The organism is Mycobacterium sp. IDUB_39, assembly GCF_055419205.1.
Map to the genome: position 1 here is coordinate 1,147,746 of NZ_JBVAXF010000001.1, position 57,509 is coordinate 1,205,254.

Annotated in this window: 50 protein-coding genes (2 of these 50 cut by a window edge); 21 read left to right on the top strand and 29 right to left on the bottom strand. The window is 67.7% G+C overall.

What is annotated here, in order from left to right:
- Nucleotides 1-853, bottom strand: the 5' portion of a protein-coding gene (locus ACZY0X_RS05330; protein WP_463768549.1) for a glycosyltransferase family 4 protein. It extends 344 nt beyond the left edge of the window; only the first 853 of its 1,197 coding nucleotides appear in the window; its start codon is at nt 851-853; its stop codon lies beyond the left edge, outside the window.
- A 36-nt stretch (nt 854-889) separates the two neighbouring features.
- On the opposite strand from ACZY0X_RS05330, the gene ACZY0X_RS05335 reads away from it, so the two are divergent.
- Together ACZY0X_RS05335 and ACZY0X_RS05340 are read left to right on the top strand one after the other, a co-directional pair.
- Nucleotides 890-1,654 carry a class I SAM-dependent methyltransferase gene (locus ACZY0X_RS05335; protein ID WP_463768550.1) on the top strand — a complete coding sequence of 255 codons (765 nt, stop codon included), beginning with the start codon at nt 890-892 and terminating at the stop codon, nt 1,652-1,654.
- A 54-nt stretch (nt 1,655-1,708) separates the two neighbouring features.
- Complete coding sequence (locus ACZY0X_RS05340; RefSeq protein ID WP_463768551.1) at nt 1,709-3,181, top strand: aldehyde dehydrogenase; 1,473 nt, start codon at nt 1,709-1,711, stop codon at nt 3,179-3,181.
- Nucleotides 3,182-3,270: 89 nt separating this feature from the next.
- Here the strand turns inward: ACZY0X_RS05340 and ACZY0X_RS05345 are convergent, their stop codons facing one another.
- The 3 genes from ACZY0X_RS05345 to ACZY0X_RS05355 all read right to left on the bottom strand — a co-directional run bounded on the left by ACZY0X_RS05345 (nt 3,271) and on the right by ACZY0X_RS05355 (nt 6,628).
- A complete protein-coding gene (locus ACZY0X_RS05345) occupies nt 3,271-5,106 on the bottom strand; it encodes an acyl-CoA dehydrogenase (protein ID WP_463768552.1) in 1,836 nt (611 codons plus the stop codon).
- 83 nt (nt 5,107-5,189) lie between these two features.
- Complete coding sequence (locus ACZY0X_RS05350; protein ID WP_463768553.1) at nt 5,190-5,714, bottom strand: dihydrofolate reductase family protein; 525 nt, start codon at nt 5,712-5,714, stop codon at nt 5,190-5,192.
- 2 nt (nt 5,715-5,716) lie between these two features.
- Nucleotides 5,717-6,628, bottom strand: coding sequence for a helix-turn-helix domain-containing protein (locus ACZY0X_RS05355; RefSeq protein ID WP_463768554.1), 912 nt, complete (start codon nt 6,626-6,628; stop codon nt 5,717-5,719).
- 94 nt (nt 6,629-6,722) lie between these two features.
- Here ACZY0X_RS05355 and ACZY0X_RS05360 point away from each other — a divergent pair, with 94 nt between their 5' ends.
- Together ACZY0X_RS05360 and ACZY0X_RS05365 are read left to right on the top strand one after the other, a co-directional pair.
- Nucleotides 6,723-7,868 carry an acyl-CoA dehydrogenase family protein gene (locus ACZY0X_RS05360; protein ID WP_463768555.1) on the top strand — a complete coding sequence of 382 codons (1,146 nt, stop codon included), beginning with the start codon at nt 6,723-6,725 and terminating at the stop codon, nt 7,866-7,868.
- Between the two features lie 11 nt (nt 7,869-7,879).
- Entirely contained in the window at nt 7,880-8,893 is a 1,014-nt protein-coding gene (locus ACZY0X_RS05365) for an acyl-CoA dehydrogenase family protein (RefSeq protein ID WP_463768556.1), read from the top strand.
- A 10-nt stretch (nt 8,894-8,903) separates the two neighbouring features.
- Here the strand turns inward: ACZY0X_RS05365 and ACZY0X_RS05370 are convergent, their stop codons facing one another.
- Nucleotides 8,904-9,749, bottom strand: a complete 846-nt coding sequence (locus tag ACZY0X_RS05370; RefSeq protein WP_463768557.1) for an arylamine N-acetyltransferase family protein — start codon at nt 9,747-9,749, stop codon at nt 8,904-8,906.
- 102 nt (nt 9,750-9,851) lie between these two features.
- Between ACZY0X_RS05370 and ACZY0X_RS05375 the strand changes: the two genes are divergently transcribed.
- From ACZY0X_RS05375 to ACZY0X_RS05395, 5 genes are all read left to right on the top strand, one after another.
- The gene (locus ACZY0X_RS05375; protein ID WP_463768558.1) at nt 9,852-10,340 is read left to right on the top strand and encodes a hypothetical protein; all 489 of its coding nucleotides are present in this window, start codon (nt 9,852-9,854) and stop codon (nt 10,338-10,340) included.
- 22 nt (nt 10,341-10,362) lie between these two features.
- The gene (locus ACZY0X_RS05380; RefSeq protein ID WP_463768559.1) at nt 10,363-10,794 is read left to right on the top strand and encodes a hypothetical protein; all 432 of its coding nucleotides are present in this window, start codon (nt 10,363-10,365) and stop codon (nt 10,792-10,794) included.
- A gap of 157 nt (nt 10,795-10,951) precedes the next feature.
- Nucleotides 10,952-11,692 (top strand): 1-acyl-sn-glycerol-3-phosphate acyltransferase, encoded by a 741-nt coding sequence (locus ACZY0X_RS05385; RefSeq protein WP_463768783.1) that lies wholly within the window; start codon nt 10,952-10,954, stop codon nt 11,690-11,692.
- Nucleotides 11,692-13,317, top strand: coding sequence for an acyl-CoA ligase FadD12 (fadD12, locus tag ACZY0X_RS05390; protein WP_463768560.1), 1,626 nt, complete (start codon nt 11,692-11,694; stop codon nt 13,315-13,317). Before ACZY0X_RS05385 ends, fadD12 begins: the two co-directional genes overlap by 1 nt.
- Nucleotides 13,301-14,560 (top strand): alpha/beta hydrolase fold domain-containing protein, encoded by a 1,260-nt coding sequence (locus ACZY0X_RS05395; RefSeq protein WP_463768784.1) that lies wholly within the window; start codon nt 13,301-13,303, stop codon nt 14,558-14,560. The genes fadD12 and ACZY0X_RS05395 overlap by 17 nt, the downstream gene beginning before the upstream one ends.
- Here ACZY0X_RS05395 and ACZY0X_RS05400 read toward each other — a convergent pair.
- Nucleotides 14,557-15,987: a WS/DGAT/MGAT family O-acyltransferase gene (locus ACZY0X_RS05400; protein ID WP_463768561.1), complete on the bottom strand. Its 1,431-nt coding sequence runs from the start codon at nt 15,985-15,987 to the stop codon at nt 14,557-14,559. The genes ACZY0X_RS05395 and ACZY0X_RS05400 overlap by 4 nt on opposite strands.
- A 54-nt stretch (nt 15,988-16,041) precedes the next feature.
- Nucleotides 16,042-17,265 carry an alpha/beta fold hydrolase gene (locus ACZY0X_RS05405; protein ID WP_463768562.1) on the bottom strand — a complete coding sequence of 408 codons (1,224 nt, stop codon included), beginning with the start codon at nt 17,263-17,265 and terminating at the stop codon, nt 16,042-16,044.
- 132 nt (nt 17,266-17,397) lie between these two features.
- On the opposite strand from ACZY0X_RS05405, the gene ACZY0X_RS05410 reads away from it, so the two are divergent.
- The gene (locus ACZY0X_RS05410; protein ID WP_463768563.1) at nt 17,398-19,566 is read left to right on the top strand and encodes an acyl-CoA dehydrogenase; all 2,169 of its coding nucleotides are present in this window, start codon (nt 17,398-17,400) and stop codon (nt 19,564-19,566) included.
- 143 nt (nt 19,567-19,709) lie between these two features.
- Nucleotides 19,710-21,011 (top strand): septum formation family protein, encoded by a 1,302-nt coding sequence (locus tag ACZY0X_RS05415; RefSeq protein WP_463768564.1) that lies wholly within the window; start codon nt 19,710-19,712, stop codon nt 21,009-21,011.
- 4 nt (nt 21,012-21,015) lie between these two features.
- Here ACZY0X_RS05415 and ACZY0X_RS05420 read toward each other — a convergent pair whose 3' ends face one another.
- Genes ACZY0X_RS05420 through ACZY0X_RS05445 form a run of 6 tightly spaced genes read right to left on the bottom strand, consistent with a single transcriptional unit; the run spans nt 21,016 to nt 26,797 of the window.
- Nucleotides 21,016-21,813, bottom strand: coding sequence for an ABC transporter permease (locus ACZY0X_RS05420; RefSeq protein ID WP_463768565.1), 798 nt, complete (start codon nt 21,811-21,813; stop codon nt 21,016-21,018).
- Nucleotides 21,788-22,720, bottom strand: coding sequence for a 2-aminoethylphosphonate ABC transporter permease subunit (locus ACZY0X_RS05425; RefSeq protein ID WP_463768566.1), 933 nt, complete (start codon nt 22,718-22,720; stop codon nt 21,788-21,790). The genes ACZY0X_RS05420 and ACZY0X_RS05425 overlap by 26 nt, the downstream gene beginning before the upstream one ends.
- Nucleotides 22,717-23,904 (bottom strand): ABC transporter ATP-binding protein, encoded by a 1,188-nt coding sequence (locus ACZY0X_RS05430; RefSeq protein ID WP_463768567.1) that lies wholly within the window; start codon nt 23,902-23,904, stop codon nt 22,717-22,719. Before ACZY0X_RS05430 ends, ACZY0X_RS05425 begins: the two co-directional genes overlap by 4 nt.
- A 2-nt stretch (nt 23,905-23,906) precedes the next feature.
- A complete protein-coding gene (locus ACZY0X_RS05435) occupies nt 23,907-24,947 on the bottom strand; it encodes a 2-aminoethylphosphonate ABC transporter substrate-binding protein (RefSeq protein WP_463768568.1) in 1,041 nt (346 codons plus the stop codon).
- A 27-nt stretch (nt 24,948-24,974) separates the two neighbouring features.
- Nucleotides 24,975-25,655: a phosphonatase-like hydrolase gene (locus ACZY0X_RS05440; RefSeq protein WP_463768785.1), complete on the bottom strand. Its 681-nt coding sequence runs from the start codon at nt 25,653-25,655 to the stop codon at nt 24,975-24,977.
- Nucleotides 25,656-25,681: 26 nt separating this feature from the next.
- Nucleotides 25,682-26,797, bottom strand: a complete 1,116-nt coding sequence (locus tag ACZY0X_RS05445; protein WP_463768569.1) for a TIGR03364 family FAD-dependent oxidoreductase — start codon at nt 26,795-26,797, stop codon at nt 25,682-25,684.
- Between the two features lie 108 nt (nt 26,798-26,905).
- Between ACZY0X_RS05445 and ACZY0X_RS05450 the strand changes: the two genes are divergently transcribed.
- The 4 genes from ACZY0X_RS05450 to ACZY0X_RS05465 all read left to right on the top strand — a co-directional run bounded on the left by ACZY0X_RS05450 (nt 26,906) and on the right by ACZY0X_RS05465 (nt 30,770).
- On the top strand, nt 26,906-27,445 hold the full coding sequence (locus tag ACZY0X_RS05450; RefSeq protein WP_463768570.1) for an HD family phosphohydrolase: 540 nt from the start codon (nt 26,906-26,908) through the stop codon (nt 27,443-27,445).
- Nucleotides 27,442-28,137 carry a GntR family transcriptional regulator gene (locus ACZY0X_RS05455; protein WP_463768571.1) on the top strand — a complete coding sequence of 232 codons (696 nt, stop codon included), beginning with the start codon at nt 27,442-27,444 and terminating at the stop codon, nt 28,135-28,137. The genes ACZY0X_RS05450 and ACZY0X_RS05455 overlap by 4 nt, the downstream gene beginning before the upstream one ends.
- A 137-nt stretch (nt 28,138-28,274) precedes the next feature.
- A complete protein-coding gene (locus ACZY0X_RS05460) occupies nt 28,275-29,828 on the top strand; it encodes an HNH endonuclease signature motif containing protein (protein ID WP_463768572.1) in 1,554 nt (517 codons plus the stop codon).
- Nucleotides 29,829-29,864: 36 nt separating this feature from the next.
- Nucleotides 29,865-30,770: an alpha/beta hydrolase gene (locus tag ACZY0X_RS05465; RefSeq protein WP_463768573.1), complete on the top strand. Its 906-nt coding sequence runs from the start codon at nt 29,865-29,867 to the stop codon at nt 30,768-30,770.
- A gap of 15 nt (nt 30,771-30,785) precedes the next feature.
- Here ACZY0X_RS05465 and ACZY0X_RS05470 read toward each other — a convergent pair whose 3' ends face one another.
- From ACZY0X_RS05470 to ACZY0X_RS05480, 3 genes are read right to left on the bottom strand one after another with little or no spacing between them, the layout of a single operon-like run.
- On the bottom strand, nt 30,786-32,093 hold the full coding sequence (locus ACZY0X_RS05470; protein ID WP_463768574.1) for an amidohydrolase family protein: 1,308 nt from the start codon (nt 32,091-32,093) through the stop codon (nt 30,786-30,788).
- Nucleotides 32,087-33,313: a CoA transferase gene (locus ACZY0X_RS05475; protein WP_463768575.1), complete on the bottom strand. Its 1,227-nt coding sequence runs from the start codon at nt 33,311-33,313 to the stop codon at nt 32,087-32,089. The genes ACZY0X_RS05470 and ACZY0X_RS05475 overlap by 7 nt, the downstream gene beginning before the upstream one ends.
- 20 nt (nt 33,314-33,333) lie before the next feature.
- Nucleotides 33,334-34,308 carry a MaoC family dehydratase gene (locus tag ACZY0X_RS05480; protein ID WP_463768786.1) on the bottom strand — a complete coding sequence of 325 codons (975 nt, stop codon included), beginning with the start codon at nt 34,306-34,308 and terminating at the stop codon, nt 33,334-33,336.
- A 69-nt stretch (nt 34,309-34,377) separates the two neighbouring features.
- Here ACZY0X_RS05480 and ACZY0X_RS05485 point away from each other — a divergent pair, with 69 nt between their 5' ends.
- Together ACZY0X_RS05485 and ACZY0X_RS05490 are read left to right on the top strand one after the other, a co-directional pair.
- On the top strand, nt 34,378-35,535 hold the full coding sequence (locus ACZY0X_RS05485) for an acyl-CoA dehydrogenase family protein (protein ID WP_463768576.1): 1,158 nt from the start codon (nt 34,378-34,380) through the stop codon (nt 35,533-35,535).
- Nucleotides 35,536-35,545: 10 nt separating this feature from the next.
- Nucleotides 35,546-36,271 (top strand): GntR family transcriptional regulator, encoded by a 726-nt coding sequence (locus ACZY0X_RS05490; protein WP_463768787.1) that lies wholly within the window; start codon nt 35,546-35,548, stop codon nt 36,269-36,271.
- A 3-nt stretch (nt 36,272-36,274) separates the two neighbouring features.
- Here ACZY0X_RS05490 and ACZY0X_RS05495 read toward each other — a convergent pair whose 3' ends face one another.
- Nucleotides 36,275-37,159, bottom strand: coding sequence for an enoyl-CoA hydratase/isomerase family protein (locus ACZY0X_RS05495; RefSeq protein WP_463768788.1), 885 nt, complete (start codon nt 37,157-37,159; stop codon nt 36,275-36,277).
- Nucleotides 37,160-37,217: 58 nt separating this feature from the next.
- On the bottom strand, nt 37,218-38,750 hold the full coding sequence (gene fadD4, locus ACZY0X_RS05500) for a fatty-acid--CoA ligase FadD4 (RefSeq protein WP_463768577.1): 1,533 nt from the start codon (nt 38,748-38,750) through the stop codon (nt 37,218-37,220).
- Between the two features lie 364 nt (nt 38,751-39,114).
- On the opposite strand from fadD4, the gene ACZY0X_RS05505 reads away from it, so the two are divergent.
- Nucleotides 39,115-39,849, top strand: coding sequence for a hypothetical protein (locus tag ACZY0X_RS05505; RefSeq protein ID WP_463768578.1), 735 nt, complete (start codon nt 39,115-39,117; stop codon nt 39,847-39,849).
- Between the two features lie 82 nt (nt 39,850-39,931).
- On the opposite strand, the gene ACZY0X_RS05510 is transcribed toward ACZY0X_RS05505, so the two are convergent.
- The 3 genes from ACZY0X_RS05510 to ACZY0X_RS05520 form a co-directional block, all read right to left on the bottom strand.
- The gene (locus ACZY0X_RS05510; RefSeq protein WP_463768579.1) at nt 39,932-41,761 is read right to left on the bottom strand and encodes a phosphoenolpyruvate carboxykinase (GTP); all 1,830 of its coding nucleotides are present in this window, start codon (nt 41,759-41,761) and stop codon (nt 39,932-39,934) included.
- Between the two features lie 151 nt (nt 41,762-41,912).
- Nucleotides 41,913-43,001, bottom strand: a complete 1,089-nt coding sequence (locus tag ACZY0X_RS05515) for a hypothetical protein (protein ID WP_463768580.1) — start codon at nt 42,999-43,001, stop codon at nt 41,913-41,915.
- A 74-nt stretch (nt 43,002-43,075) separates the two neighbouring features.
- The gene (locus ACZY0X_RS05520) at nt 43,076-44,167 is read right to left on the bottom strand and encodes a hypothetical protein (RefSeq protein WP_463768581.1); all 1,092 of its coding nucleotides are present in this window, start codon (nt 44,165-44,167) and stop codon (nt 43,076-43,078) included.
- 72 nt (nt 44,168-44,239) lie between these two features.
- On the opposite strand from ACZY0X_RS05520, the gene trmB reads away from it, so the two are divergent.
- From trmB to ACZY0X_RS05535, 3 genes are read left to right on the top strand one after another with little or no spacing between them, the layout of a single operon-like run.
- Nucleotides 44,240-45,025: a tRNA (guanosine(46)-N7)-methyltransferase TrmB gene (gene trmB / locus ACZY0X_RS05525; protein WP_463768582.1), complete on the top strand. Its 786-nt coding sequence runs from the start codon at nt 44,240-44,242 to the stop codon at nt 45,023-45,025.
- Complete coding sequence (locus ACZY0X_RS05530) at nt 45,022-45,759, top strand: NYN domain-containing protein (RefSeq protein WP_463768583.1); 738 nt, start codon at nt 45,022-45,024, stop codon at nt 45,757-45,759. Before trmB ends, ACZY0X_RS05530 begins: the two co-directional genes overlap by 4 nt.
- A 54-nt stretch (nt 45,760-45,813) precedes the next feature.
- The gene (locus tag ACZY0X_RS05535) at nt 45,814-49,143 is read left to right on the top strand and encodes an MMPL family transporter (RefSeq protein ID WP_463768584.1); all 3,330 of its coding nucleotides are present in this window, start codon (nt 45,814-45,816) and stop codon (nt 49,141-49,143) included.
- A gap of 10 nt (nt 49,144-49,153) precedes the next feature.
- Here ACZY0X_RS05535 and ACZY0X_RS05540 read toward each other — a convergent pair whose 3' ends face one another.
- The 8 genes from ACZY0X_RS05540 to ACZY0X_RS05575 form a co-directional block, all read right to left on the bottom strand.
- Nucleotides 49,154-49,894, bottom strand: coding sequence for a gamma-glutamyl-gamma-aminobutyrate hydrolase family protein (locus ACZY0X_RS05540; protein ID WP_463768585.1), 741 nt, complete (start codon nt 49,892-49,894; stop codon nt 49,154-49,156).
- A complete protein-coding gene (locus ACZY0X_RS05545) occupies nt 49,894-51,357 on the bottom strand; it encodes a flavin-containing monooxygenase (RefSeq protein WP_463768586.1) in 1,464 nt (487 codons plus the stop codon). Before ACZY0X_RS05545 ends, ACZY0X_RS05540 begins: the two co-directional genes overlap by 1 nt.
- Nucleotides 51,358-51,465: 108 nt before the next feature.
- The gene (locus tag ACZY0X_RS05550) at nt 51,466-52,194 is read right to left on the bottom strand and encodes an SDR family NAD(P)-dependent oxidoreductase (protein ID WP_463768587.1); all 729 of its coding nucleotides are present in this window, start codon (nt 52,192-52,194) and stop codon (nt 51,466-51,468) included.
- The gene (locus tag ACZY0X_RS05555) at nt 52,191-53,129 is read right to left on the bottom strand and encodes an alpha/beta hydrolase (protein WP_463768588.1); all 939 of its coding nucleotides are present in this window, start codon (nt 53,127-53,129) and stop codon (nt 52,191-52,193) included. Before ACZY0X_RS05555 ends, ACZY0X_RS05550 begins: the two co-directional genes overlap by 4 nt.
- A gap of 67 nt (nt 53,130-53,196) precedes the next feature.
- The gene (locus tag ACZY0X_RS05560) at nt 53,197-54,579 is read right to left on the bottom strand and encodes a glutamine synthetase family protein (RefSeq protein ID WP_463768589.1); all 1,383 of its coding nucleotides are present in this window, start codon (nt 54,577-54,579) and stop codon (nt 53,197-53,199) included.
- The gene (locus ACZY0X_RS05565) at nt 54,576-55,853 is read right to left on the bottom strand and encodes a glutamine synthetase family protein (protein ID WP_463768590.1); all 1,278 of its coding nucleotides are present in this window, start codon (nt 55,851-55,853) and stop codon (nt 54,576-54,578) included. The genes ACZY0X_RS05560 and ACZY0X_RS05565 overlap by 4 nt, the downstream gene beginning before the upstream one ends.
- Nucleotides 55,846-56,934, bottom strand: a complete 1,089-nt coding sequence (locus ACZY0X_RS05570) for a hypothetical protein (RefSeq protein ID WP_463768591.1) — start codon at nt 56,932-56,934, stop codon at nt 55,846-55,848. The genes ACZY0X_RS05565 and ACZY0X_RS05570 overlap by 8 nt, the downstream gene beginning before the upstream one ends.
- A protein-coding gene (locus ACZY0X_RS05575; RefSeq protein ID WP_463768592.1) for an SDR family NAD(P)-dependent oxidoreductase crosses the window boundary here: on the bottom strand, nt 56,931-57,509 show its 3' portion. 201 nt of this gene lie beyond the right edge of the window; 579 of the gene's 780 nt are visible here — the last part of the coding sequence; the start codon falls outside the window, past its right edge; it ends in the stop codon at nt 56,931-56,933. Before ACZY0X_RS05575 ends, ACZY0X_RS05570 begins: the two co-directional genes overlap by 4 nt.

Below are 57,509 nucleotides of genomic sequence, written 5' to 3' on the forward strand. Positions count from 1 at the left end.
GGTGTTTGGTGTGTTCGTCAACGTGCCCGTGGAATGTCACCGAGTCTGCGATGCCGAGGCCCGCGGCATGCTCGACAAGCCTGTCGTGCCACCAGCCGCCGCCGAGAATCTCCAGTCGCAGATCCGGTATGACCGGCAGCAGCCGCGCGACGGCGTCCAGCACGTCCTCGATCTGCTTGTGCGGGACCAGACGTGACAGCACCACCGCTGTCGGCGTGTCTGAACGGCGCGGGGTCAAGGTCTCCACAGGGGCCTCGTCGACGCCGTTGCGCACGACCGCGACATGTCCGGGATCGACGCCGAGATCGGCGAGGTCACGCGCCGATGGCAACGACACCGTGACGTACTGGTTGCCGCAATGCGCGCGCGGTGACAGCCGCGACTCCACGAACCAGCCGATCCGGCTCAGCAGGCGACCCGCCACCGGCCACTGCTCACGGTGACAGTGATGCACCAGCACCACGACGCGGGTCCCGAATACGACGCGGGCCAGGAACGGCAGGCCGTTCTGGGTGTCGATCACGACATCCGGGCGCACTCGACGCAGCGGCCCGACGCCGATCCGTGCGCCGATCATCGCGAACATCGCGAGGACGTAGACCGAGTAGGGGCCACCCGCGCGGTTGATCGCGACGCCGTCGACCGTCTCGTTCCGGGGCGCCCCCGGGTAGCGGGCGGTGCGCAGTGTGACACTCACCCCGTCAGCCGCCAGCGCAGCGCCCACACGCTGCAGGTAGGTCTCGCTGCCACCGCCCTGCGGGTGTCCGGTGTCGCGCCAGCACAACAGCAGCGCGGAGCGGACACGGGTCGGAGGGCAGAAGCGAAGCGACCCGGGACTTGATGGGTGAGACATCGAGAGCCAGAGTAGACGCCACCTAGGCTCGGTCCCGTGGTCGTCAGCAGAATTCCGGGTCGCTGGGCGACGCTGCGGCGCTCGGTACGTCTGCTCAGTGAGTTCAGGTTCGAACAGAGTGATCCGGCGCGGTTCTACGGCGCGCTGGCCGATGACACCGTCGCGCTCGTCGCGTCGTTGTGGACGGCGCTGTGCGGCACGGCGCCTGCGGGACGCACGCTGGTCGACGTCGGCGGCGGGCCCGGCTACTTCGCCGACGCGTTCGCCGACGCCGGGATGCCCTACATCGGCGTCGAGCCCGACCCGTCCGAGATGCACGCCGGACCTGCGGGCGAACCCGGGGCCGGCACGTTCGTGCGGGCCTCGGGCATGGCGCTGCCGTTCGCCGACGACAGCGTCGACGTCTGCCTGTCGTCGAACGTCGCCGAGCACGTGCGCGAACCCTGGCTGCTGGGCAACGAGATGCTGCGGGTGACGCGCCCCGGCGGGCTGGTGGTGCTGTCCTACACGGTGTGGCTTGGTCCGTTCGGCGGCCACGAGATGGGCCTGACGCACTATCTGGGCGGGGCACGCGCGGCCGACCGCTATGCCCGCAGGCACGGCCACCGACCCAAGAACGACTACGGCTCCTCGTTGTTCGCCGTCTCCGCCGCCGACGGCCTCGAGTGGGCGGCGAGCACGGGTGCGCTGGTCGCCGCTTTCCCCCGCTACCACCCGCGATGGGCGTGGTGGACGGTGCGCGTGCCACTGTTGAGGGAGTTCACGGTGAGCAATTTGGTGCTCGTGCTGCGGCCTTCCTGAACCCTCGAATGGAACAGGTTCTCGTTTCGCGGATCGATGGGTAATGTGACGCTCATGACACAGAGCACGGCGTTCAAGACCGAGTGGGACAAGTTGTTCATCGGCGGCAAGTGGGTCGAGCCGTCGACTACCGAGGTCATCGAGGTGCACTCCCCGGCGACGGGTGAGCTGGTCGGCAAGGTTCCGCTGGCCGCCGAGGCCGACGTGAACGCCGCCTGCGCCGCCGCCCGCAAGGCCTTCGACGAGGGCCCGTGGCCGCAGATGTCGCCGCAGGAGCGGGGCGCGGTGCTCGCTGCCGCCGTCAAGATCATGGAGGAGCGCGCCGATGAGCTGAAGTTCCTCCTCGGTGCCGAGACCGGCCAGCCGCCGACGATCGTCGACATGATGCAGTACGGCGCCGCGATGTCGGCCTTCGTCCACTACGCGGGTGCCGCCGACAAGTTCACCTGGCGCGACTTCCGCGACGGCGTCTACGGCCAGACGATGGTGGTTCGCGAGCCCATCGGTGTCGTCGGCGCGGTCACCGCATGGAACGTGCCGTTCTTCCTGGCCGCCAACAAGCTCGGCCCCGCACTGCTGGCCGGCTGCACCATCGTGCTCAAGCCGGCCTCCGAGACACCGCTGTCGGTGTTCGCCATGGCCGAGATGTTCGCCGAGGCAGGCCTGCCCGAGGGCGTGCTGTCGATCGTGCCCGGCGGCCCGGAGACCGGCCGCGCGCTGACGTCCAACCCCGAGCTCGACAAGTACACCTTCACCGGCAGCAGTGCGGTCGGCAAGGAGATCGCCAAGATCGCGGCCGAGAACCTCAAGGCCTGCACGCTGGAACTCGGCGGCAAGTCGGCGGCCATCATCCTCGAGGACGCCGATCTCGACTCGACGCTGCCGATGCTGGTGTTCTCCGGCCTGATGAACACCGGCCAGGCCTGTGTGGGTCAGACCCGCATCCTCGCGCCGCGGTCGCGCTACGACGAGGTCGTGGAGAAGCTGTCGGCCGCGGTCGCCGCGATGCCGGTCGGTGGGTCGGACAACGCAGGCGCGATGATCGGCCCGCTGATCTCCGAGCGGCAGCGTGAGCGCGTCGAGGGTTACATCAAGCAGGGTGTCGACGAGGGTGCGCGCATCGTCACCGGCGGCGGCCGCCCCGAGGGCCTCGACGACGGCTGGTTCGTCCAGCCGACGGTTTTCGCCGACGTCGACAACTCCATGGTCATCGCGCAGGAGGAGATCTTCGGACCCGTCCTCGCGGTGATCGCATACGACACCGAGGACGACGCGGTCCGGATCGCCAACGACTCGGTCTACGGCCTGGCCGGCAGCGTCTACACCACCGACAACGACAAGGCGATGAAGATCGCGTCCAAGATCCGTACCGGTACCTACGCGGTCAACATGTATGCGTTCGACCCGGGCGCACCGTTCGGCGGCTACAAGAACTCGGGCATCGGCCGTGAGAACGGCTGGGAGGGCATCGAGTCCTACTGCGAGCAGAAAAGCATCCTGCTGCCGTTCGGCTACACCCCGGAGTAACAACCCACCACCACGTCGCCGAGACTGCTGTCAGATCACGAATTCCACTGGAAACGCGATCTGACAGCAGTCTCGCGGCGTTCTGGGGTCTAGAAAGCCTCTTCGGCGAGATCCATGACCGCCAGGTCGACATCGTCGATCTTGCGCCGGTCGGCGGTCAGGCGCGGGAGCACGTTCTTGGCGAAGAACCGGGCCGCGCCGACCTTGCCCTGGTAGTAGGCACGGTCGCGGTCGGAGACGTCACCGTCGAGTGAACCGAGCGCGATCTCGGCGCCGCGCAGCAGCAGCCAGCTGATCACCAGATCGCCGACGGCGAACAGGAACGACACCGACTCCAGCCCCAACCGGTACAGCTCGCGGGAACTCTCCTGCGAGGAGATCAGGAATCCGGTCATCGTGGCGACCATGGCCTGCACGTCAGCGAGCGCCGTGGCCAGCAGCACCCGGCAGTCGGCGAGTTCCTCGCGAGCGGACTCGCTGGTCAGGAAGGCCTGTATCTGCCCGGAGACGTGGCCCAGCGCGACGCCCTGATCGCGGGCGATCTTGCGGAAGAAGAAGTCCTGCGCCTGGATGGCGGTGGTGCCCTCATATAGCGAATCGATCTTGGCGTCGCGAATGTACTGCTCGATCGGGTAGTCCTGCAGGAACCCCGAACCGCCGAAGGTCTGCAGGCTCTCGGTGAGCGTCTGATAGGCGCGCTCGGAGCCCACACCCTTGACGATCGGCAGCAGCAGATCGTTGACCCGGTCGGCGAGCGCGGCGTCCGCCCCCGATACGACGAACGCGGCCGACGGGTCCTGGTGTGCCGCGGTGTACAGGTACAGCGACCGCAGCCCCTCGGCGTAGGCCTTCTGGGTCATCAACGCTCGCCGAACGTCGGGGTGGTGCAGGATGCTGACCCGCGGCGCCGACTTGTCGGTCATCTGTGTCAGATCGGCTCCCTGGATGCGGGTCTTCGCGTACTCCAGGGCGTTGAGGTAGCCAGTCGACAGCGTCGAAATGGCCTTGGTGCCGACCATCATTCGCGCGTACTCGATGATCTTGAACATCTGCGCGATGCCGTTGTGCACGTCCCCCACCAGCCAGCCGACGGCGGGTCGGTCGTGCTGGCCGAACGTCAGCTCGCAGGTCGCGGAGACCTTGAGACCCATCTTGTGTTCGAGGTTGGTGACGTAGACGCCGTTGCGTTCGCCGGGCTCACCGGTCTGCGGATCCGGCATGAACTTGGGGACAAGGAACAGCGACAGCCCCTTGGTGCCCGGACCCGCGCCCTCGGGGCGCGCCAGCACCATGTGCATGATGTTCTCGAAGAGGTCGTCGGAGTCACCCGAGGTGATGAAGCGCTTCACACCGTCCAGGTGCCACGTGCCGTCGGGCTGCTCGGCGGCCTTGGTGCGTCCGGCGCCGACATCGGAGCCGGCGTCGGGCTCGGTGAGCACCATCGTCGCGCCCCAGTTGCGATCGATAGCCATTGCAGCCCAATGCTTCTGCTGCTCGTTGCCGATGTGGTAGAGGATGTTCGCGAGAACCGGACCGGCGAGGTAGATGAACGCGGCGGGCTGCGCGCCGAGCGCGAACTCGTTGATCGCCCAGGTCACCATCGAGGGCGCGGGCATGCCGCCGACCTCTTCGGCCAGCCCGATCCGGAACCACTCGCCCTGCTGCCACGTCCGCACCGACTTCTTGAACGGCTCGGGCAGCGTCACCGTGTGCGTGTCGGGATCGAATGTCGGTGGATGGCGGTCGGACTCGGCGAACGCCTCGGCCAGCGGCCCCTCGGCCTGTCGGGCAGCCTCGGCCAGCATCTCCCGCACCGTGGTGGGGTCCAGATCGCCGAACTCTCCGGTGGCGAGCACCTTCTCCAGATCCAGCACTTCGAAGAGGTTGAATTCCAGATCGCGCACATTGCTCTTGTAGTGGCCCATGAACCGCGCCTTTCACGATCGAATGCGCATCAAGCCTAGCCGCGATTACCCGTCGGTAACCAGTTATCGGGGCGGGGCGAGCGTCAGGCGGCCTTCGCCCAGCGTGCGCAGACGAAGTCGCCGTTGACGGTCGACTCGAGGAGCTTCCACTCCGACCGCATGGGCAACACGCGAGCCCCCGCCCCCAGCGAACACGGTGCGTAGGAGACGATGATCTCGTCCACCAGGCCGGCGGCGACGAACTGTGCGGCGACGTGGCCACCACCGACAAGCCAGACATCCCTGTCGGCCGCCGCCTCCACCAGCGTCGGATACAGGTCGGTGATCAGACCCGAGAACGTGTTGACCCGATGGCCGTCGGCGATGATCCCGGGACGGCTGGTGAGCACCCACGACGGCTGTTCGTACATCCAGTCACCGGGTTGGTTGTCGCGGATCCACTCGTAGGTGCTCGAGCCCATCACCAGTGCGCCAACGGATTTCGCGAAAGCCTCGTAGCCGAAGGGGCCATCGACGTCGATATCGCGGGTTAACAGCCAGGCCAGGCTGTCGTTCTCGTCGACGATGAAGCCGTCCAGGCTCGACGCGGTGTAGTAAATGCAGGCCATTGTCAGTTTCCTCTCATCCAGTCCAGTGGGTCGCCAAGTCCGGTGCGCACGCCGTGGCGGGCGAGCATCGCGCGGACGAGTTCGCGCCGGTGCGCGGAGTAGGTCAGGACGTGCGCGACGATGCCGTAGAGCTGGAAGGACTCCGGCGGGTCACACAGCGCGTCGATCACGGTGTCACCGAGACGGCCCTGTTGCGCGTGGTCGGCGATCATCGCGCTCCAGCGCGCGGCGATGCCACGGTGGTCGTCGGCCAGGTCAGCCGCTGACCTGTGCAGGGGTCGCGTGGGCTGGTCGCGACCCTCGATGCTGGCCAGCCACACCTGTTTGGTCCACACGATCGCCCCGAGAACCGCGCCGACGGTCTCCTCCTCACCGTCCCATTCCAGTACCACCTGCCCGGGTGAAAGCCGTTCCGTCCATTGCTCTTCGGTCAGCTCCGTGGCGTGGGCGATGAGGTGTTCGGTGTCGGCGAGGTCATGGGCGACCATGAGTTGGGAGACATCGGGTGCCGTGTCGTTCGGGTCGCCGCGCAACCACAGCGACTCGGGCGGGTGAAAGTGCAGCCCGTTGGGCGCGGTCAGCCAGAAGTCGACGTCGGCGGCCTGCGACGGCGGGACACCGTAGGAGCGCCGGAACGCCCGGGAGAACACCTCGGCCGACGACCATCCCTCATCGGCGGCGACGGCCGCGACGCCCTCCCCCCGCTGCAGCCGCCACGCGGCGCGCTCGAGCATGACGCGTCGACGCAGCGCCGCGGGCGGCTCTCCCGTCAACCGACGCACCTGACGGGAGAAGTGGAACTCCGAGGCGAAGCTGCTGCGTGCCATGTCGGCGACATCGGAGTTATCGACGTCGACCACCGCGTCGAGCAGTTCGCGTAGGCGGTCGCGTCGCGCTGGCGGTTGGTCGCTCACAGTCAACGAGTATGGCCGCGTCGCCGCCGCTCGCACATGACGTTTCCTGCTCTCCCGCCTTGCCTGCGACTCCGCGCACTAGACTCGCCGCACAGTGAGCGAATTCGATGCGCTGTGCGCCAACAACGACGACCTGGCTGAACTACGGTCCGCGGTCCGGTCGTTTCTCGCCTCGGACCGTGACCGGTACGGCTGGCAGCCGGCCGTCGACTGCTGGCTGTCCCGGTGGGACGCCAACTTCAGCATCCGGTTGGCGAAGGCGGGTTTCGTCGGTCTGACCATTCCCGTCGAGTACGGCGGACGTGGGTTGGGTTATCTGCACCGGTATGTGGTGACCGAGGAGATGCTCGCGCACGGAGCGCCGGTCGGGGCGCACTGGATCGCTGACCGTCAGGTGGCACCCGCGCTGCTGACCTACGGTTCCGAGGAACAGCGGCGCAGGCTGCTACCCCGCATCGCCGAGGGCCGGTTGTACTCCGCGATCGGCATGAGCGAGTACGGCGCGGGCTCCGATCTCGCTGCTGTCGCCACGCAGGCCACCCGCTCCGATGACGGCTGGGTTCTCAACGGCTCCAAGGTGTGGACCAGCGGCGCCCACGAGGCCCACCAGGTGGTGGTGCTGGCCAGGAGCAGTCCGCTGGATCCCGAGCACAGGCACGCAGGCTTCAGCCAGTTCATCGTGCCCACCGACGCGCCCGGCGTCACCATCGAGCCGATCATTCTCATGAACGGCGAACACCACTTCAACGAGGTGCGCTTCGACGACGTCGCGCTGTCCGATGGCGACCTGCTCGGCGATGTCGGCGACGGGTGGCATCAGGTGACCTCCGAACTCGGCTTCGAACGCAGCGGTCCCGAGCGTTTCCTGTCAACGGCCACACTGCTTTTCGCGACCATAGGCGCGCTGGGTCGCCGCGACGTCGACGACCGCACCGCCGCCGAGGTCGGCGACCTGGTGGCGCGGATGATCTCGTTGCGCCAACTGTCGATATCGGTGGCGCGGGCACTGACCGAGGGGCAGGACGCCAACGCGCGCGCCGCGCTGGTGAAGGATCTGGGCACCAGGTTCGAGCAGGACTCGGTGGAGATCGCCGCTGACCTCATCGATGCGCTCGACGGGCCCGATACCGAACCGCTGCGCGCGATGCTGGCCACGGCACGCGTGCACTCACCACTTTTCACCCTGCGCGGCGGGACCAATGAGGTACTGCGCGGTGTCGTCGCGAAGGCCCTGGCATGACAGGCCCTGGCATGACAGACGAACTCCGCCAGCTGGTCGACGACATCGGCCGCCGCTCGTTCGACGAGCGCGCGGGGCAGCACAGGTTGCCGGCGGCCTTCGACACCGCCCTGTGGCGCACTCTGGAGGAGACCGGGCTGACCCGGTTGACCTCCGCCGAGGGTGCCGGACCGACCGAGGTCGCCACCGTCCTCGGCAGCCTGGCCCGCTATGCCGCCGCCGTGCCGATCGCCGAAACCGACCTTCTCGCAGCATGGTTGGCCGACCAGGCCAGCCTCCCGGTGCCCACGGACGGGCCCATGACCGTCGCGATCGCCCGCGGTGAGGCGATCGACGGGCGGCTGGTCGGCACGGCCATCGACGTTCCGTGGCCGGACTCGCCTGCGATGCTGCTCGCGGTCGGCACCTCCGCGGCCACCCACGTCACGGTGTGCTCAGGCGCCGAGGCCACCACCTCACACAACCTGGCCGGCGAGCCCCGCGGCACAATCGGTTTCGATCTCGCGGTCGCGGACACGGTACGCCTGCCCACAGGCGTGTACGACGAACTCATGCGTCGCGGGGCGTGGGCGCGCAGCGTGCAGATCGTCGGTGCGTTCGACGCCGCAGCCGAGCTGACGGCGGCACACACGCGTGAACGCATCCAGTTCGGTCGCCCACTCAAGGCCTTTCAGGCGGTCCAGCACTCCCTCGCCGGCATGCTGGGTGAGATCGAACGCGCCAGGGCGGCAACCGCATTGGCGGTGGCCGCAGCTTCTGACCACGGTTTCGGCAGTGATCAGGCCGAGTTCGCGGTCACCGTCGCCAAGGTGGCCGTCGGCCGGGCAGTCGGTCCGGTCACCACCATCGCCCACCAGTTGCACGGTGCGATCGGTGTGACGATCGAGCATCAGCTCTGGCTGGCCACCATGCGCGCGCGCAGTTGGTCCGATGAGTTCGGCAGCGCCGGACACCACGCCAGGCGGCTCGGACGTCGCACGCTCGCCGCCGAGGACCCCTGGGATCTCGTGGTCGGCGGACCCTAGCCAGCGGTACTCAGGTGTCTAGCACCTGGGTCAACCTCGCCTCGACGACGCTGCGGCCACCGAGATCGTCGATATCGATGCCGAACGTGCCGGCGAGGACGTCCAGCACCTGCGCCGCGGTGTCGAACCGGATCTTCTCGCTGCCGTTGGCGCGATGAATCGCCAGATTGCGGCCGCGCAGGTTGTAGCGCGCCTCGTCGGTCACCAACGCCGCAGTGAGACCCGTGACGAAGATTGACGACGGATGCGTCGAGACGTACCAGCTGCCGACCTCCAAGTCGATCTGCGGCCGTGGTTGCGTGGTGAACACATACAGCGACTGCCACGTCTCGCGGACCTGCGCACACAGCATCAGCTGCGCACCGTCCTCGACAATTCGGTAGGGCTCGTGCCGGGTCTGCTGTGTTGGGCCCACCACCAGCCGGATCGGGGACGACAGGGTCTGCCCACCGAACCCGACGTCGACGAGGAAGGGCTGATCGTCTCCGGGCACCGTCACCGACAGCACCTGGTGTGTCTTCGCCGGGAGCGGCGCATCGGGTTCTCTCATCCACACCACCCGTCCGGTGATGCGCTCGACACCGAACCCCAGCGCGTCCAGCACGAAGCCGAACAGCCCGTTGTGTTCGTAGCAGTAGCCGCCCCGGCGGCGCGCCACGAGCTTGTCCTCGAGCACCACCGGTCCCAGCTGATCGACCGGCACACCGAGCACGGGGTCGAGGTTCTCGAAGGGAATCGTGCGGCCGTGCGCCGCCACCAGCGCGTGCAGCGTCTCCTCGGTCGGGCTCGTCGGACCGTCATAGCCGATTCGGGTGAGGTAGGCGGCCGGGTCGAGATCAGGGGCGGCTTCGGTCATGCCCCCATGGTGCGGCCTCAACTCGGGTTCAGGTCAACTTCACACCCACGATGTGACCCTGACTACTGCACGCGGTGCCCGAGAGGCGCAGTATGGAGTCAAATGACCAAATTGACGCACACGGTGATACTCGCCATGGCCCTGTCGCTCATGGCCATCAACCCGGCGACAGCAGCGGCGAGTCCCGAGCAGGCCGGCGCCGCGCAGATGCCTATGACCGGCAAGTGGCGCGCCTGCGACTTCACCTTGATGAAGTGGCCAGCCGCGACCGGCGATGCGCGCCCGTTCGCGCAGGTCAGCTCGTCGGCGGGCACCGTCACCGCCAACGTCACGATCCACACCGCCGTGCCCAACACCCACTATGACGTGCGGGTGATTCAGACACCGCGGCCATCCATTGGCTGCGGACCCGGCGCTCCCGGCGTGATCGCCGGCGGCTTACAGACCGATGGCACCGGCGTCGGTGGCGTGTCCCTGGTCGGCCCGGTCGCAACCGACGCGACCGGCGCCTGGGTGATCGTGACGCGGCCGGCGGCGCACTCACAAACGCCCGCGGAGTTCTACACCACGACCTTCATCGCCGCGATCTAGCCGGACACCAGTGTCGATCCGAGTGTCTTCGAGGTGGATTCTCGTCGCCGCGACAGCGTTGCTGCTGACGGCCGCGGGGTGTTCGAGCGACGACCCGGCGAGCACCGTCCCGCCGGGACAGCCGAGCGCCTCGTCGTCGCAGCCCACGCCGGGCCAGGAGCCCGCCGACCCTGGCACCGCCGAGCAGGGTTCCGCCGACATCGGCCCGCTGCCGCCGCTCGATTCCAAGAGCTGCATTGACGTGACCAGCGCCAACCTCGACCTCGCGGTGGCCACCAACGCCGATCAGGCGCGAGCTGCCGCCGACATCATCGCGGGGTTCGGACCGCCCGCGTCAATAACCGAGGCACTCGAGCACTTCGTCGGTACCGGCGGCGTCCACTTCGATGACCCCGACTACGGCGACTACAACGCCCGGATCGACGACTGGGTCAAGGCGGTCTGCCCGCTGTAGCTGCTGAGGATTTCCCCCTCGGCCGCGATCCGGTACCCTAAAACTAGAACACGTTCCAATTTGCCCAGGGGGTTCCGTGAACGCGAACGACGTCAGCCCGTCAGAGATCGGCTCGTCTGAGATAACGAAGTGGGATCCGGGCCTCACCGAGCGCGTCATGGGCCTGCTCCGCCCGCTGATCAAGGGGTACCACCGTGCCGAGGTGCGGGGCCTGGACGACTTCCCGGCCGGCGGCGCACTGGTCGTGGGCAATCACTCGGGCGGTTTGTTCGCGATGGACGTGCCGGTGTTCGCGACGGGCTTCTACGAGCGGTTCGGCTACGACCGCCCCGTCTTCACGCTGAGCCACGACATCATCTTCACCGGACCCACCGGCGATTTCTTCCGCAAGACCGGTTTCATCGGTGCCAATCACGAGAACGCCGACGAGGCGCTGCGAGCAGGCGGCGTCGTCATCGTGTTCCCCGGTGGCGACTTCGACGTGTACCGACCGACGCTGTCGGAGGACAGGATCGACTTCGGCGGTCGCACCGGTTATGTGCGCGCCGCGATCAATGCCGGTGTGCCCATCGTGCCCTCGGTGTCGATCGGCGGTCAGCAGGCGCAGTTCTTCCTGTCCCGCGGTGAGTGGATGGCCAAGGCGCTGCGCCTGGACAAGCTGCTGCGCGTGAAGATCCTGCCCATATCGTTCGGGTTCCCGTTCGGCTTGAGCGCCGTGCTGCCCGTCAATCTGCCTCTGCCTACCAAGATCGTCACGCAGGTGCTGCCCGCCATCGACATCGTCGCCACCTTCGGCGAGGACCCCGATGTCGACGAGGTCGACGCCCACGTTCGGCACGTCATGCAGACCGCGATGGACGAGCTCGCCAAGGAACGCAAGCTGCCGGTGCTGGGCTGATGGAGCGGCTCACTGGTCCCCTCGGATTGGTCTCGACCATGGTGCGGGCCGGCGTCATCGCCCCGCTGCGACCCGACAAGTACGTCCGGATCGCGGCGGCGATGGCACGCGAGAAGATGGGCATCACATCGGGTTTCGCGGCGGCCGCCCAGCGGTGTCCGGATCGCCCCGGTCTCATCGACGAGATTGGCACGCTGACCTGGCGCGAGCTGGACGAGCGCGCTAACGCGTTGGCCGCGGCCCTGCAGACGCTGCCCGTCGAGGTGAAGACCGTCGCCATCATGGCCCGCAATCACCGCGGCTTCGTGGACTCCCTCATCGCCGCCAACCGCATCGGCGCCGACATCCTGCTGCTGAACACATCGTTCGCCGGTCCGGCGATGGCCGAGGTCATAGCCCGTGAGGGTGCCGACGTCGTCATCTACGACGAGGAGTTCACCCCCACCGTCGACCGGGCCCTGGCCGATTCACCCGGCACACTGCGCATCCTCGCCTGGACGGACACCGAGAAGCACGCGCGCACCGTCGAGAGGCTGATCCGGTCGCATCTCGGCGCACAACCCGAGCCGGCCAAGACCAAGGCACGCACGATCCTGCTGACATCGGGCACCACCGGAACGCCCAAGGGCGCCAGCCACTCCGGGGGTGGGCCCGAGACGCTCAAGGCCATCCTCGACCGCACCCCGTGGCACACCGAGGAGACCACGGTGATCGTCGCGCCGATGTTCCACGCGTGGGGCTTCTCGCAGTTGGCGTTCGCCGCATCGATGGCATGCACCATCGTCACGCGCCGCAAGTTCGACCCCGAGGCCACCCTGGCTCTCGTCGACACCCACCGCGCCACCGGGCTGTGCGTCGTCCCGGTCATGTTCGACCGCATCATGGATCTGCCTGCCGCCGTGCGCGCCCGCTACAGCGGACGGAGCCTGCGCTTCGCCGCGGCATCGGGCTCACGGATGCGACCCGACGTGGTCACCAGCTTCATGGACCAGTTCGGCGACGTCATCTACAACAACTACAACGCCACCGAGGCCGGCATGATCGCCACCGCGACACCGGCCGATCTGCGCGCCCATCCGGACACCGCGGGCAGGCCTGCCGAGGGCACCGACATCAAGATCCTCGACGGCGATCTGCATGAGGTTCCGACCGGTGAGGTCGGCACGATCTACGTCCGCAACTCGACACAGTTCGACGGCTACACGAACGGTGCCACCAAGGACTTCCACCAGGACTACATGTCCAGCGGCGACGTCGGCTACCTCGATGCCGTGGGCCGGCTCTTCGTGGTCGGCCGCGATGACGAGATGATCGTCTCCGGTGGTGAGAACGTATATCCCATCGAGATCGAGAAGACGCTCGCCGGCCACTCCGACGTCGCCGAGGCTTTCGTGCTCGGCGTCGACGACGAGCAGTACGGGCAGCGTCTCGCGGCGTTCGTCGTGCTCGTCGAGGGCGCGTCGACGACCGGTGACGCACTCAAGGCGCACGTCCGGGAGAACCTCGCGAACTACAAGGTGCCGCGGTCCATCACCGTCCTCGACGTCCTGCCCCGCGGCAGCACTGGCAAGATCCTTCGACGTGACCTCCAAGAACTCCTCGCGACGGATGGCGATGAGGCGTAGGCGAACCTATCCCCTGCTGCGGGCGACCGCAGAGCTGGCCAACGCCGCCAACGCGCTTCGGCCGCTGGGCCGCGATGGCTACATCACGCTGCCGGTCTTCGCGTTCGGCTGGCCGACCAGCGAGGCCGCCCCCGTGGTGGCCGGGGCATCGGTGGCCGACGCCATCCGGCGAGGCATCCGCGGCGATTTCAAAGGACCACGCGGGCGGATCGCGCTGACGCTGACGGCCGTCTCCTGGGGGGTGCTCGCATACGTGTACCGCCGCAGCGCCCAATCGCAGAGGTACTTCGAGGATCCCCTGGCCGAAGCGCTGGGCGAGAACTACGGCGCGATCGCCGAACGGGAGCGTCGCCGTCGGCCGGGCGGTGTCGTTCGCACGTCGTGGAGCCGCCGCCAGTACGTCAAGAAGGCCGACATCGTCCGCTACGGCCCGCACCGCCAGAACGTGGCCGATATCTGGCACCGCGCCGACCTGCCCCTGGACGGTAAGGCGCCGGTGCTACTGCAGGTGCCCGGTGGGGCCTGGATGATCGGTATGCGGCGCCCGCAGGCGTACCCCATGCTGAGCCACATGGCCGAGGAGGGCTGGGTCTGCGTGTCGATCGCCTACCGGATCAGCCCGCGCCACACCTGGCCCGCCCACATCGTCGACGTCAAGCGTGCGCTGGCGTGGGTCAAGGAGAACATCGCCGACTACGGCGGGGATCCCGACTTCGTGGCCATCACCGGGGGCTCGGCAGGCGGCCACCTCACGGCGCTCGCGGCGTTGACGCCCAACGAGCCGCAGTGGCAGCCCGGATTCGAGTCCGCCGACACCTCTGTTGTGGCCGCGGTGCCGATCTACGGCCGCTACGACTGGTTCTCGCGCAAGGGCTCGGGCCGTCCCGAGTTCATCTCGATCCTGCAGCGCTTCATCGTCAAGATGCGCCTCGCCGACAACCGACAGGTCTATCTCGACGCCTCCCCCATCACCAAGGTCCGACCGGATGCCCCGCCGTTCTTCATCCTGCACGGCGAGGATGACTCCATCATCCCCGTCGGAGAGGGCCGTGAGTTCGCGAAGGCGCTCGAGGAGAAGTCCGACGAGGTCGTCGTGTACGCCGAGATCCCGCACGCGCAGCACGCATTCGACTTCTTCGGCTCACCGCACGGCCACTTCACGGCGACCGCTGTGGGCCACTTCCTGGATTGGGTGAAGGCCAAGCACGCACCCGCGCCACCATCGGAGACGACTGAGGGCTAGCTGGTCCGATCCTGGGCCATCGCGGACTCGATGACCGTCAGCTCCTCGGAAAGTCCTGCCGCGCGCCGGATTTCAATGAAGGCGTCGATCATCGCATCGGTGAGTTCATGCGGATCCGACAGCGTGGCGCCATCGGAGAGAACCGAGACGTTGAGCTGGTCGACGTAGCTCCACACCGTGATGTTCAGACCGCTTCCGGTGGTCAGCGGGCCCACCGAGTAGATCTCGGTGACAAGTGCACCACCGACGCGACCGTGCTCCCGGGGTCCCGGCACGTTCGAGATCGGCAGGTTGAGCACCTTGTTCTGGCCGTCCTTGTTGGCCAGCCAGCGGAACAACGCCTCGGCGGGGGCGGGCGGGAAGTACGCCGACCACCGGCTGACCAGTTCGGGCCCCATCAGGTGGTTGGCCTCCTTGGCGTCCACCGCACCATCGTGCACGGCCTGCACGCGAGCCAGCGGATCTTCGAGGTGGATGGGCAGCACCATCATGACGCCGGTAAAGCGGTTACCCGAGATTCGCTCCCGGGAGAAGTCGAAACTCACTGGTACGGAAGCCAACAGCGGATGATCGGCCTGACCGTCGTGGCTCAGTGACAGCTGACGCAGCGCACCCGCCGAGATCGCGAGCACCATATCGTTGATGGTGACGCCCAGGTGCTTGGCAGTCTCCTTGACATCAGCCAGCGATAACGTCGCCGTGGCGAACTTCCTTGTGCCGTCGACCATGTGATTCATGAAGTTGGGCGGCGGAGTGAAGGGTCGGGTCAGCTCGGGCGACAACTTGCGCGAACTCTTGGACACCCGACGCATACCCTGCGCTGTGTAGCGCATCACCCCGGGAATCCGACCGATCTGGCGCACATGGTCGGCGAACGCCGTGCGGACCAGCTCTCCGCCGCCGGGCGCCGGATCGGTGGCATACGAGTCGCGATCGGACTGCGGGCCAGATTGCAGGTCCATGCCCCGCGCCAGGAGGTTGGCCGACGCCACCCCATCGGCCAGTGCGTGATGGATCTTGCCGAGGACGGCGATGCGGCCGCCCTCCAGTCCCTCGATGAGGTACATCTCCCACAACGGACGACTGCGATCGAGCTGCGTGCTGGCGATCTTGCCCACCGCGTCGTCGAGTTCGCGCCGCCCACCCGGGCTGTCCACCCGATAGGACCGGACGTGGTATTCCAGGTCAACCGGGCAGTTCTCGCGCCACATCGGGTGATGGAACTTGAACGGGATATCGACCAGTTCGTATCGGAACGGGTCGAGCTTGTAGAGCCTGCCGTGGATCACCTGACGAAACTCGTCGATCCCGAACGCCCTGCCCTTGAGCTCGGAGATGTCGATCACCGCGAGCTTGAGGGTGTGCATGTGCACGGTCGGCGTTTCGGAGTACAGCAGTACCGCGTCCCAACCGCTGAGCCTTTTCACCTCGTTACCTCCACCTACGAGAGCTTGCGCGAGGGGACATTGACCATGCGTGAGCTATATGACTTTCTTGGATCCTAATACAGTCTGGTTTCGGTGAACCTGGTTGAGGAACAAGCCGATTGCTGTGGCCATCGGCCCCGTGCGGGCGCCGTCGGTCATGTCGAAGCCGTGGCCTGCGCCGGGCAGTTCGACGTAGCTGACGACGGCACGCGACACGCGGCGCAACCTCTCGACGAAGTCGCGGGCCTGCTCCACCGGGATGACGGTGTCACCTGAGCCGTGCACCACGAGGAACGGCGGGGCATCGGGGCGCACCCGCGCGATGGGCGAGGCCTTCCGGAAGATCTCGGGATGCCTGTCGATCTTGCGCTTCACGACGACGCGCTCGAGGAAGTCGACGAAGCGGCTCCGCTCGACCGTGGAGCGGTCCTCCCAGTCGTAACGACCGTAGATGCCGATCACCGCGTCCACCGACGTGTCCGAACCCTCGGGCAGCTCAGTCTGCATCTCGGGATCATTGGCCGTCAGGCCGGCCAGCGCGGCCAGGTGGCCACCGGCCGACGTCCCCGCGATCGTCACGAAGTCGCGGTCACCACCGAACTTGTCGACGTTGGCGCGAGCCCAGGCGATGGCGGTCTTGACGTCGGTGATGTGTTGGGGCCAGGGGTTGTTCGGCGCGACACGGTAGTCGATGGACAGGCACACCCAGCCCATCTCGGCGAGATGCGACATCAGCGCGTAGCCCTGCAGGATCCTGCTGCCATGCACCCAGGCACCGCCGGGAACGAACAGCATGACGGGGGCGGGATGGGTGGGCAGCTCCTCGCTGCGCCAGACGTCCAGCAGCTGCGACGGGCTGTCCCCGTAGCGCACCGAGGTCCGGTACACGTTGCGGCGGTGCTCCAACGCCTTCCACACCGGCGGCGTCTTGTCGGGGGCAGGCCATTCGCCGTCGAGCGAGTCGGAGGAGACGACGCCGCGCAACGCGGTCTGCGCGACCGAATTGGCCATATCGCGCTCCTGCTTGCGAACCTCACCGATACCCGGCGTGCACCACGACTTCGCCGCGGCCGCAACGAAGTCCGGCACGTGTCGCACGCCCCAGATGCTCATCGCTGTCATGCCGCCGAGCGGCTCGAGGTGCTTACCGACCACAGGCAGCGACGCGGCACCCACACTCATGGCCAACAGATAGTCGGAGGGGCCCGCGGTCATCAGCCAGCGGGCGCGCGTTGTCCAACTCGGTCCGGGGTACCGGGTGTCCGGTCGTGCCGTCATGGCGCGAGCGTACCCCGGCTACTCGCCGGTAAACGACAACTCCGAGAAGCTGTCTACCGGCAATTCGAAGCCGCCGCCCTTGTGACCCGGATCACATGATCCGTCTGCGCTTTCGGGTGGTTAGGTCAAGCCGTGAGCACCTCAGCGCTAGCCATCACCGAAGAACACCGCGACCTCGCCGAATCCGTATCTGGCCAGCTCAGCAGGCTGGGCAGCCGCGCCGCAGCCCGCGCCACGCTCGACGGCGGGCCGAGCCATCCGGCGAACCTCTGGTCGGCGGCGGCCGATCTCGGCTGGCACGGCCTGGCGATCGCGGAGGACGTCGGCGGGTCCGGCTTCAGCCTGGCAGAACTGGCCGTGGTGCTGGAGGCCCAGGGCCGCGAACTGTCCCCGGGCCCGTTCCTGCCATCGGTGGCCGCGGCGGTGGTCATCGACCGGTGCGGGTCCGACCCGCTTCGCGCCGAACTGCTTCCGGGCCTGGCCGCCGGCACCACCGTGGGCGCGCTCGGGCTCTCCGGGACCGTCGTGGTGGACTCGGACCGCCTGGTCTCGGGCGAGTGTCCTGCCGTGCTGGGCGCGCCGGACGCCGGACTGCTTGCGATCCTCACCGGTGATGACGTCGTGGTCGTGGACGCCGATGCCGACGGCGTGACGGTCACCGCATCGACGCCGCTGGACACCACCCGCAGCATCGGTTCGGTGGCGCTGCGCGGCGTCGCCGTGGACGAGTCTCGGATTCTGCGGGGCGCCGCGCGCAACGCACGCACCGTGTTCCGCATTCTGGCGTCCGCCGAGGCAGTCGGAATCAGTTGGGCCACCTTGGAGATGGCAGTCGAGTACGCCAAGGTCCGCGAGCAGTTCGGCCGCACCATCGGAACCTTCCAGGCGGTCAAGCACCACGCCGCCAACATGCTCGTCAACGCCGAGCAGACCACTGCGGCGACGTGGGACGCCGCCAGGTCCGAGGACCTCGACGGCGCCTGGTTCGCCGGCGCAGTCGCCGCGTCACACGCCATCCGAACGCAGATCCTCAACGCGCAGTGCAACATTCAGCTGCACGGCGGTATCGGCTTCACCTGGGAGCACGACGCGCACATGTATCTGCGCCGAGCCCGCACACTAGCCGCCCTCATCGGCGACGGTGCTGACCCACTCCTCGACGTCGTCGCCGGGCAGCGCAGCGGTCAGGCCCACGGCGCCTCGTTCGCGTTGCCCGCCGAGGCCGAGGTGCACCGCGCAGCAGCCCGTGAGGCCGTCGCGGCCGTGCGCGCATTGCCCGCCGATCAGCGGCGTGACTACCTGGTGGACTCCGGATACCTGGTCCCACACTGGCCTAAGCCATGGGGCCGCGCGGCCGACGTCCTTGAACAGCTGGTGATCGAGGAGGAGTTCAGCGACATCGAGCGCGCCGATATGGGGATCACGGGCTGGGTGACGCTGACAATCGCGCAGGCAGGCAACGACGATCAGCGCGAACGCTGGGTCGAACCTGTGCTGCGCGGCAAGGTCATGTGGTGCCAGCTGTTCTCCGAACCCGGTGCGGGCTCGGACGCGGCGGCCGTCCGCACCGCGGCGAAGCGCGTCGAGGGCGGCTGGCGCGTGACCGGCCAGAAGGTGTGGACGAGCCTGGCCCAGCAGTGCCAGTGGGGGCTGGCGACGGTGCGCACCGACTTCGAGGCGTCCAAGCACGCCGGTGTCACGATGATGGCTATCGACATGAGTGCACCGGGCGTGACGGTGAACCCGTTGCGCGGCATGACGGGTCACGCACACTTCAACGAGGTCTTCCTCGACGACGTGTTCGTTCCCGACGGTGATGTGGTCGGTGACGTGAACCGGGGTTGGCTGGTCGCTCGCGCCACGCTGGGCAACGAGCGGATCTCGATTGGCGGCGGCTCGTCGGCACCCACCGGATTCAACGCCGACGACCTGATCAAGCTGTTGGACTCGGTGGCACCCGAGATCGCGGCCGCACATGTCCTCCGGGCGGGCGAGGTGCTGGCGGAGGGCCACACTCTGCGCCTGCTCAATCTACGGCGGGTCACCAGGGCCATCGCGGGTGCCGAACCCGGCCCGGAGGGCAACGTCACCAAGTTGCTGCTTGCCGAGCAGTGCCAGCGGCAGACCGAACTCGGCATGGACCTTGCGGGCGTCGCCGCGGTGGTGGGGATGACACCGTCACTGACCATGGGCTACTTCGGGAACCGGGCCATGACCATTGCGGGCGGCACATCGGAGATCACGCGCAACACCATCGCCGAACGCATCCTCGGTCTCCCCAGGGACCCCCTGCTCAAGTAACGAATACGCGCCAACCTGCAAACGATGCGGCGTCCTCGGATAGCGCGCCGCGGCGAGCTGTGCCAGGCTCTGAGGCCGTGCCTTCCAACCGCCCCTGCCGTCCGGCCGAGCCATCGGGCGCACTCATGGTGCGGGCGTAGCCGGTGGCGGAGTCAGACCTCGACGCGGCACTGGCAGCCATCGCGCGTAAACGTTCGGAGTGTTTGGGTTCGGACGGCGAGCAGCGAAGCGCCCAGGCGAACAAGCGCGCCACGCTGGGTCTGGTGTTGGTGTGCCTACTGATTGCGGCCGTGCTCGATCTGACTCTGTCCTCGCCGACGCCACGGGAGACGTTGGCCAGGGACAGCCGCGCGAGCACGGTGTTCAGTAACGCCGAACGGGGTGCATGCCTGAGTTGGCCGCTCGATGAGCCCGACAAACCGTCCTTTGTGCAGTGCAGCGGCGACCACGTGTTCGAGGTGGCGAAGTCGGTGGTGATGGACAACTTCGCCGAACCGTGTCAGCAGGCCGTGCAGGAGTATCTGGGGTCTCGGTATGACCCCGACAGCAGATTCACCATCACTGTCCTGTGGGCGGGCGACGCGGGCGCGCAGCCGGCCGACCGCCGGCTGTTGTGCGGACTGCAGTTGCTCGGAGTCGGCGGGAAACCCGTTCTGTTCAAGGGGGCCGTCGCCGATCTCGACCAGTCGAAGGTGTGGCCGACGGGTACCTGTCTCGGGGCCGACGAGGCCGCACGGCGCTCGACCGACCTGCCGGTGGACTGCGCCCAGCCGCACGGAGCCCAGGTCACGGGCACGGTAAGCCTGGCCGAGCGCTTCCCGGTCGGCACGCCGACGGAGATCGACCAGGACGTCTTCGTGCGCGCGGAGTGCACCCGGCTGGCGGACGCCTATCTGGCACCGGGAGGGCTCGCGAAATCGCATCTGGCACTCGAGTTCAGCCCCATCGCGCGGACCAGTTGGGCCGCCGGAAGCCGACAGGTCGCCTGTCGCGTCGCCCCGCAGCCGGGTGAGGCGTGGCGGCCGTTGGTCGGCAGCCTGGCACCCCAGCAGAGCGATATCCACGCGCCAGCGCCGTTGGCCACGCCCGCCCCTCAACCGGCTCCGACCTCTGAACCGGCTCCGACGCAGCCGCCACCGGTGTATCAGGAGCCCCTGGTCCCGGTGCCCTCGGCCACCACCACGGCACCCGCACCTACGACCTCGGCGCCCCCCACGGAGCCGCCCACGGAGCCGCCCACAGCGCCATCGACATCGCAGAGCCCCACCCTCGGTCCACCGCCGGGCCCGGCCCCCGGCGAGGCGCTCGCACCGGAAGTGCCCCCGCCCAACGTGGTTCAGGTTCCCGGGCTGGCGCCGATCACACTGCCCTTCCCCGCACCTGCGCCGCCGCCTGCTCCTGTTCAAGCACCGCCCCCAGGCCCTGCGCCGGCGCCCGTGCCGTAGCGACTCAGCGCAGCGCGGCGCGTCCCCGGATGCGACCAAGCAGCACCAGTGCGAGCAACGTGACCACCAGCAGCACCGTCGTGCACGCCGCGGCCTGGAAGGCCTGGCCGCGGTCCGTCAACGCGAAGATGCTGACCGGCAACGTCTTCCACGTCGCCGGGTAGACCATCACGGTCGCGCCGAGTTCTCCCATCGACAGGGCGACGGCGAGACCCGCGGCCGCCCCGAGTGCGGGCATCAGCAGCGGCAGGGTGACGCGCACCAACACCCGGAACGGCCCGGCACCAAGAGATTCCGCGGCCTGCCGGTAGGACGGGTCGAGCCGATCGAGCGCGGCGGACACTGCGCTGAAGGCGAACGCCAGCACCAACACGGCGTGCGCCAGGATGACGATCCACCGCGTACCACCGAGCAGCAGGGGCCGCTCATTGAACGCAATGAGCAGACCGAGGCCGATGGCCACCGACGGCACCGCAATGGGGAGGTGGAACGCGGCGTCGGTGACGCGGCGCAACCACATTGGCGCCTCTCGCGCTGCCAGCGCCGCCCATGTGCCAAGGACCAGGGCGGCACCGCCGGAGACGAAGGCGGTCTGCAGGCTCACCGAGAGGCTGGCCAGGTGCTCCCCCGACAGCGCATCACCGACATGTGTGAATCCGAGGTTCGACGGCAGCGCGCCGGTCCACGACCCCGCCAGTCCGGCGAGCACCACGGTGACCAGCGGAGCGATGAAGACCACCAGGACGACGATGACGAAGACGCCGATCAGGATGGCCCTACTTCGCGGAGTCCACAGCAGCATGTGTCGTGTCCCCTCTCGTGTCGTTGCCTCGGCCCGTCACGACGCGGGCGAAGATGACGCGGTAGATGATGTAGAGCGAAAGGGACAGTGCGATCTGCACCGTGGCGATCACGGCGGCGCCCGGCAGGTCGAACGTGACGATGCCGCGGGTGTAGATCAGTACCGGCAACGTGATCACGCCCTTGGCCCCGGTGAACAGAACGATGCCGAACTCGTTGAGCGTCAACAGAAGAACCAAGCTGCCGCCGGCCATCAGCGCGGGCCACGCCTCCGGCATGATCACCGATCGCAGCACCCGCCACGGTGAGGCGCCGAGGCTGGCCGCCACGTCGAGTTGGGCGCGCGGCAGCATCGAGAACGAGGCCAGAAGCGGACGGATCACGAACGGCGTGAAGAAGGTGATCTCGGCGGCGATGACCCCGGCCGGCGTGTAGAGGAAGTTCAGCACGGGTGAACTCGCGCCGGTGAGCCCGGTGAGCACCGCGTTGACCGCACCCGCGGTGCCGTAGAGAAACGTGAAGGCGAGCGTGATGAGAAATGATGGCAGTGCCAGCACGGTGTCGATCAGGCGGCCGATGACATTCGAGCCGGGAAAGGGCACGAACGCCAGCACGATCGCCAGAAATGTGCCCAGGATCAGGCATCCCAGCGTCGACGCCACCGCGATCGAGACTGTGCGCCACAGGGCGTCGCGGAACACCTCGGAGGTCAGGACGCCGGCCCACGTCGATGCCCCGCCGCCCACACTGCTGGACGACAGCGATTCCAGGCTCACCCGGATCAGCGGGTACACCACCGCCACGACCACGATCAACAACGGTGGCACCACCCACAACGCGGCGAACGACCGTGGCGGGGACGGGGTCTGCGGCGCCGTCGCCGCGGGCTGTTCCAGTGTCGCGGTCACGACGCGGCCTGCACCAGGACGCCTGCGGGCTCGGGGAACCGCACTCCGACCTCACTGCCGAGCTCGAATTGGGTGCCCGGGCCGACGCTCCCGGGTACGTCGACGTCGATCAGCTGATCAGCGAGACCGCTCACCGACAACACCAGACGCGTAGTCGCGCCACGCCACACCGCGGCCTTGACCGTCGCCCGCAGCGCGTCGCGGTCGCCGAGCGACACGACCCTTATCGCATGCGGACGAATACACAAGAGCGCCTTCGACTCCGGCGCCCAGTCGAAGCGGCCGACCGCTGGCTGGGGCGCCACGGCGTTGACGGTCTTGTGCGCGAACGTCACCAGCGCCGAGGTGCCGATCACGCGGCCGACCGTGCACGGAATCAGGTTGGCACCGCCGAGGAAGGCGGCCGTGAAACTCGTTGGCGGCCGCTTCCACAGGTTCTCCGCGGTGTCCACGTCCATCAACCGCGCGTTGTTCATCACGACGATCCGGTCGGCCAATGCGAGCGCCTCGCACTGATCGTGCGTGACGTACAGCATCGCGGTGTCGGGCAGCGCCTCCTTGAGCCGCTGCAGCTCGGCGAGCATCGACTGCCGCAACTGGGCGTCGAGGGCCGCCAGCGGTTCGTCGAGCAGAAGCACCCTGGGCCGGATCGCCAACGCGCGAGCGATCGCGATCCGCTGTTGCTGACCGCCGGAAAGCTCACGCGGAAGCCGTTTTCCGTAGGAACTCATGCCGACCATGTCGAGCGCCTCGGCGACGCGCGCCGCCACCTCCGCACGGCGCACGCGGTGGGCCTTCAACCCGAAGGCGACGTTATCGGCGACCCGCATGTGCGGGAACAACGCGTAGGACTGCAGTACCACCCCAATGCCGCGGCTGGCGGGTGGCAGGTTGGTGACGTCACGGCCGGACAGTCGGACCGAACCGGATGTCGGGCGCACGAAGCCGGCGAGCGCGTTGAGTGCGGTCGACTTGCCTGACCCGCTGGGCCCCAGCAGTGCGACCGTCTCACCGGCCGCGACGCGCAGGTCGAAGTCGATCAGCGCACTGGTCGCCCTCTTGCCCCGGCCGTAGGTCACCCCGACGCGATCGAACGTGATTGCAGGGGCCTGCGTCTCGGCGTGCTGGTGTTGCGCGCGTTGTCCGCTCGCCGTATCGGTCCGGCCAAGCCCGATCTCGGTCATCGTCAGCTACCGGTGACCTTCTGGTAGGCAGCGAGATCGGCGTCGAGGTCGGCCAACACTGCGTTCCAGTCCGGCACCCAGACATCGACATCCTTGATAACCCCCGCAGGGGTGTTCGGGCCGGCGTCCTTCTGCGACTCCGCCAGGAGCGACTCAAGCACCGGGATGCCGAGCGCGTCGGGGGCGACGGTCTTCTGCACGTCCTCCGACACCAGGAAGGCCAGCAGCTTCTTGGCCCCGTCGGCGTGCGGTGCGCCCTTGGTCACCCCTGCCACATAGGGCAGCGAGATCGTGGTTCGCTTACCGTCGGCCGTGGCCGGGATGAAGATGTTGAACGTGGAGCCGTCGTCCTTGATGGAGCCCAGGTTCATCTGCACGTCGCCGTTGGCGACCAGAAGCTCACCGTTGCTCACTTTGGGCTGCAGCTTGCCGGTGGATGAGGACGGTCCGACGTTGTTGGTCTGCAGCCGGCCCAGATAGTCCAGTGCGGCAGGCCTTCCCATGAGCTGCTGAAGCAAGACCAGCACGGCCGTGCCGTCGCCGGCCTGTCCGGGAGTCGAGTACTGCAGCTTGCCCTTGAACTCCGGCTTGAGCAGGTCGTCCCACGTGGCGGGCTGCGGGTCGGCGCTTGGGTTGGCGATGAAGCTCAACGCGTTGTCGACGATGGGGACGTAGTTGCCGTCCGGGCCGATCTGGTCGGCCGCAATCCCCTTGGTGTCGACACCGCTGGCCTGCAGCAGCCCGGATTCGTTGGCCCTCTGAATAAAGGGCGGCAGGGTGACAAGCAGGTCGGCCTGGGGGTTGGACTGCTCTTTCTCGACGCGCGACACCACCTCACCGGAGCCTGCCTCGACGATGTTGACGTTGATGCCGGTCTCTTCGGTGAACTTCTTGAACTGCGAGTCATACCAGGTGGCCAGGCCGTCGGCGCTGTAGACGGTGAGGGTCTCGCCGTCGCCCGAACCCGACGACCCCGTGCCGCCACAGGCGGTCAGTGCGAGGGCGGCGACCGAGACCGCGGCCAGGGCCTTGCTGAGCTTCATTATTTTCACTGGGTGCCTTTCGAGGATTCAGCGGTTGGCGAGGAGAAGATCGGCGAAGTCGGTGACGGACCCGACGACATGGGTGGCGCCCGCGGCGCGCAGTTGGGGCTCGGTGTGAGCACCGGTGAGCGTGCCCGCGGCAATGGCGCAGCCGGCGCGTAGTGCGCTGTCGACGTCGCTGCTGGTGTCGCCGAGCGCGGCGACACGCGTGACCGCATCGGCCTGCAGGCGGATCAGCGCCGTCAGGATCAGATCCGGATATGGCCTGCCACGCACGCCGTCACCGGGTGCCAGCACGATGTCGGCCAGCGACTGCCAGCCCAGCGCGGCGAGCAGCTTCTCCTGAGTCGTCCCGCTGAATCCGGTCGTGAGCGCCACCTTGATACCGGCGTCACGTAGCCGTGTGATCGCCTCGGCGGCACCGTCGATGGCCCTCGCGTTGCCATTGTCGATCGCGGCTTCATACGCGTCCTCGAAGGCCGCATTGGCACGCTGAGCGAGATCCTCGGCGCCGAACAGTGCACGGAAGACCGTGATCTTCGACTGGCCCATGGTGTCGATGACGTACTGCCGCGCACGGTCGCGCTCGGGTCCGGTCTCGGGCAGGCCCGCCGCTGTCGCCGCCGCCTCGAAGGAGGCCACCACCAGGCCGTCGTCGGCGACGGTGGTACCGGCCATATCGATGACGGCCAGTTGAATGTCGTGAATGTCTCGGTTTATCACGGGTTTTCCTCTCACAGGTTGATCAGGTCGGCGGTCTGTTCGGCGATGACCGGCCCGAGCGTCATGCCTCGGCCGCCTGGCCCGGTGATCACCCAGACGCCGTCGGAGGCCTCGGTGCGGCACACCAGCTGGTCAGGGTCGATGCACTGGCTGTAGACACCGGCCCAGCGGTGCCGGACGGCGGGCAGCGGGCGGCCGAGGAACTCCTCGACGAGCGCGACGAGGTAGGCGTATGGCGGTTCCGCCACGTCGAACGCGAACGGCTCCTCGTACTCGTGGGTGTCACCGATGGTGAGCCCGCCGTGCAGGCGTTGCACACACAGCAGTTGCATGCGGTGCTCACTTGCCACGGGATCCTGAGGTTCGTTGTCCCGCAGCGCATCAAGTGTGGTTCCCGCGAACCCGGGGTAGTAGCGCAGGCTGTCACCGTCGGCGATCGCGGTGGTCAGCGGCTCGCCGAAGGGTTCGGTCTGCATCATCTGCAGGCGGACGCGGCGTACCGGGAGGTCACCGGCCAACTCCCGGGTCAGGCCGCCATGGGCCGCACCCGGACACACCAGGACCAGATCACCGTCGTGCCGCTGCCCCCGGTCGTCCGTCACGGATCGGCCGTCGACCGACCGCGCCTCGGTCCCCGGCCGGAAGTCGTACCTGCCGGTCGCCGCGAGGTGAGCGCGGATCGCGGGCAGGGCCTGCCGGGACTCCACGGCGGCGTCCCTTGAACAGTGCAGTCCGGCAAGGAACTTCCCGCGCAAGGCCGGGTTGAGCTGGCGCGCGCGATCCGGTTCGAGGAGTTCGAATCCGCGTCGGGGCGCGTCGGCCCGGGCGGCGACCTCCTCGGCGACCGCGACCTCGCGCGGAGTGCGCAGCAGCGTCAGCGACCCGGCGGGCCGGAACCCGACCCCGGGGACGTCGGCGCCGATTCGCTCCCACAGTTCACGCGAACGCAGTGTCGCGTCGAGTTCAGCCTCCGCGCGACCCGAGACCCACACCAGCCCGAAGTTGCGCACGGTCGCACCGCGCGCCTCGAACTCGCGTTCAAGGTGGGTGACGTGGTGACCGCGCCGCACGGCTTCCAGCGCGTGGGCGGTTCCGAGGATTCCGCCTCCGATGATTGTCACTCGCATTCGTGGCACTTTTCAACGTCAGAACGAAGGCGACCCGTCCACACGGTGTGCACGATGGGAACTCCAGGTTAACAATTGGTATAGACCAATTGGGGTACTGTGTGGCCCATGATGGTGATTGACGAAACCGCCACTCTCCTAGCGTCATTGCGCGGCGTCTGGGATGAGGAGGCGGTCGACGAACTCGACCATGCGCTTCAGTCGGCGGCCCGCGCCATCGAGGATGGCGCAGACGACGAGCTCGTCCTGGCCGCCGCACTGCACGACCTGGCACACAGTCCGCTGTTCGACGCCTCGGCGACCGCCAGGCACGACGCGACCGCCCGGGAGTGGCTGACCCCGCGGTTCGGGACACGGGTCGGGTGGCTGGCCGGTGCGCACGTCGCCGCCAAGCGCTACCTGGTCGCCACCGATGCCACCTACGGCACAACGCTCACCGCGACGTCGGTGGCATCGCTTCACGCACAGGGCGGGGCCGACATCGACACCGCCCTGCTGGAGAACCCCTGGTGGCCCGACGCGCTTCGGCTGCGGCGCTACGACGATGCCGCAAAGATCCCCGGGGCGCATGGTGCGACAATCGGCGACGTGCTGGCGATCGCGGACCGCGTTATGCGGCAACGTGAATCGAGACAAGGGGAACGATGAGCAAGCCACACGCCATTCGGAATGCGCTCGACGACGTGCTCGACGGCCTGGTCGCCGGCGATTCATTTCCGCCCGAGCGCGAACTCGCGTTGCGCTTCGGCGTCGCGCGCGAGACCGTCCGACAGGCCCTGCACGAGCTACTCGTCGCGGGACGCATCGAGCGGCGCGGCCGCGGCACAGTCGTCTCGGCTCCGAAACTGGTGCAACCACTTTCGCTGAGGTCCTACACCGAGGGCGCGCTGCGGATGGGCCGTCAGCCCAGCCGTGTCCTCGTCACCTGGGAGGACATCACGCCCACCGCGGAACTGGCGGAGGCACTGGAGGTACGCGAGGGCGATCCCGTGATGCACCTCGAGCGCGTGCTCCTGGCAGACGAACAGCGCATCGGGCTGGAGAGCACATATCTGCCGCGGCATCGGTTCGGCGACTTCACCGAGACGTTCGACCCCTGCACATCGCTGTACGCCGCCGTCCGAGCGACCGGTGTCGAGTTCGGCTCCGCGGTCGAGCGCATCGAGACGGTGCTGGCGACGCCGCGCGAAGCCGCACTGCTGGAGTCGACGACGGCGATGCCGATGCTGCGCCTGCATCGCCGTTCACTGGACACCGAGGGTCGACCCATCGAGGTGGTGCGCTCGCTCTACCGCGGCGACCGGGTGGCGTTCGAGGCGATGCTCAGCGATCGGGACTAGCCCCGGGTTGGGGCGCAATAGCATGGGGCTCTGACATTTTCACGTTCCGGTCACCGGGTTATCCACAGTCGCGAGTTCATCCACAGATCGCAGTTTGGCCGTGGCGCGCGTTGACGGATTCGCATAGATTCGTACACATGTTCGATGAGTTGGTGACCCTGGCCGCGAGTGCTGCCGCCGGCACTGCGGTGGCGGCGTGGGCGCGCGTGGAGGCCGCGGCGTGCGCACGGCGGTACGTGGCGATGGTCGCCATTCTCGATGCGCGCTATCGCGCTGACGGGTCCGCAGAGCGCGAGCAGTGGTACCTGGACAACTGGGGTGCGGTCTGCGCCGAGATCGCTGCGGCACAACAGATCACCCCCGGGGCAGCCTCCCATCAGCTGCTGATCGCCAGCGCGTTACGCGACCGCCTGCCGAAGGTCGCCGCGGTGTTCGCCGACGGACTGGTGTCACACCGGCTGGTGTCGGCCATCGTGTGGCGCACCGCGCTGATCAAGGACCCCGACGCGCTGGTCTCCGTCGACTCGGACCTGGCCGATGCGATCACCGACTGGCCACCGATGTCAGAGCACAAGACGATCACAGAGATCGATGTGCTCGTCGAGCGCCACGACCCCCACGCGGTGCGGCGCACCCAGAACCGGGCGCGCGGTCGGTCGGTGAACATCGGTCTTGACGACGCCGGCGGGCTTGCCACACTGTGGGGCGAGCTGTTCGCCCCCGACGCCAAGGCCCTCGACAACCGGCTCGGCACGCTGGCCACCACTGTGTGCACCGGTGATCCCCGCACGATCGATCAACGTCGCGCCGACGCCCTCGGCGCGCTGGCCACCGGCGCGGACCGGCTGACCTGCATGTGCGGCGATCGCGATGGCTGTGACGCCACCTCCGCGGCCCGGGCACGCGGTTCCGCCGTGGTCTACGTCATCACTCACGACGACACTCTCGCCAAGCAGAGTGAGGCGGCAGCGCGCCATGACGCCGCCCTCGACGGACAGCAGCCTCGACTCTTCGACAAGCCGGTGCGTGAGCTCACCCTGGCCGAGGCCCTGCGCGACGACGATCCCGGCGAACCCGCGGCCACCGCACCCGGGGTGATGCTCGGCGGCCCCGTCCTGGCCGGCCCGATAATCCGCCGACTGGCCCTGACCGCGAGAATCAAACACGTCATCCACCCGGGAGCGGCACCGCCCGAACCCGGCTACACCCCATCGCAGAAGCTGGCCGACTTCGTCCGCTGCCGCGACCTGACCTGTCGCTTTCCCGGCTGCGACCACCCCTCCGACCGCTGCGACCTCGACCACACCATCGCCCACCCGGCCGGTCCGACGTGTGCGTCAAACCTCAAGTGCCTGTGCCGATTCCACCATCTACTCAAGACATTCTGGAGCGGTCAGGGCGGCTGGCGCGACCGCCAAGACCCCGACGGCGCCGTTATCTGGACAGCACCGAGCGGACAGACCCACACCACCCGACCCGGCAGCCGGCTGCTGTTCCCATCGTTGTGCGCACCCACGGCTCCGGTGGCCACCACTACCGCCGCGCGGGGCACGGTCGCCAACACCGGTCTGACCATGCCCCGTCGCCAGAGCAGCCGTGCCGAGGACCGTAGGCGACGCATCGAGCAGGAGCGCCAACTCAACGAGGACCTCGCACTGCTGGCGATGGCCGACTCCAGCCCACCGTTCTGATCAGGAGCCACCGGTCCGGCCAGTAGGGTCGGCGGGGTGAACGCCTTTCACCCCGAACTGCGGCGCGCCGCTCGTTTGATCCCACGCACGATCATCACGCCGCACTCGCTGCCGGTACTGCGCAGCCTGGCACGGCTTCCCGGCCGCAAGCACCGTCCCGACGTCGAGGTTCTGACGCTCGCATCCGGGGCCGGTGTTCGACTTCACCGACCACCCGGTGTCACCGCGCCGGGTCCGGGGCTGGTGTGGATACACGGCGGCGGCTACGTCATCGGCAGCGCAAGCCAGGACGACGCCCTCTGTCGCCGGTTCGCGCGCGAGCTCGGCGTCACCGTCGCGTCGGTCGAGTACCGACTGGCCCCCGAGCACCCCTACCCCGCGCCGCTGGAGGACTGCTACTCGGCGCTGGCCTGGCTGTCGGGGCTTCCAGCCATCGACTCCACGCGTGTGGCGATCGGCGGGGCGAGCGCGGGCGGCGGATTAGCGGCCGCGCTGGCACTGCTGGCCCGTGACCGCGGCGAGATCGACGTCGCGGCACAGCTTCTGGTGTACCCGATGCTCGACGACCGCTCAGCCACCGCCGCCGGCCTCGACAATCCGCACCACCGGCTGTGGACTCAGTCGGCGAACAGGTACGGCTGGGGCTGCTACCTCGGTGATGCCGACCCAGAGGTCGCCGTCCCGGCGCGCCGCAACGACCTCCGCGGCCTGCCGACGGCATGGATCGGCGTCGGCACGCTGGATCTGTTCCACGACGAGGACCTCGAATACGCCGACCGGCTCCACGAAGCGGGCGTCGGCTGCGACGTCGAGGTGATCGACGGCGCGTTCCACGGTTTCGACGGGCTGGCGCCGAAGGCGTTGGTAACGCGGGACTTCGTCGCCGCGCAGATCGAGTTCCTCCGCCGGACCCTCGCCCAGAGGGAACCGGTGGACGCCTGAACTCGGAGCTGAGGCCTAGCGCCCAGCCTCGTAAACCACCTTGCCGTCCACGATCGTCGCCGCGACCTGGCCCGCCTCCAGTGCGGCGAGGAGGTCAGGCTCGTCTGCTGCGATGAGGCACAGGTCGGCCGGCTGGCCGGGCGCGATGGTGCGCTGACGCGTCGGCCGCTCGGCCTCGCCGAAGAACAGTTCCAGCGCCGTGCGCGCCGCAACGGCCTCACCCGATCCGAGGAGGGTGCCCGACGCCGTTGTGCGGTGCACCGCGGCCCGCATCGCTGCCCACGGGTCGGCATCGCCGAACGGCATATCGGTCGACAACGCGACGCCGACGTTGGCGGCCCGCAGCGTCGCCAGTCGCCAGAGGTGTGGCTGCTCGTCGACGTCCACGTCGGCCAGGTACTGATCGCCCCTCTCGCAGACGAAGTTCGGCTGCGTCACCACCGTCACGCCGAGTTCGGCGAGGTCGGTCAGGCAGTCCTCGGGGACGACGGCCGCGTGTTCGATGCGGTCACCCGGCACCGTGCCCACCGAACGCAGGGCCGCGATGGTGACCACCAGCTGGGCGGCCGTGACGCAGTGCACGGCGACCGGCCCCCCGGCCCCATGGCGCGCACCGATCCACGCCTCGAGTTCGGCGAGGTCCAGTGCGTCGTCGTGCAGGATGCGCTTGCCCGGGGCGAGGCAGTGCACCCGTTGCAACAGCTCACCGTGCTGGTGCGCCTCGGCGAATTTCACCACGTCGTCGATCGTGAGATTCGGTGTGGCGTCGGTGACTCCGGTGACGCCGAGGGATGCGAGTCGTCGACTCACCTCGGCCAGGCCGGACTCCCGGCGTTGCAGTGCAGTCGACCAACTCGAGTCGGCGCTCTTGAGCCTGCCGTCGGGGTGATCGGCGAGTCCGACCCGGACGAGCCCGGCGGTGTTCAGGGTCCACAGCACTCCGCTGCGGTGTTGCACCCGCACCGGCGTCGCGGGTGACACCGCGTCGAGAGCCGTCCGGTCCAGCGGCCCGGCGACGGCCTCGTGATAGCCGATGGCCCTGATCCAGCCGTCCTCGCCGAGCGTGGCTCCCGCGAGCACCGCGGCGAGATCGTCATGGCCCGCCACCTCTCGCGGACCCACCCGCACCGACGACAACGCAGCCGCGGCTGAATGCAGGTGCACGTGGTGGTCGTGCAGGCCCGGGATGACGGTCCGGTGGGCGGCGTCGAGTACCGGCTCCCCCGTAGTCGGGGCGAGCGTCGCTGCCACCTCGACGATCTGCTGCTGCATCCGGATGTCGACGGTGCTCCCACCGAGGAGCTTGGCGCGCTGAATCAGCATGGAGTGAGCCTTCTTTCGTCGATCAGTCGGTCCACGTGGGAGTTGTCCGCGCCGAGGTCAGAGACGGGTGGCGAGGGATATGGCGCTGCGGGCGGGACGACGGGCACCGACCACTCGCCCGCCACCGTCGGTAGCGCGGCGTAGCGCGCGGAGACGGCCGCCATGGCGAGCTGGATGACCTCACCGCCGCCGCGGCGCAGGGAATCGACCACCGCCACAGCGGCGTCCAGACCGGTCAGCGGATCGCCGACGGCGTCGGCGCAGAACACCGGATCGCGCGCACTGCCTGCGACCAGTCCGCCTGCCACGGCGGCGTCATCGCCGAAGGCGACCCGGTTCGCGTCAGCGCCGTCGGTGCCATACCCCGTGATCGACAGCCACACCCTGCCGTCACGCGCGCCGATGTCATCGGGCCCCATGCGCCGGCGCGCAAGCCCAGCGGGCCGCGACGCCTCGATGACGATGTCAGCCACCTCGAGCAAGTCGCGCAACCGGGTCGTGTCGGTGAAATCGGCGGCATAACAGAGCTTTCCGCTATTCATCCAGTCGAAGAAGGCGCGCGAACCGGATCTGGTGCCATCCGGCCGGGCCCGGCTCTCGACCTTCACCACCGTGGCGCCCGCCTGGCCGAGCAGCATCGCGCAGGACGGCCCGGCCCACATCGAGGACATGTCGACGACGAGCAGCCCGGCAGGGGTGCGGGGCGCCGTCAGCCGTCCGACCCGGCGCACGACCGGATCGGCCGGGACCGCCTCCCCGAGGACCGCGGCGGGAAGATCCAGCAGTCGGGCACGCTCCACCACCTCGACCGGCGACCTACCCGCGGCCCACGACTCGAGTGCTCGCCAGGGATCATCGGACGCCACGTCCGCCTCCACCACCGCAGGCACGGCGTCGACGTCATCTGGCCGGGACAGCGTTATCGCACACCACCCGCCGCCCGCGCGGAGCAGCCGTGTCGCGCCGCCCGCGGACACCTGACCGGCGCGGGTCAGACCCAGCAGCGCGGCGCGGCCGGCCAGTAGCGTCGCGGCGTCGACCGCGACCCCGGTCCCGGCGCTGAACTGAGCGGCAATGGATCTGGCGTGCGCGAGGACGCCGGCGCGGCTGAAGTCCGGCGGCCCTCCTGGCGGGCCCGTGAGGTACGCGAGCCCGCTGGCCCCCCAGTCCCTGGCCTGCGCGTCGATCGCGCTGCGCTCGGGGTGCACGGGGCCATCCATGAGGCCCATTGTCCCCGGCGCTAGAACTGCAGTGCGGTGAATCTCCAGTCCAGCACCTGACGGTCCTGTTCACCGACCGCGTAGACCACGGAACGCAGCGACAGGACGCCGCCGCCGCCTGGTGTGGCGGTCGCCGCCTCGACGTGGATCTCGCTGTGGAGGGTGTCGCCCTCGTGCACCGGCCCGGTGTGATCGCAGGACTCCCAGCCCAGCACCGTGACGAGATTGGGCAGCGCCCTCGTCACCTGCGCCAGGGCCAACCCGATGGTGTGCCCGCCGTACACCAGTCGCTGCCCGCCGACCCGCGAATCCTGGTGCGTCGCGGCGATGTTGAGGCTCAGCCGGGCGAGTTCTGGTGCGCTGCTGACGACATCGCCGGTGCTCTGCAGCACCGTGCCCGCGATCCCTGGATCGAAATATGGTCCGGGCACGCGTCGCCGGAAGGCCTCGACGTCCCAGTCGGCCGTGGGGTCAGCGGCCGGCGCGAGGTCGGATCCGATGGTCGACAGGTCATCGGCGTGGCTGGTCTCGGTCACCTCGGGACTCAACGGCAGCATCGCGCAACGGTAGAAGTCCAGGACCAACCGGTCAGCCTGATCGATTGTCGTCATCCGCAGGGCCGCCAGACCCGTTGCCGCGCGGCCGGGTTTGGCGGAGTTCTGCTTGAGACCCACCACCTCGGTTCGCGTGTACAGGGTGTCGCCGATGACCGGGAACCGGAAGAACGTCAGCCCGCGATAGAACAGGTTGGCCTTCACACGTTGCGTGGCCAGGGTGCTCTGGCCGATCGCCACATCGGCGACCAGCGCGGGGTGGGCCAGTGCGGTGCCCGCTCCGGTCACCTCGTGGGTCAGCACCGAGTCCAGGGGTAATCGCATGCGATCCCCGAGTATCGACTGGTGGACCGCGGCCGTGCCGGCGGTCAGGGTCATCGACGGTGCCCAGTCGAAGATCTGACCGACCGCCAGGTCATCAAAGAAGGGGCCGCCGGACATTTGGCCGTACAAAGTCACAACGTCACATGCTGGCAGTACTCATGTGGATGTGTCAATATGGCCGTACATATGACTACGACAGACATCAGCGAAGACGAAGCCATGCTGGTGGACACCGTCCGGGCGTTCATCGACAGGGATGTGAAGCCGACCGTCCGCGAGGTCGAGCACGCCAACGAATATCCCGAGGCGTGGATAGAACAGATGAAGCGCATCGGGATATTCGGCCTGGCCGTGCCCGAGGCCTATGGCGGTTCCCCGGTCTCGACCCGCTGCTACGCGCTGGTCACGCAGGAGCTGGCGCGCGGCTGGATGAGCCTGGCCGGGGCCATGGGCGGCCACACCGTCGTCGCGAAGCTGATCGACCTGTTCGGCACCACCGAGCAGAAACAGCGCTACCTGCCGCCCATGGCCAGCGGCGAGCTGCGCGCCACGATGGCGCTCACCGAGCCCGGCGGCGGCTCGGACCTGCAAGCCATGACCACCGCGGCCCGCCGCGACGGCGAGGATCTGGTGATCAACGGCGCCAAGACCTGGATCTCCAACGCGCGTCGTTCCGGTCTTATCGCCCTGCTGTGCAAGACCGATCCCAATGCGGTGCCCAAACATGCGGGCATCTCGATCGTGCTCGCCGAACACGGTGCCGGCCTGACGGTTTCACGCGATCTGCCCAAGCTCGGCTACAAGGGCGTCGAGTCGTGCGAATTGTCGTTCGACGACTACCGGGTGCCCGCCTCGGCCATCCTCGGCGAAGAACCGGGTCGGGGCTTCGCGCAGATGATGAAGGGCCTGGAGACCGGCCGCATCCAGGTCGCGTCGCGGGCACTCGGCGTGGCCACCGCCGCGCTGGAGGACGCACTGGCCTACGCCCAGCAGCGTGAGAGCTTCGGTCAGCCGATCTGGAAGCACCAGGCGGTCGGCCACTACCTGGCCGATATGGCGACCAAGCTCACCGCTGCCCGCCAACTCGTGTTCTACGCCGCCGACCGCTACGACAGCGGTGAGCGTGCCGACATGGAGGCCGGGATGGCCAAGCTGTTCGCATCCGAGACCGCAATGGAGATCGCGCTCAACGCCGTTCGCATTCACGGCGGCTACGGCTACTCCACCGAGTACGACGTGGAGCGCTACTTCCGCGACGCCCCGCTGATGATCGTCGGCGAGGGTACCAACGAGATCCAACGCAATGTCATCGCCGGGCAGCTCGTCGCCCGTGGCGGCATCTGAGGTCAGCGATATGCGACCCGCCCCGGCATATCAGGAACTGCGACAACGTCTCCGCGACGAGATCGCGGCTGGCGTCTACCGGGACGGGGCCCGGCTGCCGACGGAGTCCGAACTCGTTGCGCACCACGGACTGTCCCGTCAGACCGTGCGACGCGCCTTTCAGGACCTGGTCGCCGAGGGGGTCGTCTACCGAGTCCCCGGCCGGGGCACCTACGCCAACGATCCGGGGCGTTACCTACGCCAACTCGGCTCCATCGAGGACTTGATGAGCCTGTCCGAGGACACCACCATGGAGGTGACCTCGGGTCTGCACCGGCGCGTCGACGTCGAGGCCGCCAGCCGGTTGCGTCTGGTCGAGGACGTCGTCTACGCCGTCAACCTGCGCCGATTGCACGACGGCGTCCCGTTCGTCCTGACCCAGGTATACCTGCCGGAGTCGGTGGCGCGGCACGTGCTGGGCTCACCCGAGGTGGCCGAGGGGGCGGTCAGCACCACCACCGTCATCGCACTCATCGAACCCCACCTGGCCGATCCGATAGCCGAAGCGGCACAGTCAATTACGGTCGGCCCTGCCGATCAGGAGGTGGCCCACGCCGTCGGCTGCGCTCTGCGCCATCCCATGCTGCGGGTGGACCGGCTGTACTCCGATGCCACCGGGACACCGGTCGAGTTGGCCACCAGCCACTTCCTGCCCGAGCAGTACACCTACCGGGTTACGCTGCGCCGCTCCAGCTAGAAGTCACTCGGTGACGGCGTCGACGAGCCCCCAGTGCAGCGCTGTGGCCGGGTCGACGAACCGGCCGGACAGCACCAGATACGCCGTGCGCCAACGGCCGATACGCCGGGTGATGCTGACGGTGCCGCCGGCCCCGGGCAGCAGGCCAAGGGCGAGTTCGGGCAGGCCCAGCGTCGCGCCCGCCCGGCACGTCACGTGGCCGCAGAACGCCGCCATCTCCAGGCCGCTGCCCAGCACCTGACCGTGCACCTCGGCGCGGCACCGCTCGCCGAGCCTGGTGGTGATCTCGTCGAGCACCAGGGCCGGGCTGTATCGCGTGCGGGCCAGGTGCGCGGCGGCGGGATCGGCGAAGCTGCCGAACTCGGCGAGGTCGCCGCCGCTGCAGAACGACGGCCCGTTCCCGGTGAGCACCATCTCGGTGACGCTCGGGTCGACGCGCGCGATCTCCAACGCGTCCAGCAGTGCGGCCCGCGCGGGTGTCGAGAACGCGTTGTGCCGCTTGGGCCGGTTGAACCGGACGTACAGGACGTCGCCGACCCGCTCGGCCTGTACCGGGTCGGGCTCCTCCGGTGGGCGCGCCGGACCGCGCTCGGCGAGCCAGCGGCCGAACTCGGGCCCCGACTGCAGGGTCGAGTAGGCCAGGGACTCGGTGATGACACCGTTGTAGGCGGGTGCGTCTTCGTCGAGGGCGCGCAGGACGTCATCGCAGATCGCCGCGGCCGTCGGCCACCGCGCCACCCGCTCCCGGAGTTCCTCGACTGCCTCACCCACCGAGGGCACGCTGACCGTGCGAGGGTCCTCAGACGGCTGCTCGATCAGCGTGAAAGTCGCGTTCCGCAACCAGTACTCGGCGATGGGCGCCGACAGGTCACCGGTGGCGACCAGAATGTCCGACGAGGCGAACGACGGTTCGTCCGAAAGGTCGACGACGCGCAAGCCCACCGGGTCAGCCGACCGGTGCCGAGTACTTCTCGATGAGGCTCTGCTTGAACAGCTTGCCGGTGTCGGTGCGAGGCAGCTGCGTCTCGAACGAGATGGACCGCGGACACTTGTAGTGCGTCAGCCGATCCCGCAGCCACCCCAGCAGTTCCTCGGCGAACTGCTCGGTGGCGTCGGCCGGGTCAACGGTCTGCACGACGCCCTTGACGCGTTCGCCCATCTCGTCGTCGGGGACGCCGAACACGGCCGCGTCCATCACCTTCGGGTGGGTGACGAGCAGGTTCTCCGCCTCCTGGGGGTAGATGTTCACCCCACCGGAGATGATCATGTGGTGGCGCCGATCGGTGAGGTACAGGTAGCCGTCCTCATCGAGATATCCGATGTCGCCCACCGTCTTCCAGCCCTTGGGGTGAGTTGACTTCGCGGTCTTCTCGGGGTCGTTGAGGTACTCGAACGACGCTCCGCCCTCGAAGTAGATCTCGCCCGGCTGTCCCGGCGGCAGGTCGTTGCCGTCCTCGTCGACGATGTGCAGCGCACCCATCATCGGCTTGCCCACCGAACCCGGATGGGCCAGCCAGTCCTCAGCGGTGATCAGGGTCGACCCGTGCGCCTCCGAGGACGCGTAATACTCGTCGACGATCGGCCCCCACCAGTCGATCATCTGCTTCTTGATCTCGACCGGGCACGGAGCGGCGGCGTGCATGACGCGTTGCAGGCTCGAGACGTCGTACGAGTTCCGCACGGCCTCCGGCAGTTTCAGCATCCGGGTGAACATCACCGGGACGAACTGACCGTGCGTGACGCGGTACTTCTGGATGGCGTCCAGGGCGCCCTCGGCGTCGAACTTCTCCAGGATGACCGTGGTGTGGCCACCGGCCTGAGTCTGCATCGACCACACCGACGGCGCGGTGTGATAGAGCGGCGCGGGGCTGAGGTAGACGGTCTCCGGAGTCATCCAGAACTGGACCAGCATGGCCATCAGGCCCGGGACCTCCGATGGCGGCAGGTGCGGCAGCTCGCGCTTGATGCCCTTCGGCCGTCCGGTGGTGCCCGACGAGTACTGCAGCAGATCACCCTCGATCTCGTCGGCAATCGGGGTATCGGGCTGATCGGCAACGCATTCCGGGTAGCGCTGCCAGCCCTCGAGGTCGCCGTCTGCGATGAGCCGGACGGCGGGCAGCCCGTTGGACAGTTCGGCCTCGAGGCCGGCTAGCGTCTCGCGCAGGGCAGCGGAGCCGATGACGGCCTTCGCGCCGCTGTTGTCGACGATGTACGCGGCCTCCGCGGACGTCAGGTGGGTGTTGATCGGCACGTAGTACAGCCCACTGCGCCGCGCCGCCCACAGCACCGCATGGAAGTGCTCGCTGTTCTCGATCAGGACGGCGACGGTGTCACCCTCCACCAGACCGGCGGCCCGGAAGTAATGAGCCAGCCGGTTCGCCCTGGCCTCGAGCTCACCGAACGTCACCACGGTCCCCGACGGATACAGGATGATCGCCGGCTTGTCGGGGGTGGCGGCGGCGGTGTCACGGATCTGCATGAGCAGACTCTACGACGCCTCTACTTGACGGGTGTCAACTAGGGCCTCATGCGCGGACGCGATGGCCGCGAGCGGACTGCCGATAGCGGTGGCGACTCTCGCGGCCGTCCTTGATCGGCTCGACGCTACGAAACCACCGCACCCCTCGGCGGATTCGCCGTCTCACCGATCACGGGTGTGAGCCTTCCCGAGATCGACACCGCGATTGCGCATCTGCGGGCGCTTCTGGCAACCTAGACAACCGTTGCTGAAATTCCGCTGCTGCGGTATAACTTCAGTTCAAACGTGATGAATTGAGCTGTCTCTAACATAGCTTGGTCACTGCTGGTTAAGTATCGACTTTCACGAAGGACATGAGGGATCCATGGCTGTGCAGGTCGCCGTATGCCACCAGGATGTCGCGGCGAGTGCGCCCGTTTCGCGCTCGATCCAATCGCAGGGCTACGCCCTGCTTCCCGACGTCGTCAGCTCACGATGGCTCGACGCGGCGAGGCGCTATGCATCGACAATCGACCGACCCGACACCCACGAGGTGCTGCTCGAGGCCCTGACCGCGCGGGACTCCCCGCTCATAGACCTTCTGCTCTCCGACACCCAGCTACGCGATCTCCTCGAGGCAGTCGCAGTCGACCTGCACCCAGACTGCGATCCCCGCGATCGACATCTCGACGTCTCCGTCCGGATCGTCAACGGGCCCGACCCGTCGGGAAGACCACTGTGGTTTCACTACGACGCGACGGTTGTCACCATGGTGCTGCCCATCGACATCCCCGACGCCGGGCCGGGGAACTCCGGCGAACTGGTGCTGTTTCCAAACCGTCGCCCCTTCCGCCGCTTCGCGATCACGAACATTGTCGAGAAGATGGTCATGCAGTCCAATGCCTACCGCCGACGGGTCAGCCCTGAGAGGGCCACCACGGTCATCCCACTCGACCCCGGCTCCGCCTACCTTTTCTCGGGCTACAGGTCCTATCACGCCACCATGCCCTGTCCGGCGGGTACGCGGCGTGTGACGATCCTGCTGCACTACAAGGACGCACACTCCGGCAGTCGCGCGCTCCTCGGCGCCAAGGCCATTTACCACCGCTTGCTTGGCTAGAACAATTCCCATGCGCGAGCAGACGCGAAAGCCCCTGAAGCGTCGAGCTTCAGGGGCTTTTGCGACTGCTCGCGGAAGGTGACTAGTCGGCCTCGGCCAACCGGGTCTTCAGCGCGTCGAACTCATCCTTGATACCGGTGGGCAGCTTCTCGCCGACGAACTCGAACCACTCCTCGATGAGCGGCACCTCGTTACGCCACTCCTCGACGTTGACGGCGAGTGCCTCGTTGACATCGGCGGCGTCGACGTCGAGTCCCTCGAGGTCCATGTCAGCGGCGGTCGGCACGATGCCGATCGGGGTGCTCTTGCCGTCGGCCTTGTGCTCGATGCGCTCGATGGCCCACTTGAGCACGCGGCTGTTCTCGCCGAAGCCCGGCCACAGGAAACGGCCGTCGTCGCCACGGCGGAACCAGTTCACGAAGAACACCGCGGGCAGCTTCGACTCATCGGAGTTCTTGCCCAGGTCGATCCAGTGCTGGAAGTAATCGCCGACGTTGTAGCCCATGAACGGCAGCATGGCCATCGGGTCGCGGCGCACGGTGCCGACCTTGCCCTCGGCGGCGGCGGTCTGCTCGGAGCCCAGGGTGGCGCCGATGAACACACCGTGCTGCCAGTCGCGGGCCTGGGTGATCAGCGGGACGGTGGTCTTGCGGCGGCCGCCGAACAGGATCGCCGAGATCGGCACACCCTGCGGATCGTCCCACTCCGGGGCCAGCGTCGGGCACTGGGAGATCGGGGTGCAGTAGCGCGAGTTCGGGTGCGCCGCCTTGGTTTCCGTCTCCCGCAGGACCCAGTCGTTGCCCTTCCAGTCGATCAGGTGATCGGGCTCGCCCTCGAGGCCCTCCCACCACACGTCACCGTCGTCGGTCTTGGCGACGTTGGTGAAGACGGTGTTGCCAGCGGCGATGGTCTTCATCGCATTGGGGTTGGAGTCCCAGTTGGTGCCGGGCGCGACACCGAAGAAACCGAACTCGGGGTTGACCGCGTAGAGCCGGCCGTCCTTGCCGAACCGCATCCAGGCGATGTCGTCACCGACGGTCTCGGCACGCCAGCCGGGAATGGTGGGCTGCAGCATCGCGAGGTTGGTCTTGCCACACGCCGACGGGAACGCCGCGGCGATGAAGTACGCCTTGTTCTCCGGCGAGATCAGCTTGAGGATCAGCATGTGCTCGGCGAGCCAGCCCTCGTCGTGCGCCATGGCCGACGCGATGCGCAGCGAGTAGCACTTCTTTCCCAACAGCGCGTTGCCGCCGTAGCCGGAGCCGAAGCTCCAGATCTCGCGGGTCTCGGGGAAGTGGGTGATGTACTTCGTGTCGTTGCACGGCCACGGCACGTCCTTCTGGCCGGGCTCGAGCGGTGCGCCGATCGAGTGCAGCGCCTTGACGAAGAAGCCGTCATCGCCGATCTTGTCCAGCGCGGCCTTGCCCATGCGCGTCATCGTGCGCATCGAGACGACCACGTACTCGGAGTCGGTGATCTCGACGCCCAGCTTCGGATCCTCCGCGCCGAGGGGTCCCATGCAGAACGGGACCACCCACATCGTGCGGCCGCGCATCGAACCGCGGTACAGGTCCTTCATGATGGTCCGCATCTCGGCGGGATCCATCCAGTTGTTGGTCGGGCCCGCGTCGATCTCGCGCGCAGAACAGATGTAGGTGCGCGACTCGACACGTGCCACGTCGGAGGGATCCGACAGCGCGAGGTAGGAGTTGGGCTGCTTCTCCTGGTTGAGCTTCTGGAAGGTGCCCGCGGCGACGAGGTGCTCGGCGAGGCGCGTGTACTCCTCTTCGGAGCCGTCGGCGAAGACGACCCGGTCAGGCTGGGTCAGCTCCGCGACCTCGCGGACCCATGCCAGCAGGCCCTCGTGTTTGGTGGGTGCGTTGTCCAGGCCCGGAATGGTCGCTGAGGTCATCGAAATTCTCCTGCTTGCCGTCACGGTGTCGCTTTTAACGAGGTTAACGTGGGTGACATACCCGCGGTAAATCGGGAGTATGTCCGATCGCTCACAGGAACGATTCAGAAACAACCATTTCGCGGGCAATCTGCCGTCGAGCGGTTCCGCATCACGTCATCGCTCGAATTTCTGCGTCGATCTCGGCGACCAGCTTGGCCATCCGGGCCGCCGACGTCTCGGCGCGCTCGGCCGCGGACGTCGTCAGCGCCACCTCCACGGCGAGCAACCGCATGGCGACGCGTGCCTCGGCATCCGACCGTGCTGCGGCGCCGATCTCGGTGACCCACCGGTCGAAGCCGGCGCGGATGGCCAGCAGCCCTCGGATGCCGATCACCCAGAGCGTCACCGCCAGCCCCACCACCGCACCCACGACCAACCCGACGACGTCGAGCCCGTCAGCGACGCTGGCCAGGAGCCGGCCCGAGGCCAGCGCGACACCCAGCCCGAAGCCCACCCCCAGGATCACCACCAGTTGGTTCTCGGTGTGACGCGACGTCGGCATCGGCTCGGTGCGGACCGCCGGCTCCGGCACCGGGTCCGTGCGGGTCGGCAGGGGCACGGCCAGCCGTTCGGCGAGCGCATCGAGTTCGCGACCGATCTGTGCGTCCACCTCGGCAGTGACCGCCGCGGTGACCTCACCCACCCGAGCCTCGAACTCGGCCGCCTCCGCGCGCGACAGCGTCGCCGCTTCCGCGCGCAGCTCGGCCACCATCGCCGCGCAGCGGTTACGCGACCAATAGGTGAGTGACACCCGCGCCTGCGCCACCGCGCCCCGCACGGTCAGCGCGGTCGTCGACCGCTGCCGCCGGTGGTCTCCGACGATGCGCCGCCGCCGGTCCTGCAGCCGACACACCCGCTGCCGCCTGAACCCCTCGACATCAGCGAACCCGCGGCGAAGCGCGGCCACGAGATCATCGACACCCGGTTCGCCCAGATCAGGCGCGGCGGCCACACCCACCCACGGGATGTCGCAGTGCAGCGGTCCCCGACCGGCCAGGACCGCCCGGTTAGCGGCGAGCACGTCGCGCCAGCCGCGGTGGGCGTCGATCTTGGTCACGGCCGCGATGACGGGTTCAAGCAACCCGTCGAGCAGAGCGCAGTCGGATTCGGTCATCGGGGCCACCGCCGACACCGCGAACACCACCGCGCCGACCGTCTCGCCGTCAGCGACTGCCTCGACGACGGTCGCGTCAGCCATGCGCTCACCCAGCGCCGCCACGAGACTCGTGACCCCGGCGCACGGTGGCCCGATCACCAGGACAACGGGCCGGCTCACCTCGCATCGCCGAGCAGCCGGAGCGATCCCCGCACGACGTCGGCGCTGCAGTCGCGGTGCAGCGAGCCGACGCAGCCGCGACCGTATCGCCGCCAGTACAGGGCTCGACTGCGGTGCGCGTCGGGTCGCACACCCGGGTCCACCAGCAGCCCGTCGGATTCGAGGACGTTGACCGCCGCGGCCATGGCGGCGAGCACCGGCTCGTCACCGGCCAGCCAGCCAAGCAGCCCGTCGAGCCCAGATTGCATTGCCCGACAGCGCAATTCGATGATCACCTCGCGCACCCGGCGATACCGCACCGCCGCCGAGGCCGACCGCAGTGCCGCGAGCAGCGCATCGACGTTGCTCATCTCAGACATCACCTCTGGCAGCCTCGCCGCGTCGGCTCCACGCGCCAGTGCTCGCACGGCTTGGGCGACGCCGAATCGGTCCAACCGCTGCAGCAGACAGCCCCGGGCGTCGGCGCTCAGGTGATGCTCGGCGGTGACGAAGGCATCCACACTGCTCAGATCGGCGGGCTCGCGGGTCAGCACGCGCAGCGCGCGGAGGGTCTCATCCTCCATCGGGCCGCAACCCGCAACGGCGAGCAGAGCGCTCATCGCGATGGTCGGCACTCCGGTGTCGGACTGGATCAGGGCGGCCCGGCGGTTGGCCTCGGCCATCGACCCGTCGGGCAGCTTCCGGGACAGGTCGGCCTTGTTGAGGACCACGATCGTGTCGGTACCGCCCGCCAATCGGGCCCGTTCCTCGGGCTTGAGCGCCTCGACCGCGACGAGCACGCGGACGTCGGCGTGCGGATCCGTCGTGGTGCACACGCCCCGGATGGTGAGCGCCGCGCGCATCGTCGCGACTCCGGCGCCACGACGGCCCCGAACCGCAACACACACCGGGGTCCGCAGTCGGGCGATGAACGGCGCCAACTGCCCTGCGCCGGATCCTTCAGCAAATTGGTCCAGGGCCGTCGCAAACGCCGCCGCCGCGTCACGCTCGCGGTCGGCGTCCCAGTGCGCTTCCCCGTGTGTTTCCCCCCACGAACCCACACCGTCATCGTCGCATTCCCGCAGAACTGAAAGGAGCACTGATTTCACCGGGTTCTCCCAGCTGGCCAAAGGCAACTGTTGGGTATCAATATGTCCCACGATGCGGGTACCCAGTGGTTCATGCGAGACGATGGACCGATGCATGCCCAGCGCGAGGAGGCCGCACCCGAGGCCAGCCAAGAGCCCTCCGCCCCCGCGCACCCCTACCCACGCATCACCAGCGTCGTCCGCGCCCGGCACTCGGCCCTCTCGGGTGGCCAGCAGGACACCTGGGATCGGCGATGGCCCGAACTTGGTAGGGATGCGCGCAACTCCGACGGCGCTCCGGCGGGCCTTATCGACACCGAGACGTGGTTCGGCAGGTCGGCGCCGGTGATTCTGGAGATCGGCTGTGGTGCCGGCATCTCGACCCGGGCCATGGCCGCCACCGAACCGCATCTCGACGTGATCGCCGTCGAGGTCTACCGCAAGGGTCTCGCGCAGTTGCTCGGTGCGGTCGACCGCCAGGGGCTGACCAACATCCGGTTCATCAAGGGCGATGGCGTCGACGTTCTCGAACACATGGTGGCACCTGGTTCCCTGACGGGCGTGCGGGTGTTCTTTCCCGATCCGTGGCCCAAGGCACGTCACCACAAACGACGGCTGTTGCAGCCGGCCACGGTGGCCCTCATCGCCGACCGGCTGAAGCCGGGCGGCGTTCTGCACGCCGCAACTGACCACGCCGGCTACGCCGAGCAGATCGCCGAGGTCGGCGACGGTGAGGCGCTGCTGGCACGCGTCGATCCGGACCGGGTGTCACGTGACGAGCTGCCGATGTCGGCCCGCAGACCCGAGACGAAGTTCGAGGCGAAGGGGCGGCACGCCGGCAGTGCCATCACCGAGCTGATCTGGGAGAGACGGTCATGAGCGTCTCCGAGGATGTCACTGTGGGCGCGGCCGGGGACCTCACCGAGGGTGCGGACATTGAGGATCACCTGGACGAGGAGCAACCCGTTGTGGTGGAACCGCCGCAGCGCGTGCTGCTGGTGTGGGACGCCCCGAACCTCGACATGGGCCTGGGCTCGATCCTCGGCGGCAGGCCGACCGCGGCGCACCGGCCCAGGTTCGACGCGCTGGGTCGCTGGCTGCTGGCCCAGACCGCCGATCTGTCCGCGGCCAGGCAGGCCGAGGGCCTTCCCGGCGCGCTGGAACCCGAGGCGACGGTGTTCACCAACATCGCGCCGGGCAGCGCTGACGTCGTGCGACCGTGGGTAGAGGCGCTGCGGAATGTGGGTTTCGCGGTATTCGCGAAGCCCAAGATCGAGGACGACAGCGATGTCGACTCCGACATGCTCGATCACATCGCGCTGCGTCGTCGGGAGGGTCTGGCCAGCGTTTACGTGGCGTCGGCGGACGGGCAGGCGTTCCGGCTGCCGCTCGAGGACATCGCCCGCGATGGTATTGACGTCCACGTCCTCGGATTTCGCGAACATGCCAGTTGGGCGTTAGCGTCGGATACCTTGGAGTTCGTCGACCTGGAGGACATTTCCGGTGTCTTCAGGGAGCCGTTACCGCGAATCGGACTTGATTCGCTGCCCGAGCAGGGGGCGTGGCTGCAGCCGTTCAGGCCGCTGTCCGCGCTACTGACCTCTCGCGCCTGACAACTGAAGTGGCGCAGGCCGACAATAGCGTGAAGAAGATCGTAAGGAGCTGACGTGTTCGCCTGGTGGGGTCGAACGGTGTACCGATTCCGATTCGCAGTAATCGGAGTCATGGTCGCACTGTGCCTTGGTGGCGGCGTGTACGGGATCAGCCTCGGCGCCCACGTCACCCAGAGTGGTTTCTACGACGAGGGCAGCCAGTCGGTGCACGCATCGCTGGCCGCCGACGCGGCCTACGGACGCGACACGTCCGGCCATATCGTCGCCATCTACACGGCGCCCGACGGTAAGACCGTCGACGATCCGGCGTTCCAGAAGAAGGTTCTCGACAACCTCGCACAGGTCGAGAAGGACCACCCCGACTCGATTCTGCGGACCATCGGCTACTTCAAGAACCCCGATCTGCTCAAGACCATGGCCGACGAGGACAAGAAGCACGCCTTCATGTCGGTCCAGCTCAAGGGCGATAACGACGACGCGATCCTGAACAACTACAACAAGGTTGTCGGCGAGGACGGCACCACCGTCAAGGAAGCGCTGAACATCCCCGGCATCGACGTTCAGCAGGCGGGCCTGCAGCCCCTCGCCAGCGAGCTGACCGGCACCATCGGCGAGGACCAGAAGCGCGCCGAGGTGGCCGCCATCCCGCTGGTCGCGGTCGTCCTGTTCTTCGTGTTCGGCACCGTGATCTCCGCCGCCCTGCCTGCCATCATCGGCGGCCTGACGATCGCAGGCGCGTTGGGTGTCATGCGTCTGGTCGCCGAGATCGCGCCGGTGCACTTCTTCGCCCAGCCGGTCGTGACCCTCATGGGCCTGGGTATCGCCATCGACTACGGCCTGTTCATGGTGAGCCGTTTCCGAGAGGAACTCGCCGAGGGCTATGACACCGAGGCCGCCATCCGGCGCACCGTCATGACCTCGGGTCGCACGGTGATGTTCTCCGCGGTGATCCTGGTCGCCTCCTCGGTGCCGCTGCTGCTGTTCCCACAGGGGTTCCTGAAGTCGATCACCTACGCGATCATCGCCTCGGTGATGCTCGCGGCGATCCTGTCGGTCACCGTGCTGGCGGCCGCACTGGCGATACTCGGGCCGAATGTCGACGCACTGGGTGTGCGCACCCTGCTGCGGTTCACCCAGCCCAATCCCATCGACAGCAGGCCCGAGACCCCGGGCGCGCCGATGGAGCGGCTGGCGATCCCCACCCTGGTGCTGGCCTTCCTCTTCCCTCCGGGAGCGATCGCAGCCGGCCACATCGCCCGCAAGCGCATCCTCATGACGGGCGACAACGGTGCGATGCTGACCCGAATCGGGCTGGCGCTGGGCTACGTCACGACCTTTGGCCTGCTGGCCTATGGCGCCTTCTGGCTCAAGGATGATGGGCTGCTCGACAACGCCCTGTTCTACATCCTGTTGGGCATTGTCATCTTCGTCGCAGTGGTCACGCTGATCCTGCAGGCGGCCCGGCTGAGCCCCCTCATTCGCCGAATCACCATCTGGTGGCTGAACTGGCTGGCCGACAAGACACAGAAGACCAAGACCCGCGCCGAGGTCGAGAAGGGCTTCTGGGGCAAGCTCGTCAACGTTGTGATGAAGCGGCCGATCGCGTTCGCCGCTCCCATCGTGATCTTCATGATCATCCTCATCATCCCGCTGGGACAGCTTGCCCTCGGCGGCATCAGTGAGAAGTACCTGCCGCCCGACAACTCGGTGCGCGTGGCCCAGGAACAGTTCGACAAGACCTTCCCCGAGTTCCGCACCGAACCCCTGACGCTGGTGATCGAGAGCGACAACGGCGACCCGGTCACCGACCAGCAGATCGCCGAGATCCGCGCCAAGGCGATGAACATTCCTGGCTTCATCGAGACCAACAACGACCCGGACAGCATGTGGAAGGAACGCTCCTACCTCGACGGGGCATCCAAGGATCCCGGCGTCCGGGTGATCCAGAACGGCCTGATCGTTCGCAATGACGCATCGGAGAAGATCGACGAGCTGCGTGCCATACCGCCGCCGCGCGGTATCACCGTCTCGGTCGGCGGCACCCCCGCGCTCGAGCAGGACAGCATTCACAGCCTGTTCGACAAGCTGCCGCTCATGGTGCTGCTGCTGATCACCACAACGACGATCCTGATGTTCCTGGCGTTCGGATCAATCGTTCTGCCTATCAAGGCCGCGTTGATGAGCGCGCTGACGCTCGGCTCGACGATGGGCATCCTCACCTGGATGTTCGTCGACGGGCACGGATCCGGGCTGATGAACTACACACCTCAGCCGCTGATGGCTCCGATGATCGGCCTCATCATCGCCGTGATCTGGGGTCTGTCCACCGACTACGAGGTGTTCCTGGTCTCTCGCATGGTGGAGGCCCGCGAGCGCGGTATGTCCACCGCCGAGGCGATCCGCATCGGTACCGCCACCACTGGCCGACTGATCACCGGTGCTGCCCTCGTCCTGGCCGTCGTCGCGGGCGCGTTCGTGTTCTCCGACCTGGTGATGATGAAGTATCTGGCCTTCGGACTGCTTCTCGCGCTGCTTCTGGACGCGACGATCATCCGAATGTTCCTGGTGCCGGCCATCATGAAACTCCTCGGCGACGACTGCTGGTGGGCGCCGCGTTGGATGAAGCGGATCCAGGAGCGACTCGGCCTCGGCGAGACCGAACTTCCCGATGAGCGCAAGCGGCCCACCGCCCGCGAATCCGATAGCGACCCCGAGGCGTTGGTCGGCGCGGGAGCACCGGTTCGCAGCCTGCCGCCGCACGACCCCGGGCATCCCGAGGGTGGCGCACGGCGGCCCGTCCCCGGCGGCCCGAGTGGCCCGGTTGGCCCCGTTGGTCCCGGTGGCCGGGCCCGGCCGGTCCCGATCCCGCCGCGCGTCAGCCAGCCGTCGGCCGCGGGTACCTCCCGCATCCCGACACCACCGGCCCCGTCCGGTGATGTCCCGACGACACGCTTCGCCGCGCCCAAGGAGCCGACGGACAACGCCGCGGCACCCACCCAGCGGACGCCGCGCGTCGACCCGAACCGGCCGGCTGCACCACCCGTCCCGCCGCCTCCCCCGGCTCCGGCCCCCGAGGGGCGTAGGAACGAGCCCCGCGGCGGCAACACCAACCGCGAGATCGAGTCCTGGCTCGGCGAGCTGCGCGGCGGCACACCCAGCGCACAGCCATCTGCCGACGCCACCCGGGCCATGCCCGAACAGGGTCCCCGCGGTGCGGACCCGGCCGGCAACGAGCCGACGACGGCCATCCCGGCGCAGCGCCCCAAGGATCCGGAAGCGACCGAGAAGATCGACACCCGTGAGGCCGCCGAGGGCGATCAGCCCAAGCGGCGTGGCGGGGGTATGAGCGCGGCGGATCTACTGCGGCGCGAGGGCCGTCTGTAGGTCGAGGCCGTCAGGCGTTGGAAGCGCTGAGAACGGGAGCGGGTCGGCAGGAGTCCACGAAGCCGCGGAGCACCCGCAGCGACATCTCACTGCTGTTCCAGTTGATCTCCGGATGCCACTGGATCGCCGTAACCGGCTGATCGACGGCCTCGTACGCCTCGACCAGCCCGTCATTGGCCCATGCCGTCGCAGTGAAACCGGGTGCCAGGCGGCGGATGCCCTGGTGATGCTGACTGTTGACGCTTATCTCGCCGTCCTGGTTCAACCACTTCGCCAGGCGGCTGCCTGCCGCGATGTCGACTGGATGGGCGAACGTCAGCAGCTCCTCCTCAGTCCGTCGATGCGGAATGTCGGAGGGGTGGTCGCGCGCGAGGTCGACGTAGAGTGTGCCGCCCCGCGTGGCGTTGACCAGCTGCGCTCCGCGACAGATGGCCAGGGTGGGGATTCGGCGACGCCACGCGGACTCGAACGCCGCGATCTCGTTCGCGTCCCTGACGGTGTTGACCCCGGCCACGGTGGGATCCTGCGCGTTGCCCCCGTAGAGGGTCGGGTCGATGTCACCGCCTCCGCTGATGAGCAGCCCGTCGACGTGGGCCAACATGCTCGACATATTCAGCAGTGCGGCACCACAGTCCACGGCCATCGGAATGGCTCCGCTCGTGTAGAGCCCCTCGAACATCTCGCGCCAGTGGATGAGTCGCGGCAGCTCGCGGCCGCTGAGGGTGACCGCGATGACAGGTTTCGCCGACATCAGGACAGCCGGACCGCGATGCGGCGCAGCAGCTTCGTGCCCAGAATGTAGGGAGTGGCACCGAATGGCCACTGCGACACGATCTTTCCGGTACCCGCGCGGAAGTAGCTGTTGGCGGTAGACCACACGGTCTTGGCGAGTTGGCCCTGGAGCCACTCGTTGTAGATCACGAAGGCCGACCGCCGGACGTCGATGACGGTCTTACCGGTCTTGGCGGCGCGCGAGATCAGGCCTGCGGCGAAGCTCGCCTGCGCCTCATAGAACGACACCAGGGGCACCGAGTTGGTGTTGGGTCCGTACATGATGAAGAAGTTGGGGAACCCCGGCACCATCATGCCGAGGAACGCCTCGGGTTCGCCGTTCCACGCACTGTGCAGTTCCGCCCCGCCCTGCCCGTGCACCTGGTAGTTGCCAAGGTAGTTGGCGGCGTCGAAACCCGTTGCCATGACGATGATGTCCAGCTCGTGCTCGTCGCCGTTGGCGTCGATCGCACCGGTCCGGGTCAAGCCCTTGACGCCGTGGGGCACCAGCTTGACCTTCGGGTTGCGCAGCGCGGCGTAGTAGGTGTCGCTCAGCACGGTGCGCTTCCCCTCGAACGCGAACTTCGGCGTGGCGAGCTCCATCAGGTCAGGCCGGGACGCCAGCTCGCGCTTGAGGAACGCCAGTGACATCGCGTGGCGGCGCTTGTTGTTTCGGCCATCGCTGCGGGCATGTCCCGAACCGATCTGCCTGACGTCGTAGTCCACGAAGAGCTTGTAGCGCCGCCATGCGTACACCAACGGATTTCGGTTGAGCTGACGCTCGCGCGGGCTGAAGGTCCGGCTGTCCTTCGGAATGATCCAGTTCGGCTCCAGTTGGAAGATCGTGACGTCCGATGCGACCTTCTCAGCTTCGGTGACGATCTGAACTGCAGACGATCCGGTGCCGACCACCGCGACCGACTTGCCGGTCATGTCCAGACCCTCCGTCCATCGCGAGGTATGGCACATCGCACCCTCGAAGTCGTGGCCGTCGCGGGCGAACGGTGGCATGAGCGGAATGTTGAGGAAGCCCACCGCGCTGATGACCGCGGTGAACTCACCGTGGTCCTCACCCGAGGACGTCGTGACGGTGTAGGTGTGGTTCTGATCGGACCAGGAGACGTCCTGCACCGACTCGTTGAACCTGATGCGCCGCGGCAGATCCCACTTGTCGGCGACGCCCTCGAGGTAGCCGAGCAGCTCGCGCCAGTCGGCGTGCGTCCTGGTCCAGTCGTGACGTTCGAACGAGAACGAGTAGATGTGGGATTCCAGATCGACCTCGGCGCCGGGGTAGCGGTTATGCCACCACGTGCCGCCAAGTCCCGGCGCCTGCTCGAAGATCACGAAGTCCTCGATGCCCTTCCTGCGCAGCGCGACAGCGGCGGCGATGCCACTGAACCCGGCACCGATGACCGCCACTCGGGGCGCCAGGTGTGCGTTCATTGATGTTCTCCTCGATGCTCGGCAGACGCGCTATAACCGCTATAGGTTCAGTATTTAGACCTTAAACGGGTTTGTCAATCGTCCAGGTGGTGTGAAACCTGGTCGGAACTACTTGATTTGGGCGGTCCAACCGCCGTCGACAACGAGGTCGGTCGCGGTGATGAACGAGGCCTGCTGGGACAGCAGGAACGCGATCGCGTTGGCGATATCCTCGGGCATGCCCAGTCGGCGAATCGGCGTGCGCTGTTCCATATCGGTCCGCCTGGCCGGGTTCTCGACGTAGAGCGGTTCGATCATCGGGGTGAGGATTGCGCCCGGACACACGGTGTTGGCCCGGATGCCCTCGGGCCCCAGCTGCAGCGCAAGGCTGCGGGTCAGGGAGACGACCGCAGCCTTGCTGACCTGGTAGGCGTCGAGCGGCGAGTCCATACCGCGAATGCCCGCGGTACTCGCCACGTTGACGATGCTCTTGCCCTGGCCGGACCGCAGCAGCGGGATGGCGGCGACGGTGAGATGTCGCAACGCGTGCAGGTTGACACCGAGGGTGGCATCCCAGACGGCCTCGTCGGTGTCGAGGACCGACCCATCGCGATCGAACAGCGCCAGGCCGGCGGCGTTGACCAGGTAGTCCAGCGGTTTCCCGTCAAGAGCCGCAAGCAGTCCGGCGGGATCGCCGCCGAGCAGGTCGAACTGGACGTAGTCGACACCGGACGGCAGGCCGGGGACCTCCGGCTTGATGTCGGTGGCGACAACATCGACGCCGTCGGAGGCCAGGCGGATGGCCGTGGCCAGACCGATCCCCCCGCCTGCGCCGGTGACTATCGCGGTGGCACTCACTTGTCGGCACCGCCCAGGGCGTGAGCCAGGCGCTCACCTGCGAGGGTCATCGCGTCGGTCGCCGACGGGAACACCTCGTCGAGGCCGAAGAAACCGTGGACCATGCCCGGGGTCTGGTGGGTCAGGGTCGGCACACCGGCCGCCTTGAGCGCCTCGGCGAGCAGTTCACCCTGGGGACGAATCGGGTCGCACTCGGCGAGCAACACGGTCGTCTCTGGCAGCCCCGCCAGGTCGGCGCTGAGAATGTCCACCCTGGGATCCGCGGCCGCGGCGGCGTCGGGCAGGTAATTGTCCTGGTGCCACTGCAATTCGTCCCGCTCGAGCATCACGCCGTCATACTCTGAGTCCATGCCGCGGGCGAGGTCGGTGGTCGCGACGGGATAGACCAGCAGTTGGTGGCACAGGTGGACGGTGCCCGCGTCACGTGCATGCAGGGCGACCGCGGCGGCCAAGTTGCCGCCTGCGCTGTCGCCGGCGACGGCTATATGGGTGGTGTCGACGTCGAGGCCCGATGCGGGACTGGCGGCGAACTCCAGGGCGTCGATCGCATCGTTGACCGCTGTCGGGAAACGCGATTCGGGCGCACGGCGGTATCCGACCGACAGCACAGCGCCACCCGAGGCATTGGCCAGCTTGCGAGTTGCCACGTCGTGCGAGTCGATGCTGCCGAGCAGCCAGCCACCACCGTGGTAGTAGACCGTCAGCGGTAGTACCGAGCTCTCCTCCGCAGGCAGGTACAGCCGGCCGGGAATGGTCTGTCCATCGCGGGTGGGGATCGCGATGTCGACGACACGGTGGACCGGCGGCTTGGCCAGTGCACCGAAGGTGTCCTCGAAGTTCTGGCGCGCGGTCTCCACGGGCAGTAGGTGCGCGTTGGGTCGACCAGACGCCTTGGCGTCGTCGAGCATCTTCTGGGCGATGGGATCGATCGGCATCAGTGGTAGTTCCTCGGTAGTGGGTTATCGTCAGGTGGACATACTGTCGAGCGAATACAGTTGGTGGTCAGACACGTTCGTAGTAGCGGCGCGTCTCCCAGTCGGTGACGCTGTGTGAGTCGAAGGCCACCAGTTCGCTTCGCGCAGAGGCGAGCAGATGGTCGAACACCTCGTCGCCGAATCCTGCTCGGGCCGTCTTGCACTCGGCGAAGAGGCGCAACGCCTCGTGCATCGACGTCGGCACGATAGTGACGTTGTCGCCGGTCCAGGCGTTGCCGTCGAATATCTCGGGCGCGGGCAACTGGCGTTCGACACCGTCGAGGCCCGCGATGATGGTGGCCGCGTAGGCGTAGTACGGGTTCACGTCCCCGCCCGGGATCCGATTCTCGACGCGGTAGGACGGTCCGCTGCCGACCAGCCGGAACGCACAGGACCGGTTGTCGTTACCGACCGCGATCGCGGTGCCGGCGAATTGATCCGGCTGAAAGCGTTTGTAGGAGTTGATCGTCGGCGCGAACATCAAGGTGATGTCGGCCGCATGGGCGAGCTGACCGGCGACAAACGAACCGAACTTGTCCGACATCCCCCCTGCCGGTCGGTCCGAGGCGCACAGGGCCCTGCCCTCGTCGGCCGACCACATGCTGACGTGGAGGTGACACGAGGAGCCAACCTCGTCGATCTTGGGTTTGGCCATGAACGTCACCGTCAGATCTGCGGCATGCGCGAGTTGTTTCACGCCGTACTTGAACAGCACGTGGCGATCCGCCATCTCGAGGGTGTCGCAGTAGTCCAGGGTGACCTCCTGCTGCCCCAGTCCCCACTCCGGTTTGGAGGACTCGACGGACACGCCGAACTCGGGCATCTGGTTACGGATGCGTTCGATGAACCAGTCGTCGCGGCCAGACTGCACCATCTGGTAGTCAGAACGGTAGTCCGACAACATCTTCAGGTTCTGGTATCCCATCTCCCACGCCTCGCGAGGTGGCGTTGAGGCAAGGAAGAACTCCAACTCGGAGGCGAACTTGAAACGCAGGCCGTGTTGTTCGGCGCGCTCTATCTGCTTCCGCAGAATGGTACGCGGCGCGACAGACAGGAGCGTGTCGGAGCCGGTCTCGTACGCGTCACAGATGACCAGCGCGACATGAGGCTCCCATGGCACGCGGCGCAGTGTGGTCAGGTCGGGTACCAGCCGAATGTCGGCCCAGCCGTTGTCGGCGTTGGACACCGCGAGGCCGAGCGGGTTCATCTCCAGGTCGACGGCGAAGATGAAGCTACTGGCGTTGATGCCATCACCTGAGAGCCCGAGCGACCGAAACGCCTGGATCGTGAGCCGTTTACCCACCAGCCGGCCGTACGGGTCCGGTGCGGCACAGACGACGGTGTTGATCTCGCCGGTGCTGGTCAGCTGATCGAACTGCTCGATCGACAGCAGTGTTGATGACGTGTTCATTGGTGCTCCAAGTGGCGGTGAAGTTCCCAGCTGGTGATATTGGTGCGAAGCCAGTCGTCGTAGCGCTGCGCTTCAGCACGCCGAGTCGCGGCGAACGAGGCGCAGAAGGGCTTGCCCAGCAGGTCGGGCAACCAGGACGAGTCCTCGAAGCGAGCGACTGCGGCCCACAGGTCGGCGGGCAGGTCGAGTGAGCCGTCCCCCGGCGCGGGCAGGTCCAAACCCTCACGCAGACCGTGCAGTCCGGCGGCGAGAATCGCCGTCGCGACCAGATAGGGGCTCGCGTCGGCACCGGGACGGCGGTGCTCGACTCGCGCCGACGCGACGTCGTTGAGGATGACCCGGCACGCCGAAGCACGATCGTCGTGTCCCCACCCGGCGGTACCGGGAGTGAACATCTCGGGATCGATGCGCTTGTAGGAGTTGACGTACGGATTGAGCAGCGCGGTGGTGGCCGGCATCCCCGCCAACAGGCCGGCCAGATAGTGCCGCGCCTCCGTGGAGAGCTGACACTGCGGGTTGGCGAAGACGTTCGCGCCGTCACGGGTGAGGCTGGAGTGCAGGTGACCGCCCGCACCGGACTTGTCGGCGAACGGCTTGGCCATGAAACTGGCGTGCAGACCGCGTTCGGCGCACAGGTCGCGAAGGTATTGGCGCGTTCGCACCGCGTTGTCCGCGGCACGAACCGCGTCGGTCGGCGCGAGGGTGAACTCGAAGAAGCCTGGCCCGAGTTCGGCGTGGAACATCTCCACCTCGATACCGACGGAGTGCATTCGGTTGATGAAGTCAGTTGCCAGCGAGTGCGCCTCGGCGGATCTGGTGAGGCTGTACGCGTTCTCCGTTGCGCTGAACGGTTGACGGCCACCGGCCCCGGGCGCGTCGCGGAAGAGCCAGAACTCGTACTCGAAACCCAGGACCGGGTTCAGGTCCAGCTCACCGAATTGATCCACCAGAGAACGGAGCACGTTCCTCGGTGACATGTCGAGCGGCCTGCCGTCGGCACTTGCCAGGTCGGCGATCACGGCCTCGGTTCCCATCCGCCAGGGCAACGCGATGCGGGTCGACTCGTCCGGCACCAGCGTGGCGTCGGGATAGCCATTGCCGACGTTGCTCAGGGGTGTGTCGGTCACCTCGTCGACGACCGAGAGCCCGTAGAGGATTGTGCAGAACGCCAGGTTGGTGGGTTTGCGAGTCTTGTCGGCGCGCACCACCTTGCCGCGGAGGCCCAGATCGTAGTCGGGTACCTCAAGCTGGGTCATCGCCACGCGGTCAGTCATATTCGACTCCATCTTCCTTGGCCGGGCGGCGCGACGGATCACGCCCGACCCGCCAGTAGACGTGATCCGGCACATCGGCGGGGTCGTGATAGACCCACCACGTGCACGAGGTCGTTGTCTGTTGTGGACCCCACGTGGGAGCGTCGATGACTCGGGTGGGGAAGCCCAGCCGGTCGATCGGCATCACCTCGTTGAGCTGACAGCAGTGCACGCAGTACGAGCAGATGCCGACGGTGTTCCACGCCCAGTCGTGCGGACGGGTGGTCACCGCGAAGTCGTACGGTGCGGCACTGCGGGGCCTACCGTCGGTGACCCCGACATCCAGGGTGCGTCCGCCGGATCCGCAAGGAGCGAAACGGAATCCGGTCCTGGTGGGTTCCTCGATGATCTCGATATCGCCCTGCCGACCGGTCCCGGTCAGGTGCGCGTGGAAGCCATCGAGGATCGCGATGACGAGCTGCTGCGCCGAGTCCGACCATGGCTGGTTGTCCAACGCATAGCGCCGAGCATGGATCTCGTACCAGTCGGCCATCAGGACATCCCACAACTCGCCAAGGCTGTCCTCGCCAACGGTGCGCACGGCGATGTCGATCAGCCCGGCCACGCGGTCAACCGCGCGGTCGTGCACACCCTGCCAGACCGTGCGCGCAACCTCGATTGCGGCCACCGCGTCGGGGTCGTGGCCGCGACAGGACAGGGCGGCCACACGCACCGCGTCGACGTACCGCGGCCACTCGGCCTCGATGCCCTTGGCCGCCACGTCGCCGATGAGCGCATGCAGCCGGTCAAGGGCAGTGTCGATCTCGGCCGCGTCGACCCCGCGGGCGCTGATCCAGTCACGTGTGGCCGTGGGCCACGCCTCGTAGATCTCGCGCAGTTCCTGCGCTTCGAGCACGGAGACCTCGACCAGCGCGGCCGCAGCGTCGAAACGTCCAGCCGCGGCGTGCTCTGCGGCACTGCGGAAGGTGCCCTTGGACAGCTCTTCGAGGGTGCCGGTGCGGGCAACCCGTCCCAGCGAAGGTTCGTGGGCGACGACGGTGGGGGCCTGTCGGCCGCTGCTCGTGTGGGCTGAAGTACTCATGTCAGCTGGAATCCCCCGTCGACGCGGAGGTCGGTACCGGTTATGTAGCCGGCCTGGTCACTGAGCAGGAATGCGGCGGCCTGGGCGATATCGTCCGGTTCGGCGAACCGTCCCGCGGGCACGCGCGCAGCGAGCGCGGGCGGCAGGACCGTGGTGTCGCCGTGAGCGGCCGCCATCGGTGTGGCGACGAATCCCGGGGAGATGCTGTTGACCCGCACGCCGTCGACCGCAAGGGCGCGCGCGGCGGTCTGAGTCAACATGTGCAGACCAGCCTTGGACGCCGCGTACTGCGGTGTGGGATCGGGGTCGGACAGTGCGATGACGCGCGAGGCCTCGATGGAGGTGATGTTGACGACCGCGGAGTGCGTCGCGCCGCGCAGCGCGGGCGACAGGGCGTCGATGAGGTTGTACGCACCGACGAGGTTGATCTCCAGGCACCGCAGCCAGGCCTGCCGGTCGACGCCGGAGAACCCGGTGTTGTCGATGATGCCTGCGCAGTTGACCAGGTAGGAGATGGCATCGCCCGCTACACCCGCCTCGGCCAGGCGTCCCATCAGGTCGGGGTCACGCACGTC

Bases quoted from the DNA above. Each gene is read 5' to 3' on its own strand.
- ACZY0X_RS05485 (WP_463768576.1), top strand. From the start codon at position 34,378: ATGACTACGACAGACATCAGCGAAGACGAAGCCATGCTGGTGGACACC.
- ACZY0X_RS05490 (WP_463768787.1), top strand. From the start codon at position 35,546: ATGCGACCCGCCCCGGCATATCAGGAACTGCGACAACGTCTCCGCGAC.
- ACZY0X_RS05545 (WP_463768586.1), bottom strand. From the start codon at position 51,357: ATGAACGCACACCTGGCGCCCCGAGTGGCGGTCATCGGTGCCGGGTTC.
- ACZY0X_RS05395 (WP_463768784.1), top strand. From the start codon at position 13,301: ATGGCGATGAGGCGTAGGCGAACCTATCCCCTGCTGCGGGCGACCGCA.
- ACZY0X_RS05505 (WP_463768578.1), top strand. From the start codon at position 39,115: ATGGCTGTGCAGGTCGCCGTATGCCACCAGGATGTCGCGGCGAGTGCG.
- ACZY0X_RS05385 (WP_463768783.1), top strand. From the start codon at position 10,952: ATGGGCCTGCTCCGCCCGCTGATCAAGGGGTACCACCGTGCCGAGGTG.
- ACZY0X_RS05365 (WP_463768556.1), top strand. From the start codon at position 7,880: ATGACAGACGAACTCCGCCAGCTGGTCGACGACATCGGCCGCCGCTCG.
- ACZY0X_RS05405 (WP_463768562.1), bottom strand. From the start codon at position 17,265: ATGACGGCACGACCGGACACCCGGTACCCCGGACCGAGTTGGACAACG.
- ACZY0X_RS05455 (WP_463768571.1), top strand. From the start codon at position 27,442: ATGAGCAAGCCACACGCCATTCGGAATGCGCTCGACGACGTGCTCGAC.
- ACZY0X_RS05560 (WP_463768589.1), bottom strand. From the start codon at position 54,579: ATGAACACGTCATCAACACTGCTGTCGATCGAGCAGTTCGATCAGCTG.
- ACZY0X_RS05435 (WP_463768568.1), bottom strand. From the start codon at position 24,947: ATGAAGCTCAGCAAGGCCCTGGCCGCGGTCTCGGTCGCCGCCCTCGCA.
- ACZY0X_RS05350 (WP_463768553.1), bottom strand. From the start codon at position 5,714: ATGGCCTGCATTTACTACACCGCGTCGAGCCTGGACGGCTTCATCGTC.
- ACZY0X_RS05480 (WP_463768786.1), bottom strand. From the start codon at position 34,308: ATGTCCGGCGGCCCCTTCTTTGATGACCTGGCGGTCGGTCAGATCTTC.
- ACZY0X_RS05450 (WP_463768570.1), top strand. From the start codon at position 26,906: ATGATGGTGATTGACGAAACCGCCACTCTCCTAGCGTCATTGCGCGGC.
- ACZY0X_RS05375 (WP_463768558.1), top strand. From the start codon at position 9,852: ATGACCAAATTGACGCACACGGTGATACTCGCCATGGCCCTGTCGCTC.
- ACZY0X_RS05570 (WP_463768591.1), bottom strand. From the start codon at position 56,934: ATGAGTACTTCAGCCCACACGAGCAGCGGCCGACAGGCCCCCACCGTC.
- ACZY0X_RS05510 (WP_463768579.1), bottom strand. From the start codon at position 41,761: ATGACCTCAGCGACCATTCCGGGCCTGGACAACGCACCCACCAAACAC.
- ACZY0X_RS05555 (WP_463768588.1), bottom strand. From the start codon at position 53,129: ATGCCGATCGATCCCATCGCCCAGAAGATGCTCGACGACGCCAAGGCG.
- ACZY0X_RS05430 (WP_463768567.1), bottom strand. From the start codon at position 23,904: ATGACCGAGATCGGGCTTGGCCGGACCGATACGGCGAGCGGACAACGC.
- fadD12 (WP_463768560.1), top strand. From the start codon at position 11,692: ATGGAGCGGCTCACTGGTCCCCTCGGATTGGTCTCGACCATGGTGCGG.
- ACZY0X_RS05515 (WP_463768580.1), bottom strand. From the start codon at position 43,001: ATGGCTGACGCGACCGTCGTCGAGGCAGTCGCTGACGGCGAGACGGTC.
- ACZY0X_RS05345 (WP_463768552.1), bottom strand. From the start codon at position 5,106: ATGGGCCACTACAAGAGCAATGTGCGCGATCTGGAATTCAACCTCTTC.
- ACZY0X_RS05540 (WP_463768585.1), bottom strand. From the start codon at position 49,894: ATGTCGGCGAAACCTGTCATCGCGGTCACCCTCAGCGGCCGCGAGCTG.
- fadD4 (WP_463768577.1), bottom strand. From the start codon at position 38,750: ATGCAGATCCGTGACACCGCCGCCGCCACCCCCGACAAGCCGGCGATC.
- trmB (WP_463768582.1), top strand. From the start codon at position 44,240: ATGCGAGACGATGGACCGATGCATGCCCAGCGCGAGGAGGCCGCACCC.
- ACZY0X_RS05460 (WP_463768572.1), top strand. From the start codon at position 28,275: ATGTTCGATGAGTTGGTGACCCTGGCCGCGAGTGCTGCCGCCGGCACT.
- ACZY0X_RS05420 (WP_463768565.1), bottom strand. From the start codon at position 21,813: ATGCTGCTGTGGACTCCGCGAAGTAGGGCCATCCTGATCGGCGTCTTC.
- ACZY0X_RS05445 (WP_463768569.1), bottom strand. From the start codon at position 26,797: ATGCGAGTGACAATCATCGGAGGCGGAATCCTCGGAACCGCCCACGCG.
- ACZY0X_RS05565 (WP_463768590.1), bottom strand. From the start codon at position 55,853: ATGACTGACCGCGTGGCGATGACCCAGCTTGAGGTACCCGACTACGAT.
- ACZY0X_RS05475 (WP_463768575.1), bottom strand. From the start codon at position 33,313: ATGGATGGCCCCGTGCACCCCGAGCGCAGCGCGATCGACGCGCAGGCC.
- ACZY0X_RS05370 (WP_463768557.1), bottom strand. From the start codon at position 9,749: ATGACCGAAGCCGCCCCTGATCTCGACCCGGCCGCCTACCTCACCCGA.
- ACZY0X_RS05530 (WP_463768583.1), top strand. From the start codon at position 45,022: ATGAGCGTCTCCGAGGATGTCACTGTGGGCGCGGCCGGGGACCTCACC.
- ACZY0X_RS05470 (WP_463768574.1), bottom strand. From the start codon at position 32,093: ATGCTGATTCAGCGCGCCAAGCTCCTCGGTGGGAGCACCGTCGACATC.
- ACZY0X_RS05340 (WP_463768551.1), top strand. From the start codon at position 1,709: ATGACACAGAGCACGGCGTTCAAGACCGAGTGGGACAAGTTGTTCATC.